57 protein-coding genes (1 of these 57 only partly in view) are annotated in these 55,056 nt (G+C 72.6%); 27 read left to right on the top strand and 30 right to left on the bottom strand.

From position 1 onward, the window contains the following. The 5 genes from SM418_RS16495 to SM418_RS16475 all read right to left on the bottom strand — a co-directional run. Positions 1-156: the beginning of an HU family DNA-binding protein gene (locus SM418_RS16495; protein WP_371941640.1), read on the bottom strand. 582 nt of this gene lie to the left of the window's left edge; the window shows 156 of its 738 coding nt (coding positions 1-156); it begins with the start codon at positions 154-156; its stop codon lies beyond the left edge, outside the window. 123 nt (positions 157-279) lie between these two features. Continuing rightward, a complete protein-coding gene (locus SM418_RS16490) occupies positions 280-1,251 on the bottom strand; it encodes a glycine betaine ABC transporter substrate-binding protein (RefSeq protein WP_371941639.1) in 972 nt (323 codons plus the stop codon). A 19-nt stretch (positions 1,252-1,270) separates the two neighbouring features. Then, on the bottom strand, positions 1,271-2,038 hold the full coding sequence (locus SM418_RS16485) for an ABC transporter permease (RefSeq protein ID WP_371941638.1): 768 nt from the start codon (positions 2,036-2,038) through the stop codon (positions 1,271-1,273). Further along, a complete protein-coding gene (locus tag SM418_RS16480) occupies positions 2,035-3,057 on the bottom strand; it encodes an ABC transporter ATP-binding protein (protein WP_371941637.1) in 1,023 nt (340 codons plus the stop codon). Before SM418_RS16480 ends, SM418_RS16485 begins: the two co-directional genes overlap by 4 nt. Beyond that, on the bottom strand, positions 3,054-3,698 hold the full coding sequence (locus tag SM418_RS16475; protein WP_371941636.1) for an ABC transporter permease: 645 nt from the start codon (positions 3,696-3,698) through the stop codon (positions 3,054-3,056). The genes SM418_RS16480 and SM418_RS16475 overlap by 4 nt, the downstream gene beginning before the upstream one ends. A 318-nt stretch (positions 3,699-4,016) precedes the next feature. Between SM418_RS16475 and SM418_RS16470 the strand changes: the two genes are divergently transcribed. Beyond that, on the top strand, positions 4,017-4,352 hold the full coding sequence (locus tag SM418_RS16470; RefSeq protein WP_371941635.1) for an MmcQ/YjbR family DNA-binding protein: 336 nt from the start codon (positions 4,017-4,019) through the stop codon (positions 4,350-4,352). A 148-nt stretch (positions 4,353-4,500) separates the two neighbouring features. Here the strand turns inward: SM418_RS16470 and SM418_RS16465 are convergent, their stop codons facing one another. After that, complete coding sequence (locus SM418_RS16465) at positions 4,501-5,892, bottom strand: MFS transporter (protein WP_371941634.1); 1,392 nt, start codon at positions 5,890-5,892, stop codon at positions 4,501-4,503. A 106-nt stretch (positions 5,893-5,998) separates the two neighbouring features. On the opposite strand from SM418_RS16465, the gene SM418_RS16460 reads away from it, so the two are divergent. After that, complete coding sequence (locus SM418_RS16460; RefSeq protein ID WP_371941633.1) at positions 5,999-6,670, top strand: TetR/AcrR family transcriptional regulator; 672 nt, start codon at positions 5,999-6,001, stop codon at positions 6,668-6,670. Here the strand turns inward: SM418_RS16460 and SM418_RS16455 are convergent. After that, positions 6,662-7,417 carry an alpha/beta hydrolase gene (locus SM418_RS16455; RefSeq protein WP_371941632.1) on the bottom strand — a complete coding sequence of 252 codons (756 nt, stop codon included), beginning with the start codon at positions 7,415-7,417 and terminating at the stop codon, positions 6,662-6,664. The two genes, SM418_RS16460 and SM418_RS16455, sit on opposite strands and share 9 nt — an antisense overlap. Positions 7,418-7,547: 130 nt before the next feature. Here SM418_RS16455 and SM418_RS16450 point away from each other — a divergent pair, with 130 nt between their 5' ends. Together SM418_RS16450 and SM418_RS16445 are read left to right on the top strand one after the other, a co-directional pair. Further along, positions 7,548-7,880 (top strand): hypothetical protein, encoded by a 333-nt coding sequence (locus tag SM418_RS16450; RefSeq protein ID WP_371941631.1) that lies wholly within the window; start codon positions 7,548-7,550, stop codon positions 7,878-7,880. 125 nt (positions 7,881-8,005) lie between these two features. Continuing rightward, positions 8,006-8,917: an LLM class F420-dependent oxidoreductase gene (locus SM418_RS16445; protein ID WP_371941630.1), complete on the top strand. Its 912-nt coding sequence runs from the start codon at positions 8,006-8,008 to the stop codon at positions 8,915-8,917. Here SM418_RS16445 and SM418_RS16440 read toward each other — a convergent pair. Next, complete coding sequence (locus SM418_RS16440; protein ID WP_371941629.1) at positions 8,895-9,281, bottom strand: VOC family protein; 387 nt, start codon at positions 9,279-9,281, stop codon at positions 8,895-8,897. The two genes, SM418_RS16445 and SM418_RS16440, sit on opposite strands and share 23 nt — an antisense overlap. Further along, a complete protein-coding gene (locus SM418_RS16435) occupies positions 9,278-10,018 on the bottom strand; it encodes a TetR/AcrR family transcriptional regulator (RefSeq protein WP_371941627.1) in 741 nt (246 codons plus the stop codon). Before SM418_RS16435 ends, SM418_RS16440 begins: the two co-directional genes overlap by 4 nt. A 278-nt stretch (positions 10,019-10,296) precedes the next feature. On the opposite strand from SM418_RS16435, the gene SM418_RS16430 reads away from it, so the two are divergent. Genes SM418_RS16430 through SM418_RS16415 form a run of 4 tightly spaced genes read left to right on the top strand, consistent with a single transcriptional unit; the run spans position 10,297 to position 13,808 of the window. Continuing rightward, the gene (locus SM418_RS16430; RefSeq protein ID WP_371941626.1) at positions 10,297-11,220 is read left to right on the top strand and encodes an ABC transporter substrate-binding protein; all 924 of its coding nucleotides are present in this window, start codon (positions 10,297-10,299) and stop codon (positions 11,218-11,220) included. A 25-nt stretch (positions 11,221-11,245) separates the two neighbouring features. After that, positions 11,246-12,358 (top strand): FecCD family ABC transporter permease, encoded by a 1,113-nt coding sequence (locus SM418_RS16425; RefSeq protein ID WP_371941625.1) that lies wholly within the window; start codon positions 11,246-11,248, stop codon positions 12,356-12,358. Further along, positions 12,355-13,125 carry an ABC transporter ATP-binding protein gene (locus tag SM418_RS16420; protein ID WP_371941624.1) on the top strand — a complete coding sequence of 257 codons (771 nt, stop codon included), beginning with the start codon at positions 12,355-12,357 and terminating at the stop codon, positions 13,123-13,125. Before SM418_RS16425 ends, SM418_RS16420 begins: the two co-directional genes overlap by 4 nt. Positions 13,126-13,127: 2 nt before the next feature. Continuing rightward, on the top strand, positions 13,128-13,808 hold the full coding sequence (locus tag SM418_RS16415) for an adenosylcobinamide amidohydrolase (RefSeq protein WP_371941830.1): 681 nt from the start codon (positions 13,128-13,130) through the stop codon (positions 13,806-13,808). Positions 13,809-13,982: 174 nt separating this feature from the next. On the opposite strand, the gene SM418_RS16410 is transcribed toward SM418_RS16415, so the two are convergent. Together SM418_RS16410 and SM418_RS16405 are read right to left on the bottom strand one after the other, a co-directional pair. Further along, on the bottom strand, positions 13,983-15,293 hold the full coding sequence (locus SM418_RS16410) for a coiled-coil domain-containing protein (RefSeq protein ID WP_371941623.1): 1,311 nt from the start codon (positions 15,291-15,293) through the stop codon (positions 13,983-13,985). Between the two features lie 78 nt (positions 15,294-15,371). After that, the gene (locus SM418_RS16405; RefSeq protein ID WP_371941622.1) at positions 15,372-16,922 is read right to left on the bottom strand and encodes an AMP-binding protein; all 1,551 of its coding nucleotides are present in this window, start codon (positions 16,920-16,922) and stop codon (positions 15,372-15,374) included. A 215-nt stretch (positions 16,923-17,137) separates the two neighbouring features. On the opposite strand from SM418_RS16405, the gene SM418_RS16400 reads away from it, so the two are divergent. Then, entirely contained in the window at positions 17,138-19,240 is a 2,103-nt protein-coding gene (locus tag SM418_RS16400; RefSeq protein ID WP_371941621.1) for a hypothetical protein, read from the top strand. Further along, positions 19,237-20,595 (top strand): extracellular solute-binding protein, encoded by a 1,359-nt coding sequence (locus tag SM418_RS16395; RefSeq protein WP_371941620.1) that lies wholly within the window; start codon positions 19,237-19,239, stop codon positions 20,593-20,595. Before SM418_RS16400 ends, SM418_RS16395 begins: the two co-directional genes overlap by 4 nt. A gap of 28 nt (positions 20,596-20,623) precedes the next feature. Here the strand turns inward: SM418_RS16395 and SM418_RS16390 are convergent, their stop codons facing one another. After that, complete coding sequence (locus SM418_RS16390; RefSeq protein WP_371941618.1) at positions 20,624-21,229, bottom strand: SACE_7040 family transcriptional regulator; 606 nt, start codon at positions 21,227-21,229, stop codon at positions 20,624-20,626. Positions 21,230-21,306: 77 nt separating this feature from the next. Between SM418_RS16390 and SM418_RS16385 the strand changes: the two genes are divergently transcribed. The 4 genes from SM418_RS16385 to SM418_RS16370 all read left to right on the top strand — a co-directional run bounded on the left by SM418_RS16385 (position 21,307) and on the right by SM418_RS16370 (position 27,208). Further along, positions 21,307-22,920, top strand: coding sequence for a carboxyl transferase domain-containing protein (locus SM418_RS16385; RefSeq protein ID WP_371941617.1), 1,614 nt, complete (start codon positions 21,307-21,309; stop codon positions 22,918-22,920). An 8-nt stretch (positions 22,921-22,928) separates the two neighbouring features. Further along, positions 22,929-24,881 carry an acetyl/propionyl/methylcrotonyl-CoA carboxylase subunit alpha gene (locus tag SM418_RS16380; protein ID WP_371941616.1) on the top strand — a complete coding sequence of 651 codons (1,953 nt, stop codon included), beginning with the start codon at positions 22,929-22,931 and terminating at the stop codon, positions 24,879-24,881. Between the two features lie 76 nt (positions 24,882-24,957). Next, on the top strand, positions 24,958-25,875 hold the full coding sequence (locus SM418_RS16375) for a hydroxymethylglutaryl-CoA lyase (protein ID WP_371941615.1): 918 nt from the start codon (positions 24,958-24,960) through the stop codon (positions 25,873-25,875). A gap of 184 nt (positions 25,876-26,059) precedes the next feature. Continuing rightward, complete coding sequence (locus SM418_RS16370; protein WP_371941614.1) at positions 26,060-27,208, top strand: acyl-CoA dehydrogenase family protein; 1,149 nt, start codon at positions 26,060-26,062, stop codon at positions 27,206-27,208. A gap of 67 nt (positions 27,209-27,275) precedes the next feature. On the opposite strand, the gene SM418_RS16365 is transcribed toward SM418_RS16370, so the two are convergent. Both SM418_RS16365 and SM418_RS16360 read right to left on the bottom strand, forming a co-directional pair. After that, positions 27,276-27,449 (bottom strand): hypothetical protein, encoded by a 174-nt coding sequence (locus tag SM418_RS16365; protein WP_371941613.1) that lies wholly within the window; start codon positions 27,447-27,449, stop codon positions 27,276-27,278. A gap of 105 nt (positions 27,450-27,554) precedes the next feature. Next, complete coding sequence (locus tag SM418_RS16360) at positions 27,555-27,749, bottom strand: hypothetical protein (RefSeq protein ID WP_371941612.1); 195 nt, start codon at positions 27,747-27,749, stop codon at positions 27,555-27,557. A 90-nt stretch (positions 27,750-27,839) separates the two neighbouring features. Between SM418_RS16360 and SM418_RS16355 the strand changes: the two genes are divergently transcribed. Beyond that, complete coding sequence (locus SM418_RS16355) at positions 27,840-28,607, top strand: FkbM family methyltransferase (RefSeq protein ID WP_371941611.1); 768 nt, start codon at positions 27,840-27,842, stop codon at positions 28,605-28,607. A gap of 106 nt (positions 28,608-28,713) precedes the next feature. Here SM418_RS16355 and SM418_RS16350 read toward each other — a convergent pair whose 3' ends face one another. Then, positions 28,714-29,301 carry a TetR/AcrR family transcriptional regulator gene (locus tag SM418_RS16350; RefSeq protein WP_371941610.1) on the bottom strand — a complete coding sequence of 196 codons (588 nt, stop codon included), beginning with the start codon at positions 29,299-29,301 and terminating at the stop codon, positions 28,714-28,716. 50 nt (positions 29,302-29,351) lie between these two features. Here SM418_RS16350 and SM418_RS16345 point away from each other — a divergent pair, with 50 nt between their 5' ends. After that, entirely contained in the window at positions 29,352-30,143 is a 792-nt protein-coding gene (locus SM418_RS16345) for a class I SAM-dependent methyltransferase (RefSeq protein ID WP_371941608.1), read from the top strand. 17 nt (positions 30,144-30,160) lie between these two features. Here SM418_RS16345 and SM418_RS16340 read toward each other — a convergent pair whose 3' ends face one another. Both SM418_RS16340 and SM418_RS16335 read right to left on the bottom strand, forming a co-directional pair. Next, the gene (locus SM418_RS16340) at positions 30,161-31,087 is read right to left on the bottom strand and encodes an LLM class flavin-dependent oxidoreductase (protein ID WP_371941606.1); all 927 of its coding nucleotides are present in this window, start codon (positions 31,085-31,087) and stop codon (positions 30,161-30,163) included. Between the two features lie 92 nt (positions 31,088-31,179). Beyond that, positions 31,180-31,623 carry a MarR family winged helix-turn-helix transcriptional regulator gene (locus SM418_RS16335; protein WP_371941604.1) on the bottom strand — a complete coding sequence of 148 codons (444 nt, stop codon included), beginning with the start codon at positions 31,621-31,623 and terminating at the stop codon, positions 31,180-31,182. Positions 31,624-31,858: 235 nt separating this feature from the next. Here SM418_RS16335 and SM418_RS16330 point away from each other — a divergent pair, with 235 nt between their 5' ends. Together SM418_RS16330 and SM418_RS16325 are read left to right on the top strand one after the other, a co-directional pair. Further along, positions 31,859-33,838, top strand: coding sequence for a protein kinase domain-containing protein (locus SM418_RS16330; protein WP_371941602.1), 1,980 nt, complete (start codon positions 31,859-31,861; stop codon positions 33,836-33,838). A 3-nt stretch (positions 33,839-33,841) separates the two neighbouring features. Further along, positions 33,842-35,665, top strand: a complete 1,824-nt coding sequence (locus tag SM418_RS16325; protein ID WP_371941600.1) for a WD40 repeat domain-containing serine/threonine protein kinase — start codon at positions 33,842-33,844, stop codon at positions 35,663-35,665. Positions 35,666-35,847: 182 nt separating this feature from the next. On the opposite strand, the gene SM418_RS16320 is transcribed toward SM418_RS16325, so the two are convergent. Beyond that, a complete protein-coding gene (locus tag SM418_RS16320; protein WP_371941598.1) occupies positions 35,848-36,873 on the bottom strand; it encodes a methyltransferase in 1,026 nt (341 codons plus the stop codon). 378 nt (positions 36,874-37,251) lie between these two features. Here SM418_RS16320 and SM418_RS16315 point away from each other — a divergent pair, with 378 nt between their 5' ends. Continuing rightward, positions 37,252-38,766 carry a DHA2 family efflux MFS transporter permease subunit gene (locus tag SM418_RS16315; RefSeq protein ID WP_371941597.1) on the top strand — a complete coding sequence of 505 codons (1,515 nt, stop codon included), beginning with the start codon at positions 37,252-37,254 and terminating at the stop codon, positions 38,764-38,766. Between the two features lie 76 nt (positions 38,767-38,842). Here the strand turns inward: SM418_RS16315 and SM418_RS16310 are convergent, their stop codons facing one another. Both SM418_RS16310 and SM418_RS16305 read right to left on the bottom strand, forming a co-directional pair. Then, positions 38,843-40,366: an acyl-CoA synthetase gene (locus tag SM418_RS16310; protein WP_371941596.1), complete on the bottom strand. Its 1,524-nt coding sequence runs from the start codon at positions 40,364-40,366 to the stop codon at positions 38,843-38,845. A gap of 57 nt (positions 40,367-40,423) precedes the next feature. Further along, positions 40,424-40,654, bottom strand: a complete 231-nt coding sequence (locus SM418_RS16305; protein ID WP_131944820.1) for a DUF397 domain-containing protein — start codon at positions 40,652-40,654, stop codon at positions 40,424-40,426. Between the two features lie 193 nt (positions 40,655-40,847). Here SM418_RS16305 and SM418_RS16300 point away from each other — a divergent pair, with 193 nt between their 5' ends. After that, positions 40,848-41,540 (top strand): ATP-binding protein, encoded by a 693-nt coding sequence (locus SM418_RS16300; RefSeq protein WP_371941595.1) that lies wholly within the window; start codon positions 40,848-40,850, stop codon positions 41,538-41,540. Here the strand turns inward: SM418_RS16300 and SM418_RS16295 are convergent. After that, positions 41,467-42,879: an alpha,alpha-trehalose-phosphate synthase (UDP-forming) gene (locus SM418_RS16295; protein WP_443098367.1), complete on the bottom strand. Its 1,413-nt coding sequence runs from the start codon at positions 42,877-42,879 to the stop codon at positions 41,467-41,469. The two genes, SM418_RS16300 and SM418_RS16295, sit on opposite strands and share 74 nt — an antisense overlap. A 406-nt stretch (positions 42,880-43,285) precedes the next feature. Between SM418_RS16295 and SM418_RS16290 the strand changes: the two genes are divergently transcribed. Further along, the gene (locus tag SM418_RS16290) at positions 43,286-43,747 is read left to right on the top strand and encodes a MarR family winged helix-turn-helix transcriptional regulator (protein WP_371941593.1); all 462 of its coding nucleotides are present in this window, start codon (positions 43,286-43,288) and stop codon (positions 43,745-43,747) included. A gap of 53 nt (positions 43,748-43,800) precedes the next feature. After that, on the top strand, positions 43,801-44,934 hold the full coding sequence (locus tag SM418_RS16285; protein ID WP_371941591.1) for an FAD-binding protein: 1,134 nt from the start codon (positions 43,801-43,803) through the stop codon (positions 44,932-44,934). Here the strand turns inward: SM418_RS16285 and SM418_RS16280 are convergent. The 3 genes from SM418_RS16280 to SM418_RS16270 all read right to left on the bottom strand — a co-directional run bounded on the left by SM418_RS16280 (position 44,929) and on the right by SM418_RS16270 (position 47,199). Then, on the bottom strand, positions 44,929-45,447 hold the full coding sequence (locus tag SM418_RS16280; RefSeq protein ID WP_371941589.1) for a YbaK/EbsC family protein: 519 nt from the start codon (positions 45,445-45,447) through the stop codon (positions 44,929-44,931). The genes SM418_RS16285 and SM418_RS16280 overlap by 6 nt on opposite strands. Before the next feature lie 147 nt (positions 45,448-45,594). Continuing rightward, on the bottom strand, positions 45,595-46,809 hold the full coding sequence (gene fdhA / locus SM418_RS16275; protein ID WP_371941588.1) for a formaldehyde dehydrogenase, glutathione-independent: 1,215 nt from the start codon (positions 46,807-46,809) through the stop codon (positions 45,595-45,597). A 54-nt stretch (positions 46,810-46,863) separates the two neighbouring features. Continuing rightward, the gene (locus tag SM418_RS16270; RefSeq protein WP_371941586.1) at positions 46,864-47,199 is read right to left on the bottom strand and encodes a hypothetical protein; all 336 of its coding nucleotides are present in this window, start codon (positions 47,197-47,199) and stop codon (positions 46,864-46,866) included. A gap of 474 nt (positions 47,200-47,673) precedes the next feature. On the opposite strand from SM418_RS16270, the gene SM418_RS16265 reads away from it, so the two are divergent. Then, positions 47,674-48,171, top strand: a complete 498-nt coding sequence (locus SM418_RS16265) for a hypothetical protein (RefSeq protein ID WP_371941585.1) — start codon at positions 47,674-47,676, stop codon at positions 48,169-48,171. A 138-nt stretch (positions 48,172-48,309) separates the two neighbouring features. After that, positions 48,310-48,519 (top strand): DUF5999 family protein, encoded by a 210-nt coding sequence (locus tag SM418_RS16260; RefSeq protein ID WP_371941584.1) that lies wholly within the window; start codon positions 48,310-48,312, stop codon positions 48,517-48,519. 15 nt (positions 48,520-48,534) lie between these two features. Here SM418_RS16260 and SM418_RS16255 read toward each other — a convergent pair whose 3' ends face one another. Then, positions 48,535-49,176, bottom strand: a complete 642-nt coding sequence (locus SM418_RS16255; RefSeq protein ID WP_371941582.1) for a YdcF family protein — start codon at positions 49,174-49,176, stop codon at positions 48,535-48,537. A 125-nt stretch (positions 49,177-49,301) separates the two neighbouring features. On the opposite strand from SM418_RS16255, the gene SM418_RS16250 reads away from it, so the two are divergent. Beyond that, positions 49,302-49,571 carry a hypothetical protein gene (locus tag SM418_RS16250; RefSeq protein ID WP_371941580.1) on the top strand — a complete coding sequence of 90 codons (270 nt, stop codon included), beginning with the start codon at positions 49,302-49,304 and terminating at the stop codon, positions 49,569-49,571. 16 nt (positions 49,572-49,587) lie between these two features. On the opposite strand, the gene SM418_RS16245 is transcribed toward SM418_RS16250, so the two are convergent. From SM418_RS16245 to SM418_RS16230, 4 genes are all read right to left on the bottom strand, one after another. Further along, complete coding sequence (locus SM418_RS16245) at positions 49,588-50,532, bottom strand: ribose-phosphate diphosphokinase (RefSeq protein ID WP_371941579.1); 945 nt, start codon at positions 50,530-50,532, stop codon at positions 49,588-49,590. A 48-nt stretch (positions 50,533-50,580) separates the two neighbouring features. Continuing rightward, a complete protein-coding gene (locus tag SM418_RS16240; RefSeq protein WP_371941578.1) occupies positions 50,581-51,051 on the bottom strand; it encodes an SRPBCC family protein in 471 nt (156 codons plus the stop codon). 86 nt (positions 51,052-51,137) lie between these two features. Beyond that, positions 51,138-51,935, bottom strand: coding sequence for an SAM-dependent methyltransferase (locus tag SM418_RS16235; RefSeq protein ID WP_371941577.1), 798 nt, complete (start codon positions 51,933-51,935; stop codon positions 51,138-51,140). 133 nt (positions 51,936-52,068) lie between these two features. Next, positions 52,069-52,716: a PepSY domain-containing protein gene (locus SM418_RS16230; RefSeq protein WP_371941576.1), complete on the bottom strand. Its 648-nt coding sequence runs from the start codon at positions 52,714-52,716 to the stop codon at positions 52,069-52,071. A gap of 114 nt (positions 52,717-52,830) precedes the next feature. On the opposite strand from SM418_RS16230, the gene SM418_RS16225 reads away from it, so the two are divergent. Both SM418_RS16225 and SM418_RS16220 read left to right on the top strand, forming a co-directional pair. Continuing rightward, entirely contained in the window at positions 52,831-53,511 is a 681-nt protein-coding gene (locus SM418_RS16225; RefSeq protein WP_371941574.1) for a response regulator transcription factor, read from the top strand. A gap of 1 nt (position 53,512) precedes the next feature. Further along, positions 53,513-54,928, top strand: a complete 1,416-nt coding sequence (locus SM418_RS16220) for a sensor histidine kinase (RefSeq protein ID WP_371941572.1) — start codon at positions 53,513-53,515, stop codon at positions 54,926-54,928. Here the strand turns inward: SM418_RS16220 and SM418_RS16215 are convergent. Then, the coding region (locus SM418_RS16215) for an acyl-CoA dehydrogenase family protein (protein WP_371941829.1) at positions 54,921-55,056 on the bottom strand (136 nt) is incomplete at its 5' end. The genes SM418_RS16220 and SM418_RS16215 overlap by 8 nt on opposite strands.

Raw genomic sequence — 55,056 nt, 5'->3', positions numbered from 1 at the left:
GCTGTCGAACGTCCCGAACCCGGTCACGATGACGCGTTCCCCGGCGGACACCCGCTCCATCACGGTGTCGAACACGGCGTCCACGTGACGGCGGGCGGCGGAGTCGTCGCTGCCCGCGCGTTCCGCCACGGACCTGACCAGTTCACTGCGGTTCATGCGCCGTGCCCTTCACTGTGGCGATATGTGCTGCTCAGCGTAGTGCGGCACGGCGGCCGGGACCCGGCAATCCGCATCGAGGCCCGCCGTCTTCCCTTACCTGCCTTACCTGCCCTACCTGCCCTACCTGCCGATGAACCCCTTGGATTTCAGCCAGGTCTCGGCGACCTCCGCCGGCTGCTTGCCCTCGATGTCGACCTCGCCGTTGAGTTCCTGCAGGACGGCGTCCGTCAGCGCCGCCGCGATCGGGTCCGCGATCTTCCCGATGGCCGGGGCGTCCTGGTAGACGGAGCCCCGGACGGTGAGGGCCGGGTTGTAGACCGGGAAGAACCTCTTGTCGTCCGGGACGGGCGTCAGGCCCAGCGCCTTGATGCGCCCGTCGGTGGTGGCGACCTCACCGAAACTGCAGGGCTCGCCCTTGCCGACGGCGTCGTAGATGGCGCCTTCGGCCAGGGTCGCGACGGCGGACTTCGGCAGCGTGAACCCGTAGGACTTCTGCAGGCCGGGCCACCCGTCACTGCGTCCGGCGAACTCGCTCGCGACGCAGGTGGACGCCTTGGACGGGTCGTGCTTCGCCAGGGCGGCGTAGTCCGACAGGTTCTCGATGCCGAGCCGCCGCATGGTCGTCGTCTTCACCGCGATGGCGTAGGTGTTGTTCGCGGGCGCCGCCGCGAGCCATTTCACCTTGTTCTTCGCGAGGTCCTGCTCGGCGACGGCCTTGTACTGCGCGACCGGGTCGCCGATCGGCTCGGTCTGCTTGAGGTAGTTGATCCAGGCGGTGCCCGTGTACTCCCAGTACATGTCGATGCCCCCGGACGTCAGCGCCGCCCGCGTCGTGTTGCTCCCCTGGAGCCCGCACTTCTCCCGGACGGTCGCGCCCGCCGAACGCAGCGCGAGCGCGGTGACCTGGCAGAGGACGAGCTGTTCGGTGAACTCCTTGGACCCGACGGTGAGGGTGACGCCCTTCAGCGAGTTGCCCTCGGCCAGGCTGCCCGCCTTGGCGTCGGTGCCGCCGGAGCTGAAGCATCCTGCGGTCAGGGTGACGGCGGCGAGGCAGGCGGCGACGCGCGACGGGCCGGTGGGGAGCAGGCGCATGGTGACTCTCCTCAGGGGTTCAGACGCCGCGGGGGCGCAGGACGTGGTCGACGAGTCCGATGAGCCAGTCGGCGGCCATGGCGAGCACCGCGGTCAGGACGCTGCCGGTGAGCAGGATCGGCGTCCGGTTCAGCGCGATGCCGGTGTTGATCAGCTCGCCGAGGCCGCCCGCGTTGGTGAACGCCGCGAGCGTCGCGCTGCCCACGTTGAGGATCACCGCGACGCGGACGCTGGCCAGAATCACCGGGACGGCGAGCGGCAGCTCGACGCGGAACAGCACCGCCGTCCTGGACAGCCCGATGCCGCGACCGGCCTCGACCAGCGACCGGTCGACGCCCTGGAGGCCGACCATCGTGTTGCGCAGCACCGGCAGCGCGGAGACGAGGATGAGCGCGATCACCGCCTTCTGGAATCCGATGCCGACCGTGACGGCGAGCAGGACCAGCACCCCGATGGACGGGACGGCCTGCCCCACGTTGGCGAGGGCGAGGAACGGGGCGGACAGCCCGCGCAGCCGGGGCCGGGTCAGCAGCACGCCGAGCGGGATCGCGACCGCGAGGACGAGCGCCGTCGACACCGCGACCAGGCCGATGTGCTCGCCGAACTGGTGGACGATCTCGGCCCGGTTGATGGACCGGCGCTCGATCGGGTCCAGGTCGAGCCCGCGCAGGTAGGCGTAGAGCGCCGCGCACACCAGGAGGAGGAAGACCGGCGTGACGAGGAGGCCGGTACGGCCCCGGGTCTCCTCGCCCGGCCCCGTTCGCTCCGGTACGGCGGTGACCGTCACCGTTCACCGCCCGGTGCCGGGGTCTCCCGGACGATCGTGGACCACGAGACCGTGCCGGCGGGGCGTCCGTCCTCGTCCAGGACGGTCGCGCTCTCCGCACCGGCCCGCAGCATCGCGTCCAGCGCATCGTAGAGGGACTGGTCGGACCGGACGGTCGCGCCGCCCGCATGCCCGGGGCGCGCGGACGGCAGCGCGATGGAGCCGACCTCGACCAGCCTGAGCCGGCGCATCGCCGCGCCCGTCCCGACGAACGACGCGACGAACTCGTCGGCGGGCTCGGCGAGGATCGCCGCGGGCGTGTCGTACTGGACGAGCCTCGCCCGCTGCCCGAGCATCGCGATCCGGTCGCCGAGCTTGAGCGCCTCGGTGAGGTCGTGGGTGACGAGCACGATCGTCTTGCCGATCCGGGCCTGGAGTTCCAGGAAGGCGTCCTGGAGCCGTTCCCGCGTGATCGGGTCGATGGCGCCGAACGGCTCGTCCATCAGCATCGCGGGCGGGTCGGCGGCGAGCGCTCGGGCGACCCCGACGCGCTGCTGCTCGCCGCCCGACAGCTCCTTCGGGTACCGGCCCCGGTAGGTGCCGGGGTCGAGGCCGATCATGTCGAGCAGTTCGTCGACGCGTTCCCGCACGCGCTTCTTTTTCCAGCCGAGCGTCCGCGGGATGAGCCCGATGTTCGCGGCGATCGTCATGTGCGGGAACAGCCCGACCTGCTGGATGACGTACCCGATGCGGCGGCGCAGCTCGTCCGGGTCGGCCCGGGTGACGTCCTCGCCGCCGAGGAGGATCCGGCCCGCGGTCGGCTCGATCAGCCGGTTGATCAGCCGCAGCGTGGTGGTCTTGCCACAGCCGGACGGCCCCAGCAGGACGACGATCTCCCCGTCCCGGACGCCGAGCGTGAGGTCGTCGACCGCCGGGACGTCCTGCCCGGGGTAGCGCTTGCTCACCCCCTCCAGCCGGATCATCTCCGGGCGCTGCGGCGCGCCGGCCTCGGTGGTGCCGGTGGCGGCGGATTCGGTCATCGCAGCCCCTTGGCGGTGGTGAGACGAGACAGCACGACGAACAGCAGGTCGAGGACGAGGGCGAGGACGGCGACGCCGAGCGTCCCGGCGAGGGTGTCGTTCAGCGCGTTCGCCCCGCCGATCCGGGCCAGCCCGCCGAAGATCAGCTCGCCGAGGCCGGGCCCCGCGACGGCGGCGGCGATCGCCGCGATCGCGACCGTCATGATCGTCGCGACCCGGACGCCGGTGAGCACCACCGGCCAGGCGAGCGGCAGCCTGACGCGCAGCATGCGGCTCAGCGGGCTCATCCCCATGCCGCGGGCCGCCTCCTCCACCGCGCCCGGCACGCCGTCGAGCCCGGTGATGGTGTTGCGCAGGATCGGGAACACCGCGTACAGCACCAGCGCGGTGATCGTCGGCGCGAGCCCCAGCCCGAACAGCGGGATGAGCAGGCCGAACAGCGCCAGCGAAGGGACGGTCAGCATGGTGCCCGTCACACCGAGGGCGAGCCCCCTCGCCCGCGGGCGTCCCTCGACGGCGATGCCGAGCCCGATCCCGATGACGGCCGCGATGGCGACGGCGATCAGGACGACCTCGGCGTGCTCTGCCGCCAGCCGGGCGATGGTGGGCCAGCGTTCGGAAAGGTAGTCGGAGAAGCTCATCGCCGCCCCCCGCGCGGGACGGCGGGAGCCCGGGCGAGGACGGTACGGCTCGCGTCTCCCATACCTCAGAATCTGCCTACGGATGATCAGTCTGGCAATAACGGCCGAGGGCACAGATCGGTTAAGGCCTCGCCCGTCGCTCCGGCGCCGTCGCGCGGGCCTCGCCGCCGACGCTTCCGCTGCGCCGGCGGCTGAGCGGCGTAAACGGCGTGGGCGGCGGTGGTCGAACTTCCTGCCGATGTCCGAGGGGCCTCCTACGATTGCCGGGCAGGCTGGTGATCAGGAAGGGCGTACGCGGTGAGCGATGTGGATGTGCGGATGAGGATTCGGGAGATCTGCCTTTCACTGCCGGAGGCGACGGAGAAGCCGTTCGGCGGTCATACCTCGCCCTCCTTCCGGGTCCGCGACAAGCTGTTCGTGATGACCAGCGAGGACGGCCTCTCGATGACGTTCAAGGCCGGCCCCGGTGTGCAGGAGGCCCTCGTGGCGGAGAACCCCGAGTGCTTCTTCGTCCCGAAGTACGTGGGCGGCAAGGGCTGGGTCGGCGCACGTCTCGACGTCGACCACGACTGGGAGGAGATGGCGGAACTCATCGAGGACAGCTACCGCCTCATCGCCCCGAAGCGCCTGGTGAACCTCATCGACCGCCCCTGAGACGCCGCCCCGATCGCCCACCCGCGCGCCGGGCACACGACCTGGCCTTGCTGCGGACGGTCAGCGGGGACGGCGTTTCAGGGCTGCCAGGCGGCGCGAGTGGCCGGGGGCCGCTGCGAGAATGTGGAAAACTTCGGGTTCTCACAGCTCAGACGGATTTCCGCAGCGTGACGACGGTGATGGCGGCGCCGGCCAGAGCGGCCGCCGCTCCGATGGTGAAGAGGGCGTTCAGCGCGTCGGTGAACGCGTGGTGGCGGCTCACCACCGCGCCGTAGACGGCGATGCCCACGGAGAAGCCGATCTGCATGACGGTGTTGTTCACACCGGAGGCCATGCCGAGGTGCCGTTGGTCTGGGATGTCCACCGCGAGGCCGCCGAGGGTCGGGAGGGCCACGCCGCAGGCCAGGCCGGCCAGCAGCATGCCAAGAACGAGGTCCGTCCATGAAGCGTCGGGGGTGAGGCCGCGCATGAGCATGATCGCCACACCGAGGACGGCCAGTGCGCCCGAGACGAGCGGGCCCTTGGGGAACCGGTCCATGGCCGCACCGGCGAGCGGGCCCGCGAGAAGGATGGGAACCACGAGCGGCAAGAAGCACAGCCCCGTTTTCATGGCCGAGTAGTGCAGGCCGTCCTGGAACCACAGCGACACGTAGATCAGCATCGCGAAGATGCTCGCTTGGATGGTGAAGGATCCGACCTGCGTGCCGCTGAACACGCGGTCGCGGAAGAGGGACAGATCCAGCATCGGGTCGCTGCGGCGGTGTTCTACGACGGTGAAGAGCAGCAAGGCGATCGACGCGCCGCAGAATGCGCCGAGAATTCGGCCGCTGCTCCATCCGTCCTCTTGGCCGCGCAGCAGTCCGAGGACGAGCAGGGTCAGCGCCACGGCGAGCAGTGGCGGGCCGAGGAGGTCGATGCCCCGGGGGCCGTGCGCGGGGTCCCGCCGCGGCAGCGCGGAGGCGCCGACGGCCAGGGTGACGGCTCCAGCGGGGACGTTGACCAGGAAGATCCACCGCCAGCCGAGGCCGGACACGAGCGCGCCGCCCACGACCGGGCCGAGCACGACGGCGAGACCGGCGGCCATTCCCCGCACGCCGAAGGCCACTCCTCGTCTTCGGCCGGCGTAGCACTGGGCGATGAGGGCGAGGGTGGTGGCGAACATCAGCGCGCCCGCAAGCCCCTGCACCACTCGCGCGGCGATGAGCAGGCCCGCGTTCGGCGCCAGTCCGCATGCGAGCGACGCCAGGGTGAACAGTGCCACTCCGGCGAGGAACGAGCGGCGCCGTCCCCAGCGGTCGGCCAGTGAGCCGGCCGTGAGCTGGAATGCCGCCATCGCCATCGTGTAGCCGTTCATCACCCATTGCAGGTCGCCGATTCCGGCGTGCAGATCAGCGTGGATTCCCGCCACGGCGACGGTCGTCACGGTCGCGTCCAGCATGAGCATGAACACCGCCGCGACGATCGCGGCCAGCGGCCACCAGCCGGGCGAGTCCGGGGCGCCCGTGTCGCGGGCCGGCGACGCCGACGTTCGATCGACCACGATCAACCTCCCTAGCACTGTTAGAGGCAATCTAACACCGCTAGGGGATCTCTCGCACTGCTAGATTCGAGGACGTGAGGTTCGAGGGACGTGAGGAGGGAGCGTGATGGCCGGGTTCCCGCGCGAGGAGCACGCGGCGGCACCGCGGCTGGATCGTGCCGAGATCGTCCGTGCCGCCCTCGACCTGCTGGACCGGGACGGGTTCGACGCGTTCAGCATGCGAAGGCTCGCCGTCGAACTCGAGGTCAAGTCGCCTTCGCTCTACTGGCACGTCCGCAGCAAGGACGAACTGTTCGACCTGCTCATCGACACGGTCATCGGCAAGTGCCCGCTACCTGCCGCCGACGAGGGGGATTCGTGGCAGCGGCGGCTCTCCAGCCTCGGAATGGATCTGCGCCAGGTCCTCCTGTCGCATCCCGCCGCGACGCGCCTGCTGCCGGGCCGCCTCCCCTTCGGCCCTAACGGGCTGCGCCTGGCGGACCGGGTCATCGGTCTTCTGCGGCGGTCCGGCTTCGACGACCGGATGGCCAGTTACGGCTACCTGGTCCTTGTGTTCTACGTCATCGGCTTCGCCGTGCAGGAGATCGCCTTCGGGAAGGGGGCCGCCAACGGAGCCCGCCTCGCCGAAGTGGGACGTTACCTGGGCGGACTCCCCGCAGACCGGTATCCGGACCTCGTCGCGGTGGCGGACGAGCTTCTGGCCCCCCGCCTGACGGATCGCTTCGAATTCGGGCTGCAGAGCCTCATCGATGGCCTGGTCAAGACAGAATCAGCGTGAAACGGCGCCGGTCGCCCATTTCGCGATGCGCCCGATCAGTTCTGGCGTGGCGGCCACCTCGGCGTGGCCGAACGCCGGCTCGATCCACAGTTCCCTCGGGTCGGACGCCGCCTCGTACAGCTGATGGGCGTGTTCGAGCGGGAAGAACGCGTCCGCGTCGCCATGGACGATCAGCAACGGCACGGGCGTGATGCGTCCGACGACCTCGTGGGGCGCCTCCGGGACCGGATCCCAGCCCTTGGGGGCGATGCGGGTGCCGCGGGCGAGGCGGACCGCCACCCGGCCCAGGCGGCGCTCGACCGCCCAGTGCGCGCGCCGCATCGGCACCGTCTCGCGGTAGTACCAGCGGGCGGGCGCGCTGACCGACACCACGGCGTCGACCCCGCCGTGCAGCGCGGCGTGGCGGACGACGACGGCGCCGCCCATGGAGAACCCCGTGACGACGACGCGCCGGTATCCCCTGCGGCGTGCCGCCGCGACGGCCGCGTCGAGGTCGAGCACCTCCCGGTCACCGACCGTGGAGTGCCCGCCCGACCTTCCGTGACCGCGGAAGTCGAGGCCGATGACGCCGCCGTGCGCACCGAGGGCCCCGGCGATCCGGCGCAGCGCGGGCTGCCGCCACGAGCAGGTGAACCCGTGCGCCAGGACGAAGCACACGTCGCCGTCGCCCCCCAGGTGACCTGCGTCGATCCGCACGCCGTCGGCGGTGTAGAGGGTGAGCGGTTCGGGAGTCGTCACGTCCTCCATGATCGGTCATCGCGGGCCGCGCCCGGCGTTCGCCCCCCTGGGTGAGGCTGAACGAGCGCGTTGCTGGGTAGGAGTGGAACGTGTCTGGAGGGTTGGTCGATCGGGGGGCTCGGGCGTCAGGCCGGCGGGTATGGACAGCGAAGACCGCGCGGTCCGGGTAGGGGCGCGCGGGAGCCGGCCGGACGAGGTGAGCCGCGCGGCCGGATCCCCGGAGGTCCCGGAACTCGGCGGGACGTCCGCGGCGCGCAAGCGGGAGACCGACGGGTACGCCTACCGTGCGATGGTGTCCTCGGCCCGCGCCCACGAGCGGGCCGCGACGCTGCTAGAGGAGATGGCCGCCGCCCATCCCGAGGAGGCGGAGCTGCACCTGCAGTCGGCCGCCCGGCACCGCAGGTGGGCGGCGAACGACCGCGAGCTGGCGCAGAAGTACGCCCCCCGGACCGGCTGCCCCGACGGTCCGTGAACCGCGTCCGCGGCCACGCGCGAAGGACTGGAGACCGGGCCGCCGTCGATCTGGGGAGCAGGACCCGTGTCGGATCACCCGCCGCATGTGTAAGGATCCAGTTACACGGTTCTAGGGAGGTCGTTGTGCGGGTTGGTGTTCTGCTGTACGAGCGCGGCGGGGCGGACGCGCTCGGCGCGCTGGCCGACGATGTGCGGCGCGCGGCGGACGACGGGTTCCCCTCGGCCTGGATCTCGCAGATCTTCGGGGTGGACGCGCTCTCCGCCCTCGCCATGGCGGGGCGGGACGTCCCCGGCATCGAGCTGGGCACCGCGGTGGTGCCGACGTATCCGCGCCATCCGGCCGTCCTCGCGCAGCAGGCGCGGACGACCGCGCTGGCCCTGCGGGGACGGCTGACGCTCGGCGTCGGCCTCTCCCACAAGATCGTCATCGAGGACATGTACGGGTACGGCTTCGACCGCCCCGTCCGGCACATGGACGAGTACCTGTCGGTGCTGCTCCCCCTGCTGAGCGGGGAGAACGCGTCCTTCAAGGGCGAGACGCTGCAGGGCCACATCGGGTTGAACGTGGCGAACGAGGGGCGCGTGCCGCTGCTGCTGGCGGCGCTCGGCCCGAAGATGCTGAAGCTGGCGGCGGAGAGGACGGACGGGACGGTCCTGTGGATGACCGGCCCGAAAACCGTCACGGAGCACATCGCTCCCACCATCACGGCGGCGGCCAAGGCGGCCGGGCGCGAGGAACCACGGGTGGTCTGCATCCTGCCGCTCTGCGTCACGAGTGACGCAGAGCGCGCGCGGGAACAGGCGGGCCAGACGTTCGCGATGTACGGGAGCCTGCCGTCCTACCGGGCGATGATGGACCGGGAGGGCGTGGACGGCCCCGCCGACCTGGCCGTCATCGGAGACGAGGACGCGGTCGAGGCCAAACTGGAGGAGCTGGCCAAGGCGGGCGTCACCGATTTCGTCGCCGCCGAGTACATGCCGGGCGAGGACCGGGCCCGCACCCGGGAGTTCCTCAAGAACGTGACGGTGCGATGAGCTCGTAGAGGTTCCCGCTGGAGTCGGAGAAGTAGAGGCCCCTGCCGCCGAGCGGGTGGGACTCGTCCACGCGCTGGTTGTCGGCATGCGCGGGCTCGTCGCCGTACGGGATCTCGCGGGCGTCGAGGCGGTCGACGACCATGTCGAACGTGAGGGCGTCCACGTCGAAGGCCAGGTGGTGGCCCTGCGGATGCGCGACCGTCAGGAAGTCGAGCGTGAGGCTCCCGTTCACGCGGATCGGGACGAAATGCCGCGCTTGCGGGTGCGGGCCCGTGTACTCCAGGCCCATGACGGCGGCGAAGAAGCGGGCGGCCTCGTCGTTGTCGGCGGCCGTCACGATCATGTGGTTGAGGCTGATCGTCATTCAGGGGTTCCTTCCTTGAGGGCTCCGTGCTTGAGGGCTCCGTGCAGGAAGACGTCCAGGTACTCCTCCATGGACGGGCCGGACTCGACGGGGCCTGCGGGAGGACGGGCGCGGGTGAAGGCGAGCCCGAGGAACAGGCTCGCGATCTGCTCGGCGGGCAGGCGGAGCCGGTCGCGTTCGGGCTCGAACAGTTCGGCTATGGCGTCGCGGGTGCGGTTCATGGTGGCGTCGCGGTCGAGACCGCCCCCTGCCTGCCCGTCCCCTGCCTGCCCGCCCCCGGCGCGGCCGTCCCCGGCGCTGCCGTGCACGTCCGGGCCGCTCCCGGCTCCGCCGAAACCACCGCCTCCGGGGTCGCCGGGGCCCGGCATGCCGCGGCCGCGGCGGCCGGTGGCCTGCAGGGCGCCGATGACCATGCCCATGCGGACGAGGTAGGCCTCGATCGCGGCGCTCGCCTCGGCGAGCCGGCCGGGCAGCGGCTGGTCGAGCGGGATCTCCGCGATCTCCGCCACGACGTGGTCGTTCCGCAGCGCCTCGGCGACGCACGCGTCCAGCAGTTCGTCCTTGTCGGCGAACACGCGGAAGATCGTCGCCTCGCCGATCCCGGCGGCGCGCGCGATCTGGCCGGTCGTCACGGTCGTGCCGTGCTCGGCGACCAGCGGCAGGGCGGTCCGCACGATCATCTCGCGGCGCTGCTGCGGGCTCATGCCCGGCGCCCGGCGCCGGCTCTTGGACTCCATGCCGCCCACGGTACGGAGTGAGTCCTCACACCGTCAAGACCGAAGTGAGGAGTCACTCCGGCTACCCGGACAGATCCGGATACGAGGGCTGATACCGTTGCGATGCTGCGCGCCATGGAGCGAAGTCCGGTGTGAACCCGGCGCTGTCCCGCAACTGTGGAGCCCCTCTCGAAGTGGCCGAGCCAGGTCGCCTCCTCGCGCGCCGACGATTTTCGACCTCGTGGAAGGGCGATCCGTCATGAGCGGGCCGCGGCTTCCCGGCAGCCTGGAGGCTTCTGGTGAGACCCGTACGTAACTTCGGCGCGGTGCTGGCGATCGGCATCGTCATGGTCACGGCCGCATGCGGCGGTGACGGCGACGACGCCGCCAAGGGCGGGGCGAACGGCGCGCAGGCCGTCGTCGTCCAGGCGGCGAACGGCGCGGTGACCGTTCCCGCCAGGCCGAAGCGGATCATCTCGCTCGCCCCGACCCACACCGAGACGCTGTTCGCCATCGGCGCCGGCTCACAGGTGGTGGCGGTCAGCGACTTCTCGAACTACCCGGCCGAGGCGCCGCGCACGAAGCTGTCCGGCTTCAAGCCGAACGCCGAGGCGATCATCGCCTACAAGCCGGACCTCGTCGTCGTGTCCGACGACCTGAACGGCGTCGTCAAGGCGCTGGAGAAGGTGAAGATCCCCGTCCTGCTGGAGCCCGCGCCGACGAAGCTGGACGACGCCTACGACGAGATCGACGACCTCGGCCTGGCCACCGGCCACGCGGCCGAGGCCCGGAGGCTCACCGGCGGCATGAAGGCGGAGATCCAGCGGACGGTCGCCGCGTCGTCCAAGGCCAAGGGGCTCACCTACTACCACGAACTCGACAACCAGCTGCACTCGGTGACGTCGAAGACGTTCGTCGGCCAGGTGTACGGGCTGTTCGGCCTGGAGAACGTCGCCGACAAGGCCGACAAGGCGACCGGCGGCTACCCTCAGCTGTCCCGCGAGTACCTGCTCAAGCAGGACCCCGACCTCATCTTCCTGGCCGACACCAAGTGCTGCGGACAGAACGGCGCCACGCTGCCGAAGCGCCCCGGCTGGTCCGGCCTCGACGCGGTGAAGAACAAGAACGTCGTCGAGATGGACGACGACATCGCCTCCCGCTGGGGGCCCCGCCTGCCCGAGTTCGTCAAGGCGATCGGCGACGCCGTCCAGAAGGTGCAGTGACCGCGCCGGCCGGGCACGCACGCTCATGAAAGCAAGACGCACCCCCCGCTCCGGGGCCGTCCCGGCCGGCATCGCCGGGACGGCCCCGGGCGTCCGCGAACGAGAGACCGCGTCCCACGCCAGGCTTCGGCCGCTGCCGCTCGCGGCGGCGGTCGCGCTGCTCGCGGCGACGCTGCTGGCCGGTGTGCTGGTGGGCGCGGCCGGGCTGCCCGCCGGCGGGGTCCTGAAGGCGCTCGCCGACACGATCCCGTTCGTGCACGTCGACTCCGGGTTCGGGGTCATCGACGAGAGCGTGCTGCTGGAGTTGCGGGTGCCGCGCGCCCTGATGGCGGCGCTGGTCGGCGGGATGCTCGCCATGGCCGGCGCCGGATACCAGGGCGTGTTCCGCAACCCGCTCGCCGACCCGTACCTGCTCGGTGCGGCGGCCGGGGCCGGGGTCGGGGCGACGCTGGTGATCGTCCTCGTGCCCGGCGATCCCGGTTACGGCGTGCCGCTCGCCGCCTTCGCGGGCGCCGTCTGCGGCGTCTTCCTGGCCTACGCGCTCGGCCGGACGGCGGGTCGCGACGGCGCGGCGACCCTGGTGCTGGCCGGGGTCGCGGTGTCGTCGTTCCTGGCGGCGGCGCAGACGTTCATCCAGCAACTGAACGCCGAGGAACTGCAGCGGATCTTCTCCTGGCTGCTCGGCGGGGTCGGCTCGGCGGACTGGCGCCAGCTGGCCCTGGTCGCCCCGTACGCGCTCGTCTCCACCGTCGTCCTGCTGGCGCACGGCCGGCTCCTGGACGTGCTGAGCGTCGGGGACGAGGAGGCGGCGAGCCTCGGGCTGTCGGCGGCGCGGGTGCGGCTGACCGTGCTGGTCGCGGCGTCGCTGGCGACGGCGTCGGCGGTGGCGGTGAGCGGGCTGATCGGGTTCGTCGGCATCGTCGTGCCGCATCTGGTGCGGCGCCTGGCGGGCGGCTCCTACCGGGTCGTCCTGCCGCTGTCGCTGCTCGGCGGGGCGGCGTTCCTGGAGGTGGCGGACCTGGTGGCGCGGACGGTGATCAGCCCCGGGGAGCTGCCGCTCGGCGTGGTGACGGCGTTCGTCGGCGGGCCGTTCTTCGTGGTGGTGCTCCGCGCGTCCCGCAGGGCGGTGGAGACGTGACCGTGCGGGTGCGGGACCTGGACGTGGCGCTCGGCGGCCGGCCGGTGCTGGAGGGCGTGTCGCTCGACGTCCCGGCCGGGTCCTGGACGGCGATCATCGGGCCGAACGGCGCCGGGAAGTCGACGCTGCTGCGCGCGGTCCTCGGCCTCGTGGCCTCGCGCGGCGAGATCAGCGTGGCGGACGAGGACGTCCAGCGGCTCAAGCCGCGACAGCGGGCCCGGATGGTGGCCTATGCCGCGCAAAGCCCGAATCTCCCCGCCGGGATGACGGTGTTCGACTACACCCTCCTCGGCCGTTCCCCCTACATCCCGCACCTCGGCCGGGAGAGCGCCCGCGACCGGGCCATCACCGCGGACGTCCTCGACCGTCTCGACCTCAGCGCGTTCGCGGGGCGCTCCCTGGATCACCTCTCCGGCGGCGAGCGGCAGCGGGTGGTGCTGGCGCGCGCGCTGGCGCAGCAGACGTCCGTCCTCCTGCTGGACGAGCCGACGAGCGCGCTCGACATCGGGCACCAGCAGCAGGTCATGGAACTGGTCGACCAGCTGCGGCTGTCCGACGAGCTGACCGTCGTCACCACGATCCACGACCTGACCCTCGCCGGCCAGTACGCCGACGCCCTGGTCCTCATCTCCGAGGGGCGGGTCGCCGCGGCGGGCACGCCCGAGCAGGTCCTCACGCGCCCGACCGTCGAGAAGCACTTCGACGCGCGGGTGCACGTCACCACCGGCCCCGGCGGCCGGCCGATCCTGTCGCTGGAGCGTCCGTGAACATCGAGACCGTATGGCGCGAAGAGGACGGGAAGCGCCTCGCGGCGACGCTGTGGCGGGCCGGCGACGGGTACCGGACGATCTCGTCCGCGATGCTGGGCGGCGGCATCCGAACGGCCCGCTGGGTGCTGAACGCGCAGGTCGCGGGCGCCTACTCGCGCACCGACCCCGCCGTCCACCTGGCCGAGCTGGCCGCGGCGTACGGGCTGGAGGGGCCGGGCGTCGGGATGCTCACGGCCGCCTCCGTCTCCCGCACGATGCGGCGGGACGACGAGGGCGTGCACGTGTCGGCGACGGTCGGGCTGCGCGTCCCGACCTGGGCCGCGGCCCCCGCCGGGGCACCCGACCCCGAGCTCGCGCCGCTGGACGGGACGTCCCGGCCCGCCTGGACGCCGGGGACCGTCAACATCGTCGTCGCCGTGCCCGTCCCGCTGGACGACGCGGCGCTGGTGAACGCGGTCGTCACCGCGACGGAGGCCAAGACGCAGGCGCTCCTGGAGGCGGGTTACCCGTGCACGGGCACCGCGTCCGACGCCGTCTGCGTGGCGGCCGCGACGGGCGCGGAGCCGGAGGTCTTCGCGGGGCCCCGCTCGACCTGGGGCGCACGGATCGCCCGCGCCGTCCACGCCGCCGTGCACGCCGGGGCGCTCGATTACACCCGGTATCTGGACTCCCGCGACTAGGCCGGCCGCCGTACCACCCCGGTGCGGTACGACGGCCGGTTCAGGGCCAGTGCAGTGTGTGGGGGTTGGGCCTCACCTCCTACTTGCGCGTCACTCCGCCGGCAGGGCACTCGGGCGGCAGGGCACTCAACCGGCAGGGTGCTCAGCCGGCAGGGTGCTCAGCCGGCAGGGTGCTCAGCCGGCGTGGGGCAGGCGATGTCCGTTGCGGTTCGGCGGGCCGGTGCGGTTGAGCGGGCCGATGCGGGGGTCGGTGGCGAGCGGGTCTCCGCCGTCCAGCAGCGATCCGCCGCCCCTCGGCGCGTCCATCGGCGGCAGCGGATGCAGCCCGGTCGGCGGCTCCCGGTCGACGGCCGGACGCGGGCCGGTCTCGTAGGGATCGGTGAGCGCGGTGAGCGCGTCGACGCGGCGGCGGGCCCGGTCGGCCTCCACGCGCGCGGCGTCGCGTTCGGCGGTCAGCGCCCGCACGGCCGAACGCAGCTCCTCCGCGGTGCGCGCCAGCCGCCAGTTGTGCTGCTCCAGCTCGCGGGCCCGCGCCTGGATCTGGTCGCGGTCGGCGACGGCCTGCCCGCGCTTGGCCTCGGCGTCGCGGACGGCGGAGCGCAGGTCCTCGGCGGTGCGCTCGGCGGCGGCGGACTCGACGCGCTGTCCCTCGACCAGCGTCTCGGCCTGCGACACCCGCCCGTGCAGGGTGACGAGCTCGGACCGGGCGCTCTCCAGCGAGGCGAGCAGTTCGCCCTCGCGGGACGCCACGCGGTCGCGGTCCCGTTCGGCGGCCAGGCGGGCGGCGGTCGCGCCCTCGGCCTCGTCCCTGGCCTCCTCCGACTCCCGCCGGGCGGCGTCCCGTTCGGCCGCCAGCCGCCCGGCCTCGGCGCGGGCGGAGGCGGCCTCCTGCTCGGCGGCCTCGGCGCGGGCGCGGGCGGTGGCCGTCTCTCGCCACGCCAGCTCGGCCTGCCGCTGGGAGGCGTCGCGCTCGCGCTGCGCGCTCGCGACGTGCCCGGCGGCCTCGGCGCGGGCGTCGGTGGCCCGCCGCTCGACGCCGGCGACGCTCAGCTCCGACATCAGCGAACCGGCGAGCCGGTCGGCGGCGCTCTCCAGCCGGTCGACCATCTCCCACGCCCAGGCGACCTGCCCGGTGAGCCCCGGGGACGCGAGACCCCGCTCGCGGTTCTCCCGCGCGGCGCGCTCGCACGCGCCGTCGCCGTCCTGGCAGTAGCGGACGGTGCGGGCGCCGCGCACCGGCTGCGGCACGGGCCGTCCGCAGCCGGCGCACGGCCAGACCGCGACCGGGTCACCGGGGCGTGCGATCCCGGCGCGGTCGTCATCGCCGGCCGCGCGCCCGCCAGAGTCGGCGCCGGGCGCGGCCTCCTCCTCGGCGTAGGCGTCCGCGTGGGCGGCCGGGTCGGTGATGACGGGAAGGTCGGTCTTCGTCGGGGCGGCGGAAGGCGGGTCGACGTCGTCGAGCGGGGCGACCTTCTGGTCCTTCATGTGCCGTTGTACGCACGGGCTTCCAGAGGCGTTCGACGTTTCCGCGGGCGACTTCGAGTCCCGCTCGTCCCGGCGGGCTCAGCCCGGCCGTTCCCCCAGGTAGTCCTCGCGCACGCGGCGCCGGCTGAGTTTGCCGGACGGGGTGCGCGGCAGCGATTCGCGGAACTCCAGGCGCCGGGGGTGCTTCAGCTTCGCCAGCCGGGGCTCGCAGTGGGCGAGCAGGTCGGCGGCCAGTTCCTCGCCGGGCTCGGCGCCCTCGGCGGGCTCGACGAGGGCGACGACGCGCTGCCCCCAGTCGTCGTCGGGCACGCCGATCACGACGGCGTCCCCGACCGCCGGGTGCTGCAGCAGCACCGACTCGATCTCGGCCGGGTAGATGTTGACGCCGCCGGAGATGATGAGGTCGGTGCGCCGGTCGCTCATGTAGAGCCAGCCGTCGTCGTCGAGACGGCCGAGGTCGCCGGGCGTGTAGAAGTCGCCGCGCATCGAGGCGGCGGTCTTGTCCGGGTCGTCGTGGTACTCGAAGCCGGGCTGCCCGCTCGCGTAGATCAGGCCGGTCTCCCCCGGCGGCAGCTCGGCGCCCTCCGGGTCGAGGATCTTGATCTGGACGCCCTCGACCGCGCGTCCGACCGTCCCGGGGTGGGCGAGCCACTCCTGCGGGGTGGCGACCACGACGGGGCCGCTCTCGGTGGAGCCGTAGTACTCGTAGAGGACGGGCCCCCACCAGTCCATCATCCGCTGCTTGGTCTCCAGCGGGATGGGCGCCGCGGTGTGGAAGACCTGCCGCAGCGACGACACGTCGTACCGCGCGCGGACCTCGTCCGGCAGCCCGAGCATGCGGTGGAACATGGTCGGCACCATGAGCGAGTTCGTGACGCGGTGCCGCTGGATCAGCTCCAGGGTCTCCTCGGGCCGGAAATGGGAGGAGATGACGACGGCGTGGCCCAGGCTGAGCGCCATCAGCGAGTGGACGCACGGCGCCGAGTGGTACAGCGGACCGACGACGAGGTGGACCTCGTCGTCGCCGGGTTCGAGGCTCAGGTGCCGCATCAGCGTCTGCCGCATGACCTCGAACACCAGCTCGGGCGGGATGTCCATCAGCGGCCGCCGGACGCCCTTCGGCCGTCCCGTCGTCCCGGACGTGTAGAGCATCACCGACCCCATCTGCCGCTTTCCGGGCGGGTCGGCGCTGCCCGCGGCGCACAGCCCGGCCATCGAGCGGTAGCCCTCGGCCGGGTCGGCGCTCACCCGCCCCGCCGCGGGGAGGCCCGCCTCGTCGGCGGCGCGCGCCACCTGCCCGGCGAACCCGCTCTCGGTGACGACGGCCTTGGCTCCGGAGTCGGCGAGGATGTAGGCGATCTCGGGCGTGGCCAGGTGGCGGCTCACCGGGACGAGGTAGAGCCCCGACTGCATCGCGGCCAGCATCACGGTGAGGAACTCGCGCCGGTTGCCGAGGACGGTCGCCAGCGCGTCGCCGGGACGCAGGCCGATGTCGCCGAGCGCGTGGGAGAGACGGTTCACCTCGGCATGCAGTTCGCCGTACGTCACCGGTCCGCCCGGGGCGAGCACGGCACGACGTTCCGGATGGTTCTGTGCGATCTGGTAGAAGCCGACATCCTCGACACTCATGCGGCGCTCCTCTGTGCGGATCCGGCGGCCGGGCGATATCGGTCCATCTGACCCGTCTTGCTGGCGGTCCGTCAAGGAGGTCGGGCGCGCGGGCGGGGCGGAGATCGACCGCCCCCGGCCATCGAACCGCCCTGACCACGATCGTCCGATTACGTATCATCGGGTGTCAGTGCCGGGGGGCCGAGAACCGAGACCTACGCGGCGATGGGGCGTGCATGACGGGACCGCACGAGGGGGACGGCGGCCGGTCGCAGTCGTCGCGGCGGCAGGACGGACTTCCCGGCTGGTTCCGCGGATTCATGCAGGTCATGTTCCTCGACCTGTGCTCCACGGTGATCGTCAGCCTCGGGGTGACGCTCGTCCACGGCGCCTTCTGGCTGAACGCGGCCATCACGCTGCTGGTCATCGCCCTGCTGACGGCGGGCCTGTTCGTCTTCTACCCGGGCATCGCCCACGACGTCCTGGAACAGGTGTCGACGACGCTGCGCCGAGGCGGCGCGACACTCGCGTGGGGGCTCGGAGGCGCCGCGGTGATGGCGCTGGTCCTGCTCGCCTGCACCGGCGCGTACCGGCTCCGCGCGGACGCGGGCTCGTGCGGTCAGCCCCTCGACCTGCGGGTGCTGACCGCGCCGGAGACGCTCACGCCGCTGCGCGCCGCCGCGGCCGAGTTCGCGAACGACAGCGAGGACGGCGGCTGCCGCAAGTACAGCGTCACCGTCGTCCCCGAGTCCGGGCCCGTCCCGCTGTACGACGGGTTCCGGCTGCTGTGGCGGCGCAGCGAGGCGGCGGACGCGGGCCACGCCGACGGCCAGCAGCTGTTCGGGCCGCAGCCCGACATCTGGATCCCCTCGTCGACGGCCGAGTACGACTTCGTGCCCAAGGGGCCGGGCCAGACCGGCGCGGCGGGCCTGAGCGGCGGGGCGCCGCCCGCGAAGGGCGACCCGGTCTTCCGCGTGCGCGGCTCGGTCGGGTCGTCGCCGCTGGTGCTGGCGCTGTTCACCAAGGCGCACGAGTCCGTGGCCGACCCGATCGCGGCGCCGATCGCGCCGGGCACGGCGGCGCTGCTGGAGCGGGTCGCGGACGCGGGCGTGAAGCTGACCGCGATCGCCCGCCCCGTCCCCGAGACGTCGGCGGCGGCGCTCGCCGTCACGCCCGCGCTGTACGCGGCGACGCCCGGCGGCGACGCGGAGGACGAGCGGTTCGCCGAGCCCGCCGACCTGGTCGCCCCGGACGCGGTGTCGCTGCTGTGCCGGTTCCGGGAGCGGGCCGCCGCGCAGAGTTCCGAGCCTCCCGACGACCTCGCCGTGGCGGTCCCGGAGCAGGTGCTGCACGACTACGACATGGGACGGCCGCTCGGCGACCGCTGCGGCGCCGTCGACCCGGACGCCGCCCCGTACGCGGGGTGGCGCCTGCACCCCTACTACGCCACGGACCTGCCGACGCTCGACTACCCGTTCGTCCAGGTCAGGTGGCGCGGCCAGGACACGCGCGAGCGGAACGCGGCGGTCGCCGCGTTCCGCCGCTGGCTGGACCGCGACCCGCTGACCCTGCAGGGCTTCCGCGACGACCGCGGCGTGATCCCGCCGGCCCGCGAGGGCGACACCCGGCACTATCATCTGTCGCGGCTGCAGAGCGTCGTGGGCAACCGCGTCATGCCGTCCGCCGTGGGGCTGCGGCGGCCGGAGGGCGTGCAGGACACGCTCGACCGCATCGGCGCGGCCCGCCCGCGGACGTCGGTGTCACTGCTGCTGGACGTGTCCGGCTCGATGGGCGGCGCGGCGCGGGCGCGCGGCGGCTCCCGGCTCGGGCGCGGGACGTCGTTCCTGCGCAGCCTGGTGTCGCAACTCCAGAGCAACGACCGCGCGGGCCTCCGGGTGTCGTCGGCGACGGCGTCGCCGACGGGCGCCGAGACGTTCGGGAACGTCCCCCGGGACGCGGCCTCCCCGGAGCAGCAGAACGCGATCACGAGCCGGCTGCAGGCGGTCGCGTCCGGCGGGGCCGACCAGCCGCTCAGCGACGCGATCGCGGCGGCCGACCTCGGACCGGGCCGGCAGAACCTCATCCTCGTCACCGACGGGCAGATCTCCGCCACGAACCCGGCGCTCGCGTCGCGGGTGAAGTGGCTGGCGGGCGAGTTCCGCGGGCGGCATCCGGGGCTGCGGCTGACGGTGGTGCTGACGGGCCCCGCGACGTGCGATTCGTCGCCCGTGAAGCAGATCGTGGCCGCGCTCGCCCCGAAGGACGGCAGGGGGTGCGTGGCGCTGACCGACGCGCCCGAGGCCGAGCAGGCAGCCGAACTGCTGTCGGAGCTGCGATGACAGGGAAGCGGTTCCTCCCGCACAGCCCCGGGGCGTGGATCAGCACCGCGGCGGGGGCGGCGCTGGTGCTGGTCGCGTGGCTGGTCGTGATCCTGTGGCCGGACGCGTCCTATCCGGCGATGAAGGCCGACTGCGACCGGTCCGAGCTGTTCGTCGCGGGCGGCACGGACGTCAGCCTGAAGAACCAGCGGCGCGCGCTGATCCGGCAGTGGAACGAGGGCCTCCGCCCGGACGGGAGCCCGCACCCGCACGCCACGCTGGTCGAGGTGTCGGAGTCCACCGACCTGCAGCACAGCCAGATCAAGGCCGTGCAGGAGTCGGGGAGCTGCGCCTACGACGTCCTGATCACGGACAACACGTGGACGGCGCAGTTCGTCGACGCCGGCTACCTGCGCCCGCTCGACGGCATCGACGATCTGGACGACTTCTTCCCCGCCGCGCTGCGGACGGGCGAATGGGACGGCGAGCAGTACGCCGTCCCGTTCAACGTGGACGTCGGGCTCCTCTACTACCGGGAGGGCGCGGCGCTGCCGACCGCGTGGCAGGGGCTGCTCTCGTCCGACGTCGCGATGCAGCTCGCCGACTATGAGGGGCTGACGGTCAACGCGCTGGAGTCGGTGTGGAACGACGGAGGCGCGGGGCGGCTCACCGGTGAGGACCGCCCGAGCGAGGACGAGCTGCGGTCCAAGGTGTATCCGGCGCTCACCCGGCTGGCTCCCCGCGCGCGCGGATCGCTGGCCGCGTCGCGGCAGTACGGGGAGTTGCAGAGCATCGAGGCGTTCGCGTCCGGGACGAGGCTGATGCGCAACTGGCCGTACGCGTTCTCGGCGCTCGCGTCCGAGCCCCGGATGCGGGACGGCGCGCGGCTGCGGTTCGGGGTCACCGCGCTGCCGGGCCGCACCGTCCTCGGCGGGCAGAACCTCGCCGTGTCGCGGCACTCCCCGAACCCCGGCGACGCCGCCGATCTCGTGGAGTTCCTGAGCGGGACGAGCAGCCAGCGCCTGTTGTTCTCCTGCGGCGGCTTCGCACCGGGCCGGTACTCGGCGCTCGGCCTGTCGCCCGGGCACCACTCCCCCGCCGACGTGAAGGTGCCGGCGTGCTCGACCCTGACCGGGGAGCCGCCCGGGCCGGGCGAGGTCGAGTTGCCCACCGAGGCGCAGCTCGGCCAGCTGGGACGGGCCGTGGTGACCGCGCTGGGCCGGGCGGAGCCGCGCCCGGTGACGCCGCACTACAGCACGTTCACCGGCACGTTCCGCGGCTGCGTCCAGAAGATCTTCGACCGGGCGGGGACGGACGCCGAGGCGTTCGCCCAGGCGGTCGGGCGGTCCCTGGACGGGCGCACGGCGTCCTGCTAGCGGGCCCCTGGTAATCAGCGGCTTCGGGTCAGCGGGCGCCTTCGAGGGCGGCGCGGGCCATGGCGTGCAGGAGGTCGCCCATGGCGTCGCGGTCGAGCCCCGCGGCGCTGCGCGGGGTGGAGTTGAGCAGGCCGAAGCAGGCGTGGACGGCCGCGCGCGTCCGGTCGTCGGGCAGGCCGGGGGCGAGGCGGCGCAGGACGGCGACCCATTCCTCCACGTAGGCGCGCTGCAGCCGGCGGACGCGGTGCCGCTGCGGTTCGGGGACGTTGTCCAGCTCGCGCTCGTGGACGGTGATGAGCGCGGGATTGTCGAGCGCGAACGCGATGTGCCAGCGCAGCAGCGCGTCGAGGGCGCGCCCGGGGTCGGGGCCGGCGGCGCGGCGCACGCCCTCGGCGAGCAGCCGCTCGCTGATGTCGAGGAGCATCTCGGCGAGGACGGCCTCCTTGCCGCTGAAGTGCCGGTACAGCGCCGGGCCGGTGAGCCCGACGGCACGCCCGAGGTCGCCGATGGACACCCCGTGGTAGCCGCGGCGCGCGAACAGCTCGGCGGCGGCGCCGAGGATCTCGGCCCGGCGCGGGTTCGGCGGGCCCTGCGGCCGCGGGGCGCCGAGCTCCCCGGTCCGTCGGGAGGTCATGCGGGCAGTCTAGACTAGGGTTGTTAATGCCCGTTAACATCGGCATTGTTAATGAGCGTTAACCGGGAAGGGGGGTCATGGGCGGTACCGAGATCGGCTCCCGCGCCGACGTCGCGGGCGAGGCGTTCAAGGCGAGCGCCGCGCACAACGAGGCCCTGGTCGCGGAGTTGCGCGAGCGCATCGACCGGGCGGGGCGCGGCGGGCCCGAGCGGGCCCGCGAGCGGCACGCCGCGCGCGGCAAGCTGCTCCCCCGCGACCGGGTCGACACGCTCCTGGACCCCGGCTCGCCCTTCCTGGAACTGTCGCCGCTGGCCGCGAACGGCATGTACCGGGACGAGGCGCCGGGCGCCGGGATCATCACCGGGATCGGCCGCGTCTCCGGCCGCGAATGCGTGATCGTCGCCAACGACGCCACCGTGAAGGGCGGCACCTACTATCCGGTCACGGTGAAGAAGCACCTGCGCGCGCAGGAGGTGGCGCTGCACAACCGGCTCCCCTGCCTCTACCTGGTCGACTCGGGCGGCGCGTTCCTGCCCCGGCAGGACGAGGTGTTCCCCGACCGCGAGCACTTCGGCCGCATCTTCTACAACCAGGCCACGATGTCCGGGCAGGGCATCCCGCAGATCGCGGCGGTGCTGGGCTCCTGCACGGCGGGGGGCGCGTACGTCCCGGCGATGAGCGACGAGGCCGTCATCGTGCGCGGCCAGGGGACGATCTTCCTCGGCGGGCCGCCGCTGGTGAAGGCCGCGACCGGCGAGGTCGTGACGGCCGAGGAACTCGGCGGCGGCGAGCTGCACTCCCGCACGTCCGGGGTGACCGACCATCTCGCCGAGGACGACGCGCACGCGCTGCGGATCGTCCGCGACATCGTGTCGACCCTCGGGCCGCGCGAGCCTCGCCCGTGGGACGTCGAGCCGCCGGAGGAGCCGTCCGCCGACCCGTCCGAGCTCTACGGGATCGTCCCGCCCGACTCGCGAACCCCCTACGACGTGCGCGAGGTCATCGCCCGGATCGTGGACGGCAGCCGGTTCCAGGAGTTCAAGAAGGAGTACGGCGCCACCCTCGTCACCGGCTTCGCCCGCGTCCACGGGCACCCGGTCGGGATCGTCGCCAACAACGGCATCCTGTTCGGCGAGTCGGCGCAGAAGGGCGCGCATTTCATCGAGCTGTGCGACCGGCGCAGCGTCCCGCTCGTGTTCCTGCAGAACATCACCGGGTTCATGGTGGGGCGCGAGTACGAGGCGGGCGGCATCGCCAAGCACGGCGCGAAGATGGTCACCGCCGTCGCGTGCGCCCGCGTCCCGAAGTTCACCGTCGTGATCGGCGGCTCGTTCGGCGCCGGCAACTACGCGATGTGCGGCCGGGCGTACTCGCCGCGCTTCCTGTGGATGTGGCCGAACGCGCGCATCTCGGTCATGGGCGGCGAGCAGGCCGCGAGCGTCCTCGCGACGGTCCGCCGCGACCAGATGGAGGCGCGCGGCGAGCAGTGGCCCGCGGCCGACGAGGAAGGGTTCAAGGCGCCGATCCGCGAGCAGTACGAGGCGCAGGGCAACCCGTACTACTCGACGGCACGGCTGTGGGACGACGGTGTGATCGACCCGCTCGACACCCGGCGCGTGCTGGGCCTCGGGCTCTCGGTGGCAGCCAACGCACCGCTGGAGCCGGTCGGCTACGGCGTCTTCCGGATGTGAGGGTGTTGATGTTCGACAGCGTGCTGGTCGCCAACCGCGGGGAGATCGCCGTCCGGGTGTTCCGGACCCTGCGGCGGCTCGGCATCCGTTCCGTGGCGGTGCACACCGGCGCCGACGCGCAGGCCCGGCATGTGCGGGAGGCCGACGAGGCCCGGTGGATCCCGTCCTATCTGGACGTGGACGCGGTGATCTCGGCGGCACTGGATTCCGGAGCGTCGGCCGTCCACCCGGGGTACGGGTTCCTCGCCGAGAACACCGCGTTCGCGCGGGCGTGCGGGGAGGCGGGGCTGGTGTTCATCGGCCCGCCGGCCGGGGCGATCGAGGCGATGGGCGACAAAATCCGCGCGAAGCGGACGGTGGCGGCGGCCGGCGTCCCCGTCGTTCCAGGACGGGACGAAGCGGGCCTCTCGGACGCCGAACTGGAGGCCGCCGCGCTGGAGGTCGGGCTCCCGGTCCTGCTCAAGCCGTCCGCGGGCGGCGGCGGGAAGGGCATGCGTCTCGTCCGGGACGCGGCGGACCTGGCCGAGGCGATCGCGTCCGCCCGCCGCGAGGCGCGCGGGTCGTTCGGCGACGACACGCTGCTCGCCGAGCGGTTCGTGGAGAACCCCCGGCACATCGAGATCCAGGTCTTCGCGGACGCGCACGGCGGCGCCGTCCACCTGGGCGAGCGCGAGTGCAGCCTGCAACGCCGGCACCAGAAGATCATCGAGGAGGCGCCGTCGCCGCTGCTGGACGCCGCGTCCCGCGACCGGATGGGCGCCGCCGCCGTCGCCGCCGCGCGGGCCGTCGGGTACGTGGGCGCGGGGACGGTCGAGTACATCGTCTCCGCCGACCGCCCGGACGAGTTCTTCTTCATGGAGATGAACACCCGGCTCCAGGTCGAGCACCCGGTCACCGAACTGGTCACCGGCCTCGACCTGGTCGAGCTCCAGCTCCGGGTGGCGGCCGGGGAGCCGCTGCCGTTCGCGCAGGACGACGTCCGCCTGGACGGGCACTCCATCGAGGCCCGCGTCTACGCCGAGGACCCGGCGCGCGGCTTCCTGCCCACGGGCGGACGCGTGCTGGCGCTGACCGAGCCCGAGGGCGTCCGCGTCGACTCCGGGCTCGACGCCGGCACCGAGGTCGGCGGCTCCTACGACCCGATGCTCGCCAAGGTGATCGTGCACGGCGCGGACCGCGGCGAGGCCCTGCGCCGCCTCGACCGGGCGCTCGCGTCGTACACGCTGCTGGGCGTCCCGACGAACGTCGCGTTCCTGCGAGCGCTGCTCCGGCACCCGTCCGTCGTGTCGGGCGATCTCGACACCGGCCTGGTCGAGCGCGCACTCGACGACCTGGTCGCGGGCATGTCCGTCCCACCCGAGGTCCTCGCCGCCGCCGCGCTGGAACGGATGCGGGCGCTCGAATCCGGCCCCGGCGGCACTCGGGACCCGTGGGACGTCCCGGACGGCTGGCGTCCCGGCGCGCACGCCTGGGCGCCGTGGATCATCACCCCGTCCGGCGGCGACCCGGTCGAGGTCCGCGTCCAGGGGCGGGCCGCGTCCGCCCGCGTCGCCGTCGGCGGCGACCCTCCGGTCACCGCGGCGCTGAGCAGCCCGTTCACCCTGACCTACGCTGGAAGGACGACCTCCTTCGAGGCCGCCCGCGACGGCGATACCCTGTGGCTCGGCCGGGGCGGGCAGGCGTGGGCGCTGAGCGAGCACGTCCGCGCCGAGAGCGGCGCCGCGTCGGCCGCCGCCGGCGACGGCGTGCTGCGCAGCCCGATGCCCGGGACGGTCCTCGCCGTCAAGGCGGCCGAGGGCGACCGGGTCGGCGCCGGGCAGCCGCTCGTGGTCGTCGAGGCGATGAAGATGGAGCACACCGTCACGGCGCCGATCGCCGGCGTCGTGGCGAAACTGCCGGTCCGCGCGGGCGCGCAGGTCGCCCTCGACGCGGTGCTGGCCGTGATCGAGGAGGCCCGATGACCGCAGCGGAGCGAGGATCGTCGGAACTCCCCACACGAGGGTCCGGGGGTCGCCCCCCGGAAAGGAGGGCATGACGATGCGGGTACCTCTCTCCGGCCTTCCGGAGCGGGTCGCGATCTACGAGGTCGGCCCCCGGGACGGGCTGCAGAACGAGAAGGCCGTCGTCCCGGTCGACGTGAAGTCGGAGTTCGTGACCCGGCTGGCGGACGCGGGACTGCGCACGATCGAGACCACCAGCTTCGTCCACCCGAAGTGGGTGCCGCAGCTCGCGGACGCCGAACAGCTCCTGGACGTCCTGCCGCGTTCCCCGCAGCTGCGCTACCCGGTTCTCGTCCCGAACGAGCGGGGTCTCGAACGGGCGCTGTCCAACGGCGTCACCGAGATCGCCGTGTTCGGCAGCGCGACCGAGACGTTCGCCCGCCGCAACCTCAACCGCACGGTGGACGAGTCTCTCGCGATGTTCGCTCCGGTCGTGGAACGCGCGCGCGCCGAGGGCCTTTGGGTGCGCGCCTACGTCTCGATGGTGTGCGGCGACCCCTGGGAGGGCGACGTCCCCATCTCGCAGGTGGTCTCCGTGGCGTCCCGCATGATGGACATGGGGTGCTCCCAGCTCAGCCTCGGCGACACCATCGGCGTCGGCACGCCCGGCCAGGTCACCGCGCTCATCGAGGCACTCGTCGAGGCGGGCATCGGCACCGAGCGGCTCGCCGTCCACTTCCACGACACCTACGGGCAGGCCCTCGCCAACACCCTCGCCGCGCTCCAGGCCGGCGTCACCGTCGTGGACGCCTCCGCGGGCGGCCTCGGCGGCTGCCCGTACGCGGAGAGCGCCACCGGCAACCTGCCCACCGAGGACCTCGTCTGGATGCTGGACGGCCTCGGCGTCGACACCGGCGTCGACCTCGGCAAGCTCGTCGCCACCAGCCGCTGGATGGCCGGTCATCTCGGCCGCCCCAGCCCGTCCCGCGTGGTCCAGGCCCTCGCACCGGAGTGAGCGGCGCCGCCTGGACCGACGCGGCGCGCCCCGGAGCGTGCAGCGGCGGGAGCGAGGAACGAGCGACCAGGACGACGAGGCCGAGTTGGTCGGCGGAGTCGGTTGGTCGGGCCAGACGAGCGGCGCGAAGAGGCGCCGCGAACCGGAGCGCCGGAGGCGCGACCATGAGTAGGGAGTGGTCCCAATGATCGACTTCACGCTCGACGACGAGCAGGAGGAACTGCGGCGGACGGTCGAGCGGTTCGCCCGCGAGAGCGTCGCCCCCGTGATCGGGGACCTGTACGAGCGCGGCGAGTTCCCGTACGAGATCGTCGCGGCGATGGGCAAGATGGGGCTGTTCGGGCTGCCGTTCCCCGAGGAGCACGGCGGCATGGGCGGCGACTACTTCGCGCTCTGCCTCGCCCTTGAGGAACTCGCCCGCGTCGACTCGTCCGTGGCGATCACGCTGGAGGCCGGCGTCTCGCTGGGCGCGATGCCGATCCACCGGTTCGGCTCCCCCGCGCAGAAGGAGCGGTGGCTGCCGCGGCTCACGTCCGGGGAGAAGCTGGCCGCGTTCGGGCTGACCGAGCCGGGCGGCGGCTCGGACGTCCCCGGCGGCATGCGCACCACCGCCCGGCTGGACGGCGACTCCTGGGTGATCAACGGGTCGAAGGCGTTCATCACCAACTCCGGCACCGACATCACCGCGTTCGTCACGGTCACCGCGTTCACCGGCGAGAACGAGATCTCCACGATCATCGTCCCGAACGGCACCCCGGGCTTCACCGTCGGGCGCAAGTACTCCAAGGTGGGCTGGTCGTCGTCCGACACCCGCGAGCTGTCGTTCGACGACGTGCGCGTCCCCGCCGAGAACCTGGTCGGCGAGCGCGGCCGGGGCTACGCGCAGTTCCTCCGCATCCTCGACGAGGGCCGCATCGCGATCGCCGCGCTGTCGGTCGGCCTCGCCCAGGGCTGCGTGGACGAATCGCTCCGCTACGTCCGGGAGCGGGAGGCGTTCGGCAAGGAGATCGGCCGCTACCAGGCCATGCAGTTCAAGATCGCCGACATGGAGAGCCGCGCCCACACCGCACGCCTGGCCTACTACGCCGCCGCCGCGAAGCTGCTGCGCGGCGAGCCGTTCAAGAAGGAGGCCGCGATCGCCAAGCTGGTCGCCTCCAACGCCGCGATGGACAACTCCCGCGACGCCACGCAGATCTTCGGCGGCTACGGCTTCATGAACGAGTACCCCGTCGGCCGCTTCTACCGCGACGCGAAGATCCTCGAAGTGGGCGAGGGCACCTCCGAGGTGCAGCGCATGCTGATCGCCCGCGCCCTCGGCCTCCCGCCGAGCTGACGCGACGGCCCGCCGGCCGGCCCGCGGGTGCGGGCCGGCCGGCGGGATCGGCGCTCGGGCCGTGCCTTCAGCGGATCTTCGAGAAGTCGAGCAGCGTCGTCCCGTCCTTGCTCGTGAGGAAACTCTGCGGGTCGCGGTCGTCTCGCAGCGTCCCCATCACCTCGTTCCCCCGCCGTATCCCGGTGTCGAGCAGGGTGCCCGTCTCGATGTCGTACAGGACGTGGGTCTTCGGCCGATCCACGGCCAGGACACGATCCCGAAGCCTTCGCTGCCGGGGACCTGCACGGGCGCGCCGCCCCTCAGCGGCACCTTGTACACGCCGTCGCTCATCCCCCAGACGATCGTGTCACCGTCGATGAGGAGCGTGGACACGCCGTTCCCCGGCAGCCTGGTGATCTTGTGTGCGGCGCCGCCGGCGACCGTGGTAGCGCAGGACCAGCACCGCGCGCTGCCGCCGGGGAAGCGCCGTCAGCGCCTCCCGCAGCCGCGGGTCGTGCTCGGCCCGCTCCAGGCCGCGGTATGTCACGCCGTCGTCGTCCAAATGGCCCGTCCTTCCTTCGACCCCAGGACGCGCGGGGCCCCGAAACTGTTGCACCGGCCCTCGGGCGGCGGTGCGCGGTAGGGTCGGCGGATGCTGCTGCGCGCCTATGGGATCGCCCGGTCGCTGGTCATGTACCACGGGGTCCCCGGCTGGCATCGGCGCGCGTCCCGCCTCTACGGCGAGTTCCTCGGTCCCGGTGACGTCGCCTTCGACATCGGCGCCCATGTGGGCGGCCGGGTGCGGGTGTGGCGGGGTCTCGGAGCGCGGGTGGTGGCGGTCGAGCCGCAGCCCGACTGCCTGCGCGTCCTGTGGCTCTTCTTCGGCCGTGACCGGGAGGTCGCGATCGTGCCGGGTGCGGCGGGGGCGGAGCCGGGACGGGCGCGGCTGGCCATGTCCACGGCGACGCCGACGGTGTCCTCGATGTCGCCCGGCTGGATCAGGGCCGTGACGACCGACAGCAGCTTCGCCCGCGTCCGGTGGGACCGTTCGGTCGAGGTCGAGGTGACCACGCTGGACGCGCTCATCGCGGCCCACGGGGTGCCGGCCTTCTGCAAGATCGACGTGGAGGGGTTCGAGGCGGACGTCCTCGCGGGGCTCTCCCGGCCGGTCCCGGCACTGTCGTTCGAGTACATCCCGTCCGCGCACGACGCGTCCATGGAGGCGCTGCGCCTCGTGGAGCGGCTCGGCCCGTACGAGTACAACTACTCCCCCATCGAGACGATGCGGCTCGCCGCCCCCCGATGGCTCGACGCGTCCGAGCTGCGGCGGCGGTTGGAGCGCATCCGGCCGCGCGGCCGCTCCGGCGACGTCTACGCCCGGCTGCGCCCGGCGCCTGGAGGGCCGGCCTCGGCGACCTGATCCGGCGGGGCGGGGTCGCCGGGGAGCCGGTCGCGGCCGAGCGGGCGTCCCCCGGCACGGCGCGGACCGATCGCCGCCGCGACCGCCGCTCGCCGCCGATCAGTGGTCACCGGACGACTCCGGCGACGACCGTGGTCACCATCCTGTGGACGGCGGAACGCTCCGGCGGGCCGCCGGTCCGGTCGGTGAACAGGAGGTGCGCGGCGCCGATCAGGGTCGGGGCGAGCGTCTCGACGTCGGCGCCCGGCGCGAGGCGGCCGAGGTCCCGCTCGGCGGTGAGGTAGGACTCGATCACGGCCACGGCCTCCGTCAGGGCCGGGACCCCGGCGGGCCAGGTCCGCCGCAACCGGACGCGCAACTGGGTGCGGAAGGTGACGAGCGGGACGATCGCGACGGCGACCGACGCGAACAGGGCCGCCAGCGCGCCGGTGAGGTTGTCGGCGACCGTGCCGGTCCCGGCGAGCTCGCGCAGTGCGGCGGCCTGGGGGTCCATCCGGCCGACACGGTCGATGACGAAATCGGCGAGGAAGGCGTCGAAGTCGTCGAAGTGCCGGTGCAGGACCCCCTTGGCGACTCCGGCCTCCGTGGTGACCGCGCGGCTGGTCAGCGCGGCGGGACCGTCCCGCAGCAGGATCCGCTCGGCGGCGTCGAACAGTTGCTCGCGCACATCCCGGAGAGCCACCCCTGTCGGCATCGCGCACCCCTTCCCTGGACGAGTGGGCGCGTGCCCACTATGGTGGGCGCATGCCCACTCTATCCAACGAGCCTCATCACCAGCGGCAGATGGCGGAGTCGTTCGGCGCGGACGCCGACCGCTACGACCGGACCCGGCCCGGCTATCCGGACGCCCTCGTCGCGCGCCTCGCCGCCGGAGGCCGGGACGTCCTCGACGTCGGCTGCGGGACGGGCATCGCGGCCCGGCAGTTCCAGGCGGCCGGGTGCCGGGTGCTCGGCGTCGAGCCCGACGAGCGGATGGCCCAACTGGCACGGCGCACCGGCATCGAGACCGAGATCGCGACATTCGAGACGTGGGACCCGGCCGGGCGGACGTTCGACACGGTCGTCGCCGGGCAGGCGTGGCACTGGGTGGACCCGGAGGCCGGCGCGGCCAAGGCGGCGCAGGCCCTGCGGTCAGGAGGCCGCCTGGCCGTGTTCTGGAACGCGTTCCAGCTACCGTCCGGCTTGAGCGAAGCCATCTCCGCGGTCTACCGCCGTGCGGTGCCCGACTCGCCGATCGTCCAGCGCGCGATGTCGGTCGGCTCGGAGGCCTACACGGCGCTGAACGTCACGGCGTCCGACGGCATGCGGCGGACGGGCGCGTTCGGCGAGCCCGAGGAGTGGCGATTCGGCTGGGAGCGCCGCTACACCCGGGACGAATGGCTGGAGCAGGTGCCGACCTCCGGCATCCACGGCCGGCTTTCACCGGACCAGCAAACGGAGGTGCTGGCGGGCATCGGCGCCGCCATCGACGCGGTGGGCGGCGATTTCACGATGAGTTACACCACCGTGGCGGCCGTGGCGACCCGCACTTCGTGAACGAACGCGCCCGGTCGTCAACGAACGCCGGAGTCGTACTCCTTCGCGACCGCTTCGCGCACCGCCGGGGCGACCTCCTGTGCCCAGCGGGCCAGGGTGACCGGATCCTGCGTCCCGCCCTCGGGCGAGAAGAGCGTGAAGCCCGCGGCGTCGTGGTCGAGAACGGCCTTTGTCAGCTCCTCCGCCCACTGGGCGGCGGATCCGCCGATCCAGCGCCGGTCGCGGTCGCGGACGGCGGGCAGCGGCCGGTCGGTGATGCGCCCGGGAAGGTTGAAGACCGTCCGGATCTCGCGCGGATCGCGGCCCGCGGCCGCCGCGGCCTCGTCGATGACCGGCCGGGACGTCCGGTAGCGCTCGCTGTGCCAGTCCGCGCCGTGACCGGGGATCCAGCCGTCGGCCACCCGTCCCGTGGCGGCCAGGGATCTGCGGCCGACCGATCCCGTCCACACGGGCGGCGCGGCGACCGGGGCCGGCTCGATGCCGTTCACCCGGTAGTGGCGGCCCCGGTGGGTGACCGGCGGACCGCCGCCCGACAGCTTCCTGACGAGGACGATCGCCTCCTCGAAGGCGTCCACGGCCTCGCCCGGCGACAGCCGGGGCACTCCCATGTCGGAGATCCGGTCCCACAGCCCGCCCGCGCCCATCCCGAGGACGACACGGCCCCCGGAGAGCGCCGACAGCGACGTCACCGTCCGCGCCAGCATGGGCGCCGGCCGGGTCGGCAGGTTGGTGACGTTGGCGAGGCCGGCGATGTGCCGGGTGCGTCCGAGGATGAATCCGAGCGAGGCGTAGGCGTCGAGGCGCTCGCCGATGTAGGGGTGGTCCGACAGCGAGAAGTGGTCGAGACCGTCACGGTCGGCCTGCCGCGTGATGCTCAGCAACTCGGCCATGTCCTCGATGCCGCCGTGCGCACCGAATCCGAAGACAACGTCCTGTGCCGCCATGGTTCCACGCTCCCGAGATGAGATTGAGTTCGCACTACGAACGATAATAGTTCGTTACACGAACTGCAACTCGCGCGGGCGGCCCCGCGGTCTCAGTGCTCGCGCGCGGCCCCTTCACCCGGCTCCAGGAAGACGGCCGGGACCTCGTTGTCCAGGACGACGCGGCCGAGCAGGCCGCCGAGCGCGTCGCGTTCGGCGGGGCTGAGCCCGCTCGACAGCCTCTCGACCCGGCGGCAGGTCTCGGCATAGAACTCGTCAACGAGACCCCTGCCCTCCGCGGTCAGCGCGACCCGGACGGCGCGCATGTCCTGCGGGTCAGGCTCACGCTGGACCAGGCCGTTGCGTTCGGTGCGGTCCACCAGGCCGGTGAGGCTCGACTTGGCCAGGCCCAGCATCGCCCCCAGTTCGCTCATCCCCCGCGGCTGCGCCATCAGCACGCACAGCAACTGCCCCTGCTGCGAAGTGATGCCGTACTCCCGTGCCGACTCGGCGTAGACCGCGTTCACCAGGAACGCGCCCCGAACGAGCGCCCCCACGACACCGATCCGCCCATCATCATTTTTGCCCACCCGCCAAGCGTACCCTCTTAGTTCGCGCGACGAACTAACGCCGGACGTCGACCCGCCCCGGCGCCTGCGGGACGTTGGCCGCCCGCATCAGGGGATGGCAGGGTTCATGCCGTGCGTCACACCGGGTTCGAGCCGGTGTCGAAGAAACATCTGTGTCTGCTAGAAAATCCCGGACGCTTGCAGGCCCAACGACGGGTGGCACATGGAACCCCTGCATCCGGGCGATCCCCGGCGGATCGGACCGTACGAGCTGGAAGCCCGGCTGGGTGCGGGCGGCATGGGGCAGGTGTTCCTCGGCGTCTCGCCCGGCGCCCGCCGCGTCGCGGTCAAGGTCATCCGCGCCGAGCACGCCGAGGACGAGCGGTTCCGGCGGCGGTTCGCCCGCGAGGTCGAGGCGGCGCGCCGGGTCGGCGGTTTCCACACCGCGCAGGTCGTCGACGCCGACCCCGAGGCCGAGTCGCCGTGGCTGGTCACCGCGTTCATCCCCGGGCCGTCCCTCCAGCAGTCGGTCGCCGAACGCGGGCCGCTCGACCCCGAGGCGGTCCGGGAGCTCGCGGCCGGGCTCGCCGAGGGCCTGGCCGCGATCCACGCGTGCGGGCTGGTGCACCGCGACCTCAAGCCCGGCAACGTCATCATGGCGGCGGACGGGCCCCGGATCATCGACTTCGGCATCGCCCGCGCGACCGACGCGACCGCGCTGACCTCTCACAACGTGGTGGTCGGCACCTACGCCTACATGTCGCCCGAGCAGGTGCTCGGCGACGCGCCGGGGCCCTCGGGCGACGTGTTCTCGCTCGGCTGCGTGCTCGCCTACGCCGCGACCGGCGCCGGCCCCTTCGACGCCACCTCCATCCCGGCGATCGTCCACCGCCTCCTGCACGAGGAGCCGGACCTCTCGGGGCTCCCCGGCGACCTGAGCAACATGATCGCCGCGTGCCTGGCCAAAGATCCCGAGCGGCGTCCCCCGCTGGACGCGCTCATCACCGCGCCGAAGAGCATCGAAGCCCCCGCCCCGCGACCGGCGGGCACGCCCCTGCCGGACGACGCGGTCGGCACGCACGCCAACGCGACGCTCGTCGCGACCCGGCGGCAGGACGCCCCGGCCGTCGCGCCGCCCGGCCCGGCCCCCGTCGGCCGGCGGGCGCTGCTCATCGGCGCGGGCGCCGCCACGGCGGTCGCCATGGCGGGCGTCCCGGCCGCGCTCTTCCTGACCCGGGGGGACGGGGAGCGGAAGGCGGCCGCGCCGCCCGCACCCGCGCCCCGTCCGGACGGCCTGCTCTCCCCCAGCGGCTCGCTCACCGCCGAGAAAGTCGAGACCCTCGACGAGGTCGCCATCACCTCCGACGGCCGGACCATCGCCGCCGGGGGCCTGGACTCCACGATCACCCTGTGGGACGTCGCCACCGGACGCGTCCTGCGCACGATCGAGAAGACGGGCTGGGTGAGCGCGCTCGCGTTCAGCCCGGACGGCCGGTCCGTGGCCAGTTCCTGCAGCACCCCCGGCCTCCTGCTCATCTGGGACGCGGCCACCGGCCGCATCAAGGTGAACGTGCGGAGCGGCGAGTTCGGACTGAACTCGCTGGCCTACAGCCCGGACGGCCGCACGATCGCGGGCGGCAATCCCGACGCCCAGCTCTTCGACGCCGCCACCGGCCGCAGGCTGGCGACGTTCGACCTCCGCAACAGCGGCGTCAACGCGGTCGCCTACAGCCCGGACGGCAAGCTCGTCGCGGTCGGAGTGGACGGGTACTACAACAAGCCGCCCGGCAACACCGTCCAGCTCCTCGACGGCCGGACGCTCCGCAGGCGCGGCCAGCTGGTCGGCCACACCGCGAACGTCACCGGCGTGGCGTTCAGCCCCGACGGCACACGGCTGGCCAGCAGCAGCGCGGACAAGACCGTCCGGATCTGGAACGTTGCCACTAGGCGCACCGTGGCCGTCATCAAGGCGGGCGAGGCGACGGTGAAGGACACCAAGTTCTCCCCGGACGGCTCGTCCGTCCTCGGCGCCTGCTCCGACCGGACCGTCCGGATCTGGAACGCCGCCACCGGCGCGCTCACCGCGACTCTCGTCGGACATTCCCAGCCCGTCTCGAAGGTCGTCCTCACCCCGGACGGCCACACCGTGGCGGGCGTGGGCAGCAGCAAGCCGGACGGCACCGTGACTCTCTGGAAGGTCTGATCAGTGGATCCGCTGCGCGACGACGACCCTCGGCAGGCAGGCCCCTACCGGCTGGAAGGACGGCTCGGCGCCGGGGGCATGGGCGAGGTGTTCCTCGGGGCCTCGCCGAGCGGGCGCAAGGTCGCGGTGAAGGTCGTCCGCGCCGAGTACGCCGCCGACCCCGGCTTCCGCCGCCGGTTCGCGCGCGAGATCGAGGCGGCCCGCAAGGTCGGCGGGTTCCACACGGCTCAGGTCGTCGACGCCGACCCCGAGGCCGAATCGCCCTGGATGGTGACCGCGTTCATCCCCGGCCCGTCCCTGCGGCAGGTCGTGCTGCGCCAGGGTCCGCTCGCACCGCCCGCGGTCCGCGAACTGGGCCGGGGCCTCGCCGAGGGCCTGGCCGCGATCCACGCGTGCGGGCTCGTCCACCGCGACCTCAAGCCCGGCAACGTCATCATGGCGCCCGACGGCCCCCGGATCATCGACTTCGGCATCGCCCGCGCGGCCGACGCGACCGCGCTGACCTCGACCGGAGCGGTCGTCGGCACGTTCTCGTTCATGTCCCCCGAGCAGGTGCGCGCCGACGTCACCGGCCCCGCGAGCGACGTGTTCGCGCTCGGCTGCGTCCTGGCCTTCGCGGCCCTCGGCCGCGGCCCGTTCGACGCGCCGACCATCCCCGCGATCGTCCACAAGATCGTCGGTGCGCCGCCCGACGTTGCCGGCCTGACCGACCCGCCCCTGCGCGAGCTGATCGCCTGGTGCCTGGAGAAGGACCCCGCCCGGCGGCCGTCCGTCCAGGAGGTCCTGACCGGGCTCGGCGCCGGACCGCCGCGCCGCCTCCCCCGCCGCGCCGTCCTGCTCGGCGGGGCGGCCGCCGCGGCGACCGCCGCGGTCTCCGTCCCGACCGTCCTGCTGTGGCCCTCGGACGCGCCCGCCGCCAGGCGGAACGCCCCGAAGACCCCCATCGGCACGCCCACGCGGATCACCCTGCCGAGTTCGGAGGTCGCGATCTTCGACCTGGCGTTCTCTCCCGACGGCAGGACGCTGTGGGGCGCGGGCTACTCCTCGATCCTGCGCTGGGACCTGTCCACCGCGCAGGTCACCACCCGCAAGGTCGAGGACTACGACAAGACCTACAAGCGGCCCATGGCGTTCAGCCCGGACGGCAGGATCCTCGCCACCTGCGGCGGCGACGGGGCCGTCCGCCTCTGGGACACGGCGTCCGGGCGGATCCGCAAGACCATCACCGACCTGCCGGGCGGCCAGGCGCTCGCGTTCAGCCCGGACGGCCGGTCGCTCGCCGGCGGCAGCGTCGACCACGTCCAGATCTGGAACACCGTCACCGAGAAGCTCCTCCCGAGGAAGTTCGCCTACTACGCCAACGCGCTGGCCTTCTCCCCGGACGGGCAGACCCTCGCCGGTGTCCAGGCCATGTCGTCGGCACGCTTCACCCTCTGGGACGTCTCGAACGGCGACGCCACCGAACTCGCGCCGCTCTATGCCACCGAGATCCCGTGCCTCGCCTTCAGCCCGGCCGGGGATCTGATGGCGGTCTCCACCGGCGGCTACTACGGCTTCGAGCTACGCGAGGCGTCCGACGGCCGCCTCAAATCCACCATCAAGGACCTCAAGGGCGAGGTCCAGGCCATGGCGTTCAGCCCGGACGGCGACACCCTGGTCACCGCCGACGAGAAGAACGTCCGCCTGTGGCACGTCCCGACGGGCCGCAACACGGCGACGCTCCCCGGCGACTCCGACGACGACCAGTCCGTGACCTTCGCCCCCGACGGCCAGAGCTTCGCCACGACCAGCGGCGCCGGCACGACCCACCTCTGGACCTTCCGCTGACCCTCCGCCAGGCCAGGGGACGAGGCCGAGCGAACCGTCCTCGATGTCGCCGAGGAGAGGAAGCCAACGCGGACGGCGCGATGACCAGCACCCGCCCGCCCGCATCCTTGGAGTTATGCCTCCGCGGCTGCGGGTCAACAGAGCATCGTGCAGCACGTCGCCTGGCGGGCGCCGGAGCAGAGTCAGCGGGGGCGGGCTTCCAGGACGGCGAAGGTGGGGCCCTGGGCGGGGACGCCCGTCGGGTGGAGGCCGGCTCGTTGGAAAAGGGCCTCGTACTGGGATCGGGTGCGCTGGAGGCCGCCGGAGGTGATGACGAGCATCACCAGGTCCAGCCACTTCATGCGGGACGGGGCCGGACCTTCGCGGAGGAGGCCCTCGCACAGGAGGAGGCGGCCGCCGGGGGCCATGGCCTCGCGGCAGTTGGCGAGGATCTGGACGGCGCGGTCGTCGTCCCAGTCGTGAATGATGTGGCACAGGACGTACGTGTCGCAGCCGGACGGCACCGAGTCGAAGAAGTCGCCGGAGATCATGCGGCAGCGGCCGGCTGCGACGGCCTCGTGGAGCGGCCCTCCGGCGGCGTCCGCGACGACTTGCGGCAGGTCGTGGAGGACGCCCCGGGTGCCGGGGTGGGCGGCGAGGACCGCGGCGAGGACGGCGCCGTGGCCGCCGCCGACGTCGGCGATGGATTCGCCCGGGCCGAAGTCGCAGGCGGCGACCACGGGGGCGAGGAACTCGCCGGAGAGGGCGAGCATGGCCTCGTTCAGCGTCTCGCCGTCGGCGGGGTGGTCGCGAAGGTAGTCGAAGAGTTCCCGGCCGTGGACGTGCGCGAAGGCCGGTTCGCCCGTGCGGACGCTGTGTTCGAGGCCGTTCCAGGCTTCCCGGTGGAACCACGAGCCGATCATCAGGGCGTAGCCGCGGAGGGACGGGACGTCGCTGCGCAGCAGGTCGCCCAAGGGGGTGCCGGCGAAGAGCCCGTCCTCGCGTTCCTGGACGACGCCGACGTCGGAGAGGGCGCGGAGCAGGCGGTGGAGGGTCGGCGGGTGCACCCCGACTGCGGTGGCGATCTCTTCCGCGCTGCGGGGGCCGGACGTCAGCTGGTCGGCGACCCGCAGGCGCGCGGCCACGCTGATCGCCTGGGCGACCCAGCCGCCGGCGAGCAGGCCCAGCATCGACGCGGCCAGCGGGCTTTCGGGCACCTCGAATGTCATCGTTTCCCCCCTGCCTGCGTTGCTCTCAGTATTCATCATCGACCAGACGGTGACCAGCGGGCGGACTGTTTGGCATCGGCGATGAGTTGTGGCGCGGCGGCGGGTCTGCATGGGCGCGAGGGGAGGGTTGCGGTGTCGCGTCGGTCACATGCGGTTGACCTCGACTGTGGTCGAGGTCTCAGTGTGGAGGCCGTAGAGCAGGGGGGATCTGTCGGACGCCGCTGGAATACTCCCGGAGCGCGCGAAGTTTAACGGTTCGCGAAAATGTCAGTCGCTGCAGTATTTTTGCGACTCACCCCCTGAAACGTGCCCACGGTCCTGCGTGCCCGCGTGCGGGCCCCGACGATTGGATGAGAGTTGACCGCTCCCGCGTCTCAAGTGACGGCGGATGGCCCACTGAAGGAACCCGACGCCGGCGGTGGTCTCGACCGCGGCGTGCTCGCCGTGGCCGGTGTCGTCGTCCTTGGCGCGATCATGTCCATCCTGGACGTGACCGTCGTCAACGTCGCCATCAACGACCTGGCCAAGGAGTTCAGCACCTCGCTGGCGACCATCCAGTGGGTGGCGACGGGGTACACGCTCGCGCTGGCGACGGTGATCCCGGTCACCGGCTGGGCGTGCGCGAGGTTCGGGACCAAGCGCCTTTACATGATCTCGATCGCCCTGTTCGTGATCGGCTCGACCTTCGCCGGGCTCGCCTGGTCCGCCGAGTCCTTGATCGTCTTCCGGGTGCTGCAGGGGCTCGGCGGCGGCATGATCATGCCGGCCGGCATGACGATCATGACGCAGGCGGCCGGTCCGCAGCGGGTCGGCCAGGTGATGAGCATCGTCGGCGTGCCGATGCTGCTCGGCCCCATCCTCGGCCCGATCATCGGCGGTTACCTCGTCGACGACGTGTCGTGGCGCTGGATCTTCTTCATCAACCTGCCGATCGGCGTCATCTCCCTGGTGCTGGCGGCCAAGATCCTGAAGAAGGACGAGCCGAAGCCGGCCGAGCGGCTCGACCTGCTCGGGCTGATCCTGCTGTCCCCCGGCCTGGCGTCGCTGATCTACGGTGTCGCCCGGGGCGCCGAGGCGCGCGACTTCATGAAGACCGAGCCGCTGGTCTTCACGGCCGTCGGCGCGGTGCTGATGATCGCGTTCGTGTTCCGCGCGCTGGCGGCCAAGAGCCCGCTGATCGACCTGCGGCTGCTGAAGCGCCGGTCGGTGGCGGCGGCGTCCGGCACGATGCTGCTGTTCGTGACCGCGTTCATGGGCGCGATGCTGCTGCTGCCGCTGTACTTCCAGGTCGTGCGGGGCGAGGGCGCGATGGCGTCCGGCCTGCTGCTGGCCCCGCAGGGCCTCGGCGCGATGGTGACGATGCCGATCGGCGGCAAGCTCACCGACCGGATCGGGCCCGGACGGGTCGTCCTCGGCGGCATGGTCGTCGTGGTGCTGTCCGTGGCGGGCTTCGCCGCGGTGCTGGAGGCCGACACGTCCTACTGGACGCTCGGCGCGGTGCTGTTCGCGATGGGCCTCGGCATGGGCATGACGATGATGCCGACGATGGCCGCGGCCATCCAGACCCTCGGCCACGACGACGTGCCGCGCGCCAGCACGATGCTGAACATCATCCAGCAGGTGTCGGCGTCCATCGGCACCGCGCTGATGTCGGTGCTGCTGGCGAACCGGCTCACGGCCGAGCTCGGCGGCGGGGCCGGCGGCGAGATCGGCAGCACCGAGAAGGTGCCGCCGGCGGTCATGGAGAAGATCGCCGGTCCGATGGCGGACGCCTTCCAGCACACCTACTGGTACGCGGTCGGGCTGATCGCCCTGGGGTTCCTGCCGGCGCTGCTGCTGCCGCGCAAGCGGCCGGCGACCGGCGCGGTCGACGCCCCGATGCCGATGCACTAGGACGCCTCTGGCGCGTTCCAAGCCCCGGCCGGACCCCGAGTGGGGCCCGGCCGGGGCTTGGCCTTTCACGGCCTTCTCAGGAAGCCGCGGCCCAGTACTCGTCCTTCAGGAGGCGCTTGTAGAGCTTCCCGGTCGGATGCCGGGGCAGCTCGGGACGGAAGTCGACCGTCCGCGGGCACTTGTAGTGCGCGAGGTGGTCGCGGCAGTACGCGATCAGCTCGTCCGCGAGCTCGGGGCCGGCCTCGTCCATGGACAGGGGCTGGACGACGGCCTTCACCGCCTCGCCCATCTCGGCGTCCGGGACGCCGAACACCGCGACGTCGGCGACCTTCGGGTGCACCGCGAGGACGTTCTCGGCCTCCTGCGGGTAGATGTTCACCCCGCCGCTGATGATCATGTAGGCGCGGCGGTCGGTGAGGTAGAGGAAGCCGTCCTCGTCCACGTAGCCGACGTCGCCGAGGGTCGTCCAGCCGCGGCCCTTCGGGTCGCGGGTCGCGGCGGTCTTCTGCTCGTCCCCGTGGTACTCGAACGTGGGGCCGTTGCCGAAGTAGAGGGTCCCGGGCTCGCCGGCCGGCAGTTCGTCGCCCTCCTCGCCGCAGACGTGCACCTCGCCCAGGATGGGACGCCCGACGGTGCCCTTGTGGGCGAGCCAGTCCTCGGAGTTGGTGTAGACGAAGCAGTTGCCCTCGGTGCCCGCGTAGTACTCGTGCAGGATCGGCCCCCACCAGTCGATCATCTGCTCCTTGACCGGGACCGGGCAGGGCGCGGCGGCGTGGACGGCGCAGGCCAGCGACGACAGGTCGTAGCGGGCGCGGGTCTCCTCCGGGAGCTTCAGCATCCGGATGAACATGGTCGGCACCCACTGGCTGTGCGTGACGCGGTACTTCTCGATGGCGGCGAGTGCCTGCTCCGGGTCGAACTTCTCCATCACCACGACGGTGGCGCCGCAGCGGTGGAAGATGAGCGAGTACCGCAGCGGCGCGGCGTGGTAGAGCGGCGCCGGGGACAGGTAGACCGAGTCGGCGTCGGCCTGGAACAGGTGCGTGATCAGCATGTAGAGCGGCCCCGCCTGGCCCATCGGCGCCTTGGACAGCGGCGGCTTCACCCCCTTGGGGCGGCCGGTCGTGCCGGACGAGTACAGCATGTCCATGCCCTCGCACTCGTCCTCGATCGGGGTGGACGGGTACCCGGCGACGCGTTCCTCGTAGGACTCGTAGCCGGGTGCCGTGCCGCCGAGCATGAGGCGCAGCGGCACGTCCGGCGGGAACTGGGAGGCCTGCTCCATCGACGCGCTGGTGATGAAGACCTTCGCCTCGCAGTTGCCCACGATGTAGGCGAGCTCCTCGTGCTGGAGCCGCGAGCTGATGGCGGTGTAGTAGAGGCCCGACCGCTGGGCGGCCCAGGCGATGGCCAGGTAGAGCGGGTGGTTCTCCAGCATGAACGCGATGTGGTCCCCCGGGCGCAGCCCCTCCGCGCGAAGCAGCTGTGCGAGCCGGTTCGACTCCTCGTTCAGTTCCCGGAAGGTGACGACCCGCCCGGAGCCCGCCATGATCACGGCGGGCTTGTCGGGCGTCTGAGCTGCGATCTGCCCCAGGTGCATGGCCGCAACCTACCGGGCCGGACCGCCGAATGGAATGCCGTTCGGTTCTCCGGGTCGTCAGACGAGCATGTGGTCGAAGTCACCGTCCTTGGCTCCGCCCACGAACGCCTCCACCTCCTCGCGCGTGTAGACGAGGATCGCTCCCTCGGGGTCCCGGGAGTTGCGCACGGCGATCTCCCCGCTGGGGAGTTCGGCCATCTCGACGCAGTTCCCGGACGGGTTGCTCCGCCGGCTCTTCTGCCAGACGAGCCCGCTGCGTCGGACGTCCGACATGTGGTGGCCGTCCATGTCTGCCCCCTCTAGGCGTCTTGGTCTCCGCACCGGGAGACCGCGATCTCGCCCCACCCCACACAATGGTACGAGATGCACGTGCATTCGTTCTTGCATTGGTTCATGCAGACGGTCTTGCATCTGCACGGCTTGGGGAGCAAGATAGCGAACGCTCGCCGGTGACCACTCCGCACGCCTCTGAGGTTTGACCATGACCGTTGACCAGGCAGACGAAGTCGCGGCCCCCGCCGCCATGAGGGGCGGCCGCGCGCGGCACGCCGCCGCCGCGGTGCACGCGCCCTGGCCGGACGCGGCCCCGCCCGCGCCGAACGTCCCGCCGAACGTCCAAGCGAACCCGCGCCCGAGCGTGCCGGTCGCCGTCCCCGCCCTGGCCGGGCTCTGGCCCGCCCCGCACGCCGGCACCCCGCGCACCGCGCGCCGGGTGCTGCCCGCCGAGATCACCGCGCCCCGGTCGGCGCGCGAGTTCACCCAGCACACGCTGGACGGCTGGGGGCACACCGGCGACGCCGGGGACGTGGTCGTCGCGGTGTCGGAGCTGGTGACGAACGCGCTGCGGCACGGCCTGGAGGGCCTCCCCCAGCCGCTGCCGCTGTGCCCGATCCAGCTCGTGCTGGTCGGGCACCCGCGGCGGCTCGTCGTCTCGGTCACCGACCCGTCGGGGCGCGCGCCCGAGCCCGCGCCGAGCGCCCCCGACCGCTTCGTCGAGGGCGGCCACGGGCTCGTCGTCGTAGGCGCGATCAGCGACGCGTGGGGCTGGGCTCGCCTCGCCACCGGCGGGAAGGCCGTCTGGGCGGCCTTCGACCTGCGGGTCAGCCCTCCAGGACCGCCGGAGCCTGCTCAGCCAGCCCGGACCGCGACCGCTCCGGACGCTCCAGCTCGCTGAGGAACGCGTGGGCCCAGCGGTCCACGTCGTTCTCGATCACGCGGCGGCGCATCGAGCGCATCCGCCGCGCCTGGTCGGCGGGCTCGGCGTGCAGGGCCGACAGCAGCGTGCTCTTGAGCCCGTCGATGTCGTACGGGTTGACCTGGAACGCGCCCCGCTTGAGTTCGGCCGCGGCGCCGGTGAACTCGCTCAGCACCAGCGCGCCGCGCAGGTCCTTGCGGCAGGCCACGTACTCCTTGGCGACCAGGTTCATGCCGTCCCGAAGCGGCGTGACGACCATCACGTCCGCTGCCAGGTACAACGCGGTCAGCTCGGGCCGGTCATACGAACTGTGCAGATAGTGGATGACCGGAAATCCGATCTCGCCGTACTCTCCGTTGATCCGCCCCACTTGCTGCTCGATCTCCTCGCGGAGCAGCTGGTACTGCTCGACCCGCTCCCGGCTCGGGGTGGCGATCTGCACGAACACCGCCTGGCCCGGCTTGAGGTGGCCGTCCTCGAAGAGCTCCCCGAACGCCTGCAGCCGCTGCGTGATGCCCTTGGTGTAGTCGAGCCGGTCCACGCCCAGCAGGAGCGTGGCGTCGCCCAGGTCGGAGCGGATCTCCTGCGCCCGCTCCAGGACGTCCGGGCGCTCGACCAGGTCGTTCAGCTCGCCCACGTCCACGGAGATCGGGAACGCGCGGGCCCGCACGACGCGGTCGTCCCAGAAGACGTCGTGCTTGACGTAGCGGGCGTCCAGCAGCCGGCGGCAGAGCCGCACGAAGTTCGCCGCCGCTCCCGGCAGCTGGAAGCCGACCAGGTCGGCACCTAGCAGGCCCTCCAGGATCCGCCGCCGCCACGGCAGCTGCCAGAACAGCTCGACCGGCGGGAACGGGATGTGCAGGAAGAAGCCGATGCGCAGATCGGGACGGAGCTCGCGCAACATCGACGGGACGAGCTGGAGCTGGTAGTCCTGCACCCAGACGATCGCGTCCTTCGCCGCGACCTTCGCCGCCGCCTCCGCGAACCGCCGGTTCACCCGGACGTAGGCGTCCCACATCGCGCGGTCGTAGACGGGCGAGGCGACGACGTCGTGGTAGAGCGGCCAGAGCGTCGCGTTGGAGAAGCCCTCGTAGTAGAGCTCGACGTCCTCCGCCGACTGCACGATGGGGTGGAGCGACATGCCGTCCTCCTCGAACGGCTCGATCTCCTCGTCCGGCGCGCCGGTCCAGCCGATCCAGGTGCCCTGCCGGCGCCGCATGACCGGGGCGATCGCGCTCACCAGCCCGCCGGGGCTGCGCCGCCAGCGGGGGACGCCGTCCGCCCCGACGCTCCGGTCCACCGGAAGCCGATTTGCCACCACAACGAACTCACTACCGCGCGACACCTGCGACCCGCCTCTCCAGAAAACCCTCAGCGATCACTCATGCCCAAAAACGGTCATCTGGAACATGTTGTCACTTCGACGCTAAGGAACAGGAGGTTGAAAAGGGGGATGTCAGGGGTCCGGGAGGGCGTCCCCGGGGGATTGGAGCGGGCCATATTCCTTTCCCGCCAGGTGACCGGTGTTGACACGAGGGTCACGGCACCCGGACCGGCTGGGCAATGTTGCCCAGATCACATCGTCGCCGGGCCTCCGGCGCGGCGGAGGCCCCGCCCCGGCCATGCCGGGGTCCAGCGGAAATGCCCGGCACGCCCGGCAAGATGCTTCAAATGTGGACCGTTCAGAAACTTCACCGATATTTCATGCCAACTAGAATCACCGCATGGACGAAGCGCGGGACGCGCTGGAACCGCGCGAGATGCGCGCCTGGATGGCCTTCCTCGCCGCGGGCCACCTGATCGACCACCAGGTCGAGCGGCAGCTCAAGCACGACGGCGGGCTGTCGCACGCCGAGTTCGAGGTGCTGGTGAAGCTGCGGTCGGCGGCGGGCCGCCGGCTGCGCATGTCGGACCTGGCGCGGGAGGCGATGGTGTCCAAGAGCCGCCTCACCTACCAGGTCACCCGGCTCGAACGGGCCGGCCTCGTCAAGCGGTCCGGCTGCCCGTCGGACCGGCGCTCGGTGTGGGCGGAGCTGACCGACGACGGCGCCGCCGCCCTCGACCGGGTCCGCCCCGGGCACCGCCGCGTCGTCCGCGAGACGCTCATCGACGTGCTGTCGCCGGACGAGATCGACCTGCTCGGCGACGCGCTCACCCGCGTGGCCGACCGTCTTCACGAACGGTGACCGCCCGGGCCGCTAACGTGTTCGGCGAGGCCGCGTCCACCAGCCCGGGGGGTATGAGCATGCGGGACTTCGGGGGAATCGTCGAGCGTTCGCCCGCGCGCACCGTCCGGCCCGCGTCGGCGAAGGAGGTCGTCTCCGCCGTCCGCGAGGCCGCCGCGCACGGCCTGGACGCGGTCCCGCGCGGCGCCGGGCACTCCGCGTCCGGCCAGTCGCTGACCACCGGCGTCTCGCTCGATCTGCGCGGCCTCGCGGGCGTCCGCGAGGTCGGCGAGCGGCACGCCGCCGTCGGCGCCGGGACGACCTGGCGCGAGGTCCTCGCCGCGACGCTGCCGCTGGGGCTGACGCCGCCCGTCCTGACCGACTACCTCGACCTGACGGTCGGCGGGACGCTCTCCTCGGGCGGCGTCGGCGGGACGTCCCGCCTCCACGGGACGCAGGCCGGGAACGTCCTCGCCCTCGACGTCGTCGCCGGCGGCGAGCTCGTGCCGTGCTCCCCCACCGTCCGGCCCGACCTCTTCGACGCCGTCCGCGGCGGGATGGGCCGGTACGGCGTCATCACGAGCGCGACGCTGCGGCTCGTCCCCGCGCCGGAGAGGGTGCTGGCCTGCACGGTCCCGTGCCGGGACGCGAGCGACCTTCTCCGCGTCCTGGACGAGGCACGGGCCGAGTACGTCTCAGGCCAGGTCAAGCCCTCGGAGGACGGATGGGCCTTCGAGGCGAAGGTCGTCCTGTACGGAGACGGAGACGAGCCGCCGCCCGGCACCGCCGAGACCGAGGACCTCGCCTACATCGACTTCGCCGACCGGATGCGTCCCGACGTGGAGGAACTGATCGCCCTCGGCGAGTGGGCGCGCCCGCATCCCTGGGGCACGGTCTTCCTGCCCGCGCCCCGCGCCGCCGCCGTGATCGAGTCGACGCTCGCCGGGACGACCCCGGCCGACCTGGGCCTCAGCGGCGTCATCGTGGTCAAGCCGCTGCGGGCCGACCACGTCCCCATGCTGGCGTTGCCGGACGACCCGATCCTGTTCAGCGTCCTGCGCGCCGCGTCTCCGGGCTGCGCGACCGTCCCGGAGATGCTCGCCGCCAACCGCGCCCTCCTCGACCGCGTCCGGGCCGTCGGCGGAACCCGCTACCCCATCGACTCCGTCCCCGCGGCCGAACAGCCCTCCGGAGGGCGCCGGTCATAGGGCGAGCGCGAGGACTTCCGCGGACGGCAGGGCGGCGAGGGCCTTGCCGGCGAGGAGGACCTTCGACTTGCGCAGGCCGCTGCCGATGACGACGTGCGGGGCCGCGGCGACGGATTCGTCCACCAGGACCGGCCAGCCCTCGGGGAGGCCGATAGGGGTGATCCCGCCGTACTCCATGCCGGTGAGGGACGTCGCCTCGGCCATCGGCGCGAACGACGCCTTCCGGGCGCCGAGGTGCTTGCGGACGACGCCGTTCACGTCCGCGCGGCCGGTGGCGAGGATCATGCAGGCGGCGTAGGAGACCTCGCCGCCGCGCTTGGCGGCGACGACCACGCAGTTGGCGCTGGCGTCGAGGGGCACCCCGTAGCGCTCGCAGAACGCGGCGGTATCGGCGAGGTCCGGATCGATCGCGGCGACCTCGGCGTCCGGCAGGGCGCCGATCGCGGCGGCGACCGGGCCCGCCAGGAGGCCGGGTCGTTCGTCGGCCGGGCCCCAGTCGAGTGTGCCGAGCATGTGTCCGTCCCCTCTCGCGCCTTCTCCGGATCACAGCCTGCCACGGTCTCGGCCCGCGACGCTCCACGTGCCGGTGGCTGAGCCACCGGACCCCCGTCAGGGCACCGATCTCACGCCGCCGATCTCAGGCCCCGCTCTCAACCGTTCTCAGGCCGCGGAGCCCAGCACGCCGTGCGGATCGAGGACGTACTTGCGCGCCGCGCCCTGGTCGAACTCCGCGTACCCCTCGGGCGCCTGGTCGAGCGGGATCACGGACGCGTTGACGTTCCGCGCGATCTGGACCCGGTCGTGCAGGATCGCCATCATCAGCTGCCGGTTGTACGACATCACCGGGCACTGGCCCGTGACGAGGTACTGCGACTTGGCCCAGCCGAGCCCGATGCGCAGCCCGAGCTGCCCGGCCCTGGCGTTCTCGTCCGAGGCGCCCGGGTCTCCGGTGACGTACAGGCCGGGAATGCCGAGCCCGCCGGCGGCGCGGGTGACGTCCATCAGCGTGTTGAGGACGGTCGCGGGCTGCTCCGTCGCCGCGCCCTCGTGCCCCTGGCCGCGCGCCTCGAACCCGACGCAGTCGACGGCCGCGTCCACCTCGGGCACGCCGAGGATCTGCTCGATCTGCGCGGCCACGTCGCCGTGCTCCGACAGGTCGATCGTCTCGCAGCCGAACCCGCGGGCCTGCGCCAGCCGCCGCGCGTTCATGTCGCCGACGATCACGACGGCCGCGCCGAGCAGCAGGCAGGCGCTCGCGCACGCGAGGCCGACCGGTCCCGCGCCCGCCACGTACACGGTCGAGCCGGTCGTCACGCCCGCGCTGTAGGCGCCGTGGTACCCGGTCGGGAGGATGTCCGACAGCATCGCGAGGTCGGGCAGCTTCGCCATCACCGTGTCGCGGTCGGCGGGGAACTTCAGCAGGTTGAAGTCCGCGTACGGGACGACGGCGTACCGGGCCTGGCCGCCGTGCCAGCCGCCCATGTCGACGTACCCGTAGGCGGCGCCCGGCCGGTCGCGGTTGACGTTCTCGCACACGCCGGTATGGCGCTCCTTGCAGTTGCGGCAGCGGCCGCAGGCGATGTTGAACGGGACGCTGACGAGATCGCCCACCTTGACGAACTCGACGTCCCCGCCGGTCTCGATCACCTCGCCGGTGATCTCGTGGCCGAGCGTGAGCCCGGCGGGGGCGGTCGTCCGGCCGCGCACCATGTGCTGGTCGGAGCCGCAGATGTTGGTGGCCAGGACCTTCAGGATCGCGCCGTGCTGCAGCTTGCGCCCGTTCTGCTCGGCCAGTTCGAGCTTGGGGAAGTCAAGGTCCTCGACCGTGACCTCGCCCGGCGCCTGGTAGACCACGCCTCGGTTGGTGTCCGCCACGACTTCTCCCTCCGCGTTGAGGATCTATGGGGACCCATACCCGACTTATGCCTGTTAGTTCGTTTTTTGGGCGGACGGTTCAGGCCCCCAGATACCGGAGGACGGCCAGCACGCGCCGGCCGCCAGCCGGACCGCGACCGCCGCGCCGTAGGCGACCAGCAGCAGGATCACGCCGCCGAGCAGCCCGACCGGCACCCGCAGGACGAGGTAGGCGGGCGCCCTCAGCGGCCCGTACTGGACGGGCAGGTCCTCGCCCAGGAACGCGCGGAGCCGCCGGCGTTCCAGCTCGGTCAGGACCTCCGCGCCGCCCGCGACGACCGCCGGGACCGTCCGCCGACCGTGCGAGAACGCCAGCGAGTAGGCCATGAGGAGCGCCGCCGCCGTCACCATGGAGAGCACCGCCGAGCCGTCCGGCCGGTTCCCGCACCCGCGACCTGCGGAAAACCACAGCCCTCGGCGTGAGAACCCCGCCCGGCAAGGGATCCTGGAGCCCGGGGCGGCGCACGTGACCGAGTGGCGTCCGGACGGGCCGGCCGGTCCGCTGGAGCACCCGCCGCACACGCAGATGGCGGCCGTGTTCGGCCGGAAGGACCAACCCCGGGGAAACCCGGATTCAGCGGAGAGTGAAACCGCCCCGCCGGACGGGGGCGATCCGGGACGCTTGGTGGGCCCGGTTCCCGCAGGCCGTCCGGTTGCGGACACGGTGATGGACCGGTTCCGGACACCGGGCCCGGTCATGATCCGGTAAAGGATCTTTCTGATCGACTTTTCCGTTGTCAAGCGTTTCTTGTAGCGTTCGCAGCGTTTTGTGAAGTGCATTCATGATCGGACTTTCCCGCCACAAGATCATGTGAGGACGCCGCGATGCCCCTGGCGACAGGCCTGGCCGCGGCCGCGCTCCTCGGCCTGCTGACGCTCCTGGCCACCGCGCGGCACGGCAGGCGCCGACAAGGCTCGGAGAACGAGCACCCCGAGTCCCTGACGACCGTCCTCGGGCCGGGGGACGAGGAGTACCTCGCGTGGCTGGCCGACCACCACTGGCCCCGCGACGAGTACCTCGATCTGGAGCGCGACTGGCTGGACGAGCTGGCCTTCGGCGAGCCGGCGGGGCACTACGAGGCGCCGCTGTGCCCGCGGTGCGAGCTGCGCCGCGAGGACGTGTGGCCGTGCCCGACCTGCGGCAGGCTCCTGCACTCCTCGTGCGGCCACGGGATGCGCCGCCGGAGGGTCGACCGCCCGTACCGGACGCACGCGACCAATTCCGAGGCCGTCATCGCCGAGTGGATCTGCACGGGCTGCACGTCGGTCGTCGGCCTGGACGTCGACCACGGCGACGAACCCGACGGCGGGCTCTTGCGGTGAAACGTCCCGAATGCCCGGTCTAGCCGACCTTCACACGCGATGGACGGTAAAGAATCCGCCATCGACTTGCATATTTCGGACGCGCGGCGGCAGGCTGCATTATGTCCTTAATCACAGGGACACCCGTGGAGGAACCCCGTGACCGTTAAGCCCGACAACAGCTGCACGCACGAGCCGGCGTGTCCGGCGCCGGACCGCCTCGACCGCGAGGCCGCACGGATCGTCGCCAACCACCCGGAGCAGGGCTGGAGCCTGCTCTGCAACGGCATCGTCGTCTTCGAGGACACCGGCGAACTGCTGCCCGACGGCCGGGTGATCGCCCCGCACCGTCCGATCACGACCGCCTAGGAGCCCCGGGCACGGTCACCTGATCACGTGCCGGTCGTAACCGAGCCGGGCGAGTTCCTCGTACGCCGCCCAGGCCGCCGCCGGGACGGGCACCGGCACCTGGAAGCCCCGTTCCGCGTACACGACCATCCGCTGCAGGTCCCCCACCATCAGCTCGACGGACCGGCGCTCGCCGCCGAACACCTCGAACCCGAGCTCCGGGGCGGAGGCCGTCCAGCCGGCCTCGGGCCACTGGCGCCGCGCCGTCGCGAGCGCCCGCCGCGTCATGTACGGCTTGGCCACCAGGATCCCGCGCGCCACCGCGATGCCCCGCTCCCCCAGCAGCCGCCTCGACGCGGTGATGTTCTCCCCCGTGTTGGTCGCCGTCTCCTCCAGCAGCAGCGCGTCCTCCGGGACGCCGTGCTCGCGCACGACCCGGCCGAACACCCGCGCCTCCGTCTCGTCCCACCCGGAGGTGATCTTGCCCCGGCCGCCCGAGACGACCACCAGCGGAGCCCATCCCCCGTGCCAAAGCCTCGCCGCGTGCGCCGCCACCCGCGTGTCGTGGCACCCCAGCGCGAGGATCACGTCAGCCTGGGAGAGGGGGCCGGACAGGACGAGGTGATCCCAGATGATCCTCGCCAGCTCGCGCGCACGCGCGTCCACATGAGACTCCACGGGGTCATTGTCCCCGGCGGCCCGCATGTCGGACTGCCATCCGGCGCTTCGCCCCGCTAACGTTCAACTGTTTTGCTCCTTACGCAAGAATCATGTGGAACTCGACCGCGAAAGGACGGTGTGGTGTGATCGCAGTCCTGGTCCTCGTCTCCCTGCTCGCCATGTTCGGCCTCTGCCTGCCGGGCCTGCTCCGTCCCATGCCACCGAGCCCCGCTCCCGACCCGCCGGCCGCCGAGGGCGAGTACCCGGAGTCCATGACCGCCGAACTCGACCCCGGCGACGAGGAGTTCCTCGCCGCTCTCGCCGACGAGCTCTGGCCCGAGGACGAGTACCTGGAACTGGAGCAGACCACCGACGGCGAGGAGGAGCCCGGCGGCACCGACATGCTCCTGTGACCCGCGCCCGCCCGGGTCAGGGGGATTCGAAGAGGGCGCTCACGGATTCGCCGTTGTGGATGCGGCGGACGGCCTCGGCCAGCGCCGGGGCGATGGACAGGACGCGGAGCTTGTCGCCGCGGTCGCCGCCCGGGACGGGGACCGTGTTGGTGCAGACGATCTCCAGGACGTCGGGCTGGGCGGACAGGCGCTGGAGGGCGCCGGCGGCGAAGAGCCCGTGGGTGCAGGCGATGCGGATCGTGCGGGCGTCCAGCTCGCGGAGCCGGTCCAGGAGTTCCAGGACGGTGCTGCCCTTGGCGATCTCGTCGTCCAGGACGATGACGTCGCGTCCGGTGATCTCGCCGATGACGGAGCTGATCTGGACGCGGTCGTCGGCGAAGCGCTGCTTGGCGCCGGCCGCGACCTGGACGCCGAGGAGGCGCGCGAAGGCCGCGGCCTCCTTGGCGTTGCCGAGGTCGGGCGAGACGACGGTCGTGCGGGACAGGTCGTTGCCGCGGAAGTGGTCCGCGAGTTCGCGCAGCGCGTGCAGGTGGTCGACGGGCACGGAGAAGAAGCCGTGGACCTGCGGCGAGTGCAGGGTCATGGCGAGGACGCGGCTCGCGCCCGAGGCGACGAGGAGATCGGCGACGAGGCGCCCGCCGATGGAGATGCGCGGCGCGTCCTTCTTGTCCGAGCGGGCGTAGGAGTAGTGCGGCATGACGACGGTGATGCGGCTCGCGGACGCGCCGCGGGCGGCGTCGCACATCAGGAACAGCTCGACGAGGTGCTCCTGCACGGGGGCGACGAGCGGCTGGATCAGGAAGACGTCCCGTTCCCGGCAGTTGGCCTGGAGCTGCACTTCGAGGCAGTCGTTGGCGAACCGGTCGACGCGCGACGGGCTCAGCGGCACGCCCAGGTGGGCGCAGACCTCGGCGGCCAGTTCCGGGTGGGCGCTGCCGCTGAACACGGCGATCTCTCGCACGAACCGCTCCTCACATGATCGACCGGGCCCATGCTAGGGGCGGCCGGGTCAGGTCGTGGGGAGGGGCTCGCCGGTCTCCAGAAGGGTCTTCAGCCCCGACAGGACATGCGGCCAGCCGTGCCGCGACATCCCCAGCAGCGCGTCACCCGCCTGGTGGACGACGGTCAGCTTGACGGTCTCGCCGGCGGGTTCGATGCCGAAGGTCACCTTGGAGCGCGGTTCGGTCATGAGCTCGCGGCGCGTCTCCTCGTCGACGCCGACGCTCTTCGCCCATTCGGACGTGAAGGTGTGCCAGGTGTAGGAGAGGCGGCTGCCCGGCTCGGCCTCCAGGACGACCTGCTCGGGATCGGCAATCGTCGCGCCCTCCTCGTGCCAGGTCATGGTGGAGCCCGGCTTCCAGTCCGTCTCGAAGGAGACGCCCCAGTAGCGGCGGGTGAACGCGGGGTCGGTGAGGGCCTCCCAGAGGCGTTCCGGCGTGGTGTTGACGTAGGTCGTGTACACGAACTCGCTTGCGGTCATCGGGGCCTGCTCCAATGCGGTCTTCAGGTCGGCGAGCGCGCGCCCGCGGCGCATAGTGGTGACGAGGCTGCATGTCCATCCCGGGCCTACGGCTTGCGGCCCACCCCACCGAACGCGTCGACCGCCTCCGGCTCGCCGGGCGCGTCCGGGCGCCAGTGCGTCACCGGGACGATCCCCGGCTCCAGCACCTCCAGGCCCTCGAAGAACCCCGCGATCTGCCCGGGCGTCCGCAGCACGAGCCGGGCGTTGCCGGACGCGTTCCACACGTCCACGATCCGGTCGGACGCCTCGCCGTGGACGACGTTCGTCCCGTCGTACATGGCGAAGTGGCTGCCGGGGGTGACCGCGTCCATCAGCCTCCGCACGATCCCGTACGCCTGGTCGTCGTCGGGGACGAACTCCAGGATGCCCATCAGCGTGAACGCGATCGGCTCGCCGAAGTCGAGCGTCTCGGCGGCGCCCTCCAGGATGCCGCCGGGCTCGCGCAGGTCGGCGTGGATGTAGGCCGTGTGCCCCTCCGGGGTGCTGGTGAGCAGTGCCTTCGCATGCTCCAGGACCAGCGGGTCGTTGTCGATGTAGACGACCCTCGACTCGGGCGCCGTCCGCTGGGCGACCTCGTGCGTGTTGTCGACCGTGGGGAGGCCGCTCCCGACGTCGATGAACTGGCGGATCCCGGCCTCCCCGGCCAGATGCCGCACGACGCGGTTCAGGAACAGCCGGGACGCCCGGGCGAGCCGTGCCACGTCCGGCAGCATCCCCAGGATCTGGTCGCCGACCTCGCGGTCCACCGGATAGTTGTCCTTGCCCCCGAGCCAGTAGTTCCAGATGCGCGCCACGTGCGAGACGCTGGTGTCGATGCCGGGACCGGGTCTCTGTTCGCTCATGCGCACCTCCCCCGGCGTTCCTTCCCGGCCCCGACGATCGTCAGTCCTGATCTGGGGGCGGCCCCGGCGGGGCCGGCGGGCGTCCTCGCTCCGCGGCCCCGCCGGGGCGTCGCTCAGTCCTTGTCGGTCACGTTCAGTCCTTGTCGGTCACGTTGTCGAGGACCTTGCCGGTCGCAGCGTCCACGGTGATCTCGTGCTCGGCGCCGTCCTGGCCCGTCACGTCGACCTCCCAGACGGCCTTGCCGTCCTCGTTCTCGAACTCGGCGGACGTGGCGTGTCCGGGAGCGGCCTTCAGCGCCGCGTCCGTCGCGGCCGACGCGGACACCTTCGCCTCGCGCAGCGCCGCGAGTTCGGCGTCGTCTTCGGCCCGGTCGTCGGCCTTCTCGTCGGTCTGCTTGCCGGTCTGGTCGTCGGCGCGGTTGGTCAGGACCTTGCCCGTGCCGGAGTCGACGGTCACCTCGCGCCGGTCCCCGTTGTCCGCGACGACGTCGGCCTCCCAGACCGTCTTGCCGTTCTCGTCGTCGAGTTCGATCTCCGCGATCTTGCCGGGCGACGCCTTCAGCGCCGCGTCCACCGCCTGCGCGATCGACACCGCCGTCTTGGACGCGCCGCCCTCGGGCCGGTCATCGTGCTTGCCGTCGGACGGGGTCGCGCTGGCGGCCGGCTCGTCGGGCGCGGCGGCGGCCGCCACCGTCGTCCCGCCGCCGGCCAGGACGCCCGCGGCGACCGCCGTCACCAGCAGCCCGCGTCCGGTGAACATGCGCCGTGCGTCGATCTTCATCGTGTTCCGCCTTCCGTGTCGTTTTCCTTGCGGGACCGACGATGCCGCGCGTTCCTGTAGCACTCCTGAAGCAACCTGAAGCCGTCTTCAGGTCGGGTTTGGCAGGCTGGGAGCATGCGCCTGCTGATCGTGGAGGACGAGAAGCGCCTGGCCACGTCCCTCGCGCGGGGGCTGACGGCCGACGGCTTCGTGGTCGAGACCGTCCACGACGGCGCGGCGGGCCTGCACCTGGCGCTCGGCGGCGGCTACGACCTGATCGTCCTCGACATCATGCTGCCCGGGATGAACGGCTACCGGGTGTGCGGGGAGCTGCGGGCGGCGGGCGACGAGACGCCGATCCTGATGCTGACCGCCAAGGACGGCGAGTACGACGAGGCGGAGGGCCTGGACACGGGCGCGGACGACTACCTCACCAAGCCCTTCTCGTACGTGGTGCTGGTGGCGCGCGTCCGGGCGCTGCTGCGCCGCCGGACGCGGGGCGCCGCGCCCGCCATCGTGCTCGGCGACCTCACCGTGGACCCGGCGGCCCGGCGGGTGTTCCGGGGCGAGGCGGAGGTGGAGCTGACCGCCAAGGAGTTCGCCGTGCTGGAGCACCTTGCGGCGAACGCGGGGCAGGTGGTGTCGAAGGCGCAGATCATGGAGGCGGTCTGGGACTTCGCGTACGACGGCGACCCCAACATCGTCGAGGTGTACGTGAGCGCGCTGCGCCGCAAGCTCGACGTCCCGTTCGGGCGCCGGTCGATCACGACGGTGCGCGGCGCCGGGTACCGGCTGGCCAGGGACGGGGGCGGCTGAGGTGCGGCGCCGCCTCGGATCCGTCCGGGCCCGGACGACGGTGGGCGCGACGGCCGTGGTGGCGGCCGCGCTGGTCGCCGCCGGGCTCGCGGTCGTGCTGCTGCTGCGCGCGAACCTCGCCGGGCAGGCGGATCTGCGGGCCGAGGTGACGGCGCGGGACGTCGCGTCGCAGCTCGCGACGGGCACCTCCTTCGGCGGCCTCGATCTGCCGGACGCCGAGGACCATCCGGTGCAGGTCGTCGGCGAGGACGGCCGGGTGCGGGCGGCGAGCGAGGGCCTGCAGGCCATCCACGGCACCGGCTCCCCGGACGTGCGGCCGGGCGGGGCTCCGCGCGGCCACGACGAGGACGACCACGGCGCCGATCCCGGGCGCGGCGAGGTGTCCGACGACGGCCCGAGGCTCACCACCGGCGGCGCGACCGTGGACGGCCGCACCGCCGGCTACCGGTTCGCGGCGGTCGAGGTGACGACCCCGCGGGACGAGACCGTCACCGTGTACGCCGGCGCCGACCTGGCCGCCGCGCGCGACGCCGTCGGCACGGTCACCCGCGCGATGCTCACCGGGCTGCCGCTGCTGCTCGCCGTCGTCGCGGGCGTGACCTGGCTGGTCACGCGGCGGGCGCTGCGGCCGGTGGAGGCCGTCCGCGCGGAGCTGGCGGAGATCACCGCGTCCGGCGACCTGGCCCGGCGGGTGCCCGTCCCGGACGCGCGGGACGAGATCGCCGGGCTCGCCGCGACGACGAACGAGACCCTCGCCGCGCTGGAGGAGTCGGTGGCGCGGCAGCGCGGCTTCGTCGCGGACGCCTCGCACGAGCTGCGCAGCCCGATCGCCTCGCTGCGCACGCAACTGGAGGTCGCGGCCGCGCATCCGGAGTTGCTGGACGTGGACGGCCTCGTCGAGGACGTCGTCCGGCTCCAGCACCTCGCCGCCGACCTGCTGCTCCTCGCGCGTATCGACGCGGGCGACCGTCCTCCGGTCCGTCCGGTGGCGCTGGGCCGGCTGGTCCGGGACGAGCTGGCCCGCCGCGCGGCGGGCGACCGGATCCCCGTCCGGGCGTCGATCGAGGCGGACCCGCGGGTCATGGGGGTGCCGGGACGGCTGGCGCGGGTGGTCGGCAACCTGCTCGACAACGCGGAACGGCACGCGGACGCGACCGTCCGGGTGTCGCTGCGCGAGGAGGCGGGGACGGCGGTGCTCCGCGTCGCCGACGACGGGCCCGGCGTGCCGGCCGCCGACCGCGGGCGGATCTTCGAGCGGTTCGTGCGGCTGGACGACGCCCGCAGCCGGGACGAGGGAGGCGCCGGGCTGGGGCTCGCCATCGCCCGGGACCTGGTGCTGGCGCACGGCGGGAGCCTCACCGTAGGTGAGGCCCCCGGCGGCGGCGCGCTCTTCGAGGTGCGGCTGCCGGTTACTTGAGGAGTTGGCGGGCGATGACCATGCGCTGGATCTGGTTGGTGCCCTCGTAGATCTGAGTGATCTTGGCGTCGCGCATCATCCGCTCCACCGGGAACTCACGCGTGTACCCATACCCACCCAGCAACTGC

The organism is Actinomadura chokoriensis (genome assembly GCF_041463665.1).
Taxonomy (GTDB): Bacteria; Actinomycetota; Actinomycetes; order Streptosporangiales; family Streptosporangiaceae; genus Spirillospora; species Spirillospora chokoriensis_A.
This window is presented reverse-complemented; position numbering and strand designations above follow the sequence as displayed.

Bases quoted from the DNA above. Each gene is read 5' to 3' on its own strand.
- SM418_RS16490 (WP_371941639.1), bottom strand. From the start codon at position 1,251: ATGCGCCTGCTCCCCACCGGCCCGTCGCGCGTCGCCGCCTGCCTCGCC.
- SM418_RS16480 (WP_371941637.1), bottom strand. From the start codon at position 3,057: ATGACCGAATCCGCCGCCACCGGCACCACCGAGGCCGGCGCGCCGCAG.
- SM418_RS16475 (WP_371941636.1), bottom strand. From the start codon at position 3,698: ATGAGCTTCTCCGACTACCTTTCCGAACGCTGGCCCACCATCGCCCGG.
- SM418_RS16470 (WP_371941635.1), top strand. From the start codon at position 4,017: ATGAGGATTCGGGAGATCTGCCTTTCACTGCCGGAGGCGACGGAGAAG.
- SM418_RS16460 (WP_371941633.1), top strand. From the start codon at position 5,999: ATGGCCGGGTTCCCGCGCGAGGAGCACGCGGCGGCACCGCGGCTGGAT.
- SM418_RS16455 (WP_371941632.1), bottom strand. From the start codon at position 7,417: ATGGAGGACGTGACGACTCCCGAACCGCTCACCCTCTACACCGCCGAC.
- SM418_RS16450 (WP_371941631.1), top strand. From the start codon at position 7,548: ATGGACAGCGAAGACCGCGCGGTCCGGGTAGGGGCGCGCGGGAGCCGG.
- SM418_RS16440 (WP_371941629.1), bottom strand. From the start codon at position 9,281: ATGACGATCAGCCTCAACCACATGATCGTGACGGCCGCCGACAACGAC.
- SM418_RS16435 (WP_371941627.1), bottom strand. From the start codon at position 10,018: ATGGAGTCCAAGAGCCGGCGCCGGGCGCCGGGCATGAGCCCGCAGCAG.
- SM418_RS16425 (WP_371941625.1), top strand. From the start codon at position 11,246: ATGAAAGCAAGACGCACCCCCCGCTCCGGGGCCGTCCCGGCCGGCATC.
- SM418_RS16410 (WP_371941623.1), bottom strand. From the start codon at position 15,293: ATGAAGGACCAGAAGGTCGCCCCGCTCGACGACGTCGACCCGCCTTCC.
- SM418_RS16405 (WP_371941622.1), bottom strand. From the start codon at position 16,922: ATGAGTGTCGAGGATGTCGGCTTCTACCAGATCGCACAGAACCATCCG.
- SM418_RS16400 (WP_371941621.1), top strand. From the start codon at position 17,138: ATGACGGGACCGCACGAGGGGGACGGCGGCCGGTCGCAGTCGTCGCGG.
- SM418_RS16395 (WP_371941620.1), top strand. From the start codon at position 19,237: ATGACAGGGAAGCGGTTCCTCCCGCACAGCCCCGGGGCGTGGATCAGC.
- SM418_RS16390 (WP_371941618.1), bottom strand. From the start codon at position 21,229: ATGACCTCCCGACGGACCGGGGAGCTCGGCGCCCCGCGGCCGCAGGGC.
- SM418_RS16385 (WP_371941617.1), top strand. From the start codon at position 21,307: ATGGGCGGTACCGAGATCGGCTCCCGCGCCGACGTCGCGGGCGAGGCG.
- SM418_RS16380 (WP_371941616.1), top strand. From the start codon at position 22,929: ATGTTCGACAGCGTGCTGGTCGCCAACCGCGGGGAGATCGCCGTCCGG.
- SM418_RS16375 (WP_371941615.1), top strand. From the start codon at position 24,958: ATGCGGGTACCTCTCTCCGGCCTTCCGGAGCGGGTCGCGATCTACGAG.
- SM418_RS16370 (WP_371941614.1), top strand. From the start codon at position 26,060: ATGATCGACTTCACGCTCGACGACGAGCAGGAGGAACTGCGGCGGACG.
- SM418_RS16355 (WP_371941611.1), top strand. From the start codon at position 27,840: ATGCTGCTGCGCGCCTATGGGATCGCCCGGTCGCTGGTCATGTACCAC.
- SM418_RS16350 (WP_371941610.1), bottom strand. From the start codon at position 29,301: ATGCCGACAGGGGTGGCTCTCCGGGATGTGCGCGAGCAACTGTTCGAC.
- SM418_RS16345 (WP_371941608.1), top strand. From the start codon at position 29,352: ATGCCCACTCTATCCAACGAGCCTCATCACCAGCGGCAGATGGCGGAG.
- SM418_RS16340 (WP_371941606.1), bottom strand. From the start codon at position 31,087: ATGGCGGCACAGGACGTTGTCTTCGGATTCGGTGCGCACGGCGGCATC.
- SM418_RS16330 (WP_371941602.1), top strand. From the start codon at position 31,859: ATGGAACCCCTGCATCCGGGCGATCCCCGGCGGATCGGACCGTACGAG.
- SM418_RS16320 (WP_371941598.1), bottom strand. From the start codon at position 36,873: ATGACATTCGAGGTGCCCGAAAGCCCGCTGGCCGCGTCGATGCTGGGC.
- SM418_RS16310 (WP_371941596.1), bottom strand. From the start codon at position 40,366: ATGCACCTGGGGCAGATCGCAGCTCAGACGCCCGACAAGCCCGCCGTG.
- SM418_RS16305 (WP_131944820.1), bottom strand. From the start codon at position 40,654: ATGGACGGCCACCACATGTCGGACGTCCGACGCAGCGGGCTCGTCTGG.
- SM418_RS16300 (WP_371941595.1), top strand. From the start codon at position 40,848: ATGACCGTTGACCAGGCAGACGAAGTCGCGGCCCCCGCCGCCATGAGG.
- SM418_RS16290 (WP_371941593.1), top strand. From the start codon at position 43,286: ATGGACGAAGCGCGGGACGCGCTGGAACCGCGCGAGATGCGCGCCTGG.
- SM418_RS16285 (WP_371941591.1), top strand. From the start codon at position 43,801: ATGAGCATGCGGGACTTCGGGGGAATCGTCGAGCGTTCGCCCGCGCGC.
- SM418_RS16280 (WP_371941589.1), bottom strand. From the start codon at position 45,447: ATGCTCGGCACACTCGACTGGGGCCCGGCCGACGAACGACCCGGCCTC.
- SM418_RS16270 (WP_371941586.1), bottom strand. From the start codon at position 47,199: ATGGTGACGGCGGCGGCGCTCCTCATGGCCTACTCGCTGGCGTTCTCG.
- SM418_RS16265 (WP_371941585.1), top strand. From the start codon at position 47,674: ATGCCCCTGGCGACAGGCCTGGCCGCGGCCGCGCTCCTCGGCCTGCTG.
- SM418_RS16240 (WP_371941578.1), bottom strand. From the start codon at position 51,051: ATGACCGCAAGCGAGTTCGTGTACACGACCTACGTCAACACCACGCCG.
- SM418_RS16235 (WP_371941577.1), bottom strand. From the start codon at position 51,935: ATGAGCGAACAGAGACCCGGTCCCGGCATCGACACCAGCGTCTCGCAC.
- SM418_RS16230 (WP_371941576.1), bottom strand. From the start codon at position 52,716: ATGAAGATCGACGCACGGCGCATGTTCACCGGACGCGGGCTGCTGGTG.
- SM418_RS16225 (WP_371941574.1), top strand. From the start codon at position 52,831: ATGCGCCTGCTGATCGTGGAGGACGAGAAGCGCCTGGCCACGTCCCTC.